This window comes from Candidatus Enterococcus huntleyi, from assembly GCF_009933175.1.
Taxonomy (GTDB): domain Bacteria; phylum Bacillota; class Bacilli; order Lactobacillales; family Enterococcaceae; genus Enterococcus_K; species Enterococcus_K huntleyi.
Map to the genome: position 1 here is coordinate 1 of NZ_MAEJ01000028.1, position 57,671 is coordinate 57,671.

The 57,671-nt window shown below is 39.3% G+C and carries 56 protein-coding genes and 1 other RNA gene (1 of these 57 running past the window's edge); 49 read left to right on the plus strand and 8 right to left on the minus strand.

The features are described 5' to 3' along the window. Positions 1-154 precede the first annotated feature (154 nt). A complete protein-coding gene (lexA, locus tag BAU15_RS11850; protein WP_161842959.1) occupies positions 155-778 on the minus strand; it encodes a transcriptional repressor LexA in 624 nt (207 codons plus the stop codon). A gap of 150 nt (positions 779-928) precedes the next feature. Between lexA and BAU15_RS11855 the strand changes: the two genes are divergently transcribed. The 14 genes from BAU15_RS11855 (at position 929) to nth (ending at position 15,758) form a co-directional block, all read left to right on the plus strand. Then, positions 929-1,177 carry a DUF896 family protein gene (locus BAU15_RS11855; protein WP_161842960.1) on the plus strand — a complete coding sequence of 83 codons (249 nt, stop codon included), beginning with the start codon at positions 929-931 and terminating at the stop codon, positions 1,175-1,177. 92 nt (positions 1,178-1,269) lie between these two features. Next, a complete protein-coding gene (gene tkt / locus BAU15_RS11860; protein WP_161842961.1) occupies positions 1,270-3,264 on the plus strand; it encodes a transketolase in 1,995 nt (664 codons plus the stop codon). 242 nt (positions 3,265-3,506) lie between these two features. Beyond that, positions 3,507-3,917, plus strand: a complete 411-nt coding sequence (locus BAU15_RS11865) for a hypothetical protein (protein ID WP_161842962.1) — start codon at positions 3,507-3,509, stop codon at positions 3,915-3,917. Positions 3,918-4,306: 389 nt separating this feature from the next. Beyond that, positions 4,307-5,062: a MurR/RpiR family transcriptional regulator gene (locus tag BAU15_RS11870; protein WP_161842963.1), complete on the plus strand. Its 756-nt coding sequence runs from the start codon at positions 4,307-4,309 to the stop codon at positions 5,060-5,062. Positions 5,063-6,386: 1,324 nt separating this feature from the next. Further along, the gene (locus BAU15_RS11875) at positions 6,387-7,256 is read left to right on the plus strand and encodes a glucosaminidase domain-containing protein (RefSeq protein WP_161842964.1); all 870 of its coding nucleotides are present in this window, start codon (positions 6,387-6,389) and stop codon (positions 7,254-7,256) included. A 243-nt stretch (positions 7,257-7,499) separates the two neighbouring features. Continuing rightward, on the plus strand, positions 7,500-8,228 hold the full coding sequence (locus BAU15_RS11880; protein WP_161842965.1) for a metal ABC transporter ATP-binding protein: 729 nt from the start codon (positions 7,500-7,502) through the stop codon (positions 8,226-8,228). Beyond that, positions 8,225-9,079 (plus strand): metal ABC transporter permease, encoded by an 855-nt coding sequence (locus tag BAU15_RS11885; RefSeq protein ID WP_161842966.1) that lies wholly within the window; start codon positions 8,225-8,227, stop codon positions 9,077-9,079. The genes BAU15_RS11880 and BAU15_RS11885 overlap by 4 nt, the downstream gene beginning before the upstream one ends. Then, entirely contained in the window at positions 9,066-10,013 is a 948-nt protein-coding gene (locus BAU15_RS11890; RefSeq protein ID WP_161842967.1) for a metal ABC transporter substrate-binding protein, read from the plus strand. Before BAU15_RS11885 ends, BAU15_RS11890 begins: the two co-directional genes overlap by 14 nt. Before the next feature lie 185 nt (positions 10,014-10,198). Beyond that, positions 10,199-11,131: a cysteine synthase A gene (cysK, locus tag BAU15_RS11895; protein ID WP_161842968.1), complete on the plus strand. Its 933-nt coding sequence runs from the start codon at positions 10,199-10,201 to the stop codon at positions 11,129-11,131. A gap of 279 nt (positions 11,132-11,410) precedes the next feature. Beyond that, on the plus strand, positions 11,411-11,854 hold the full coding sequence (locus BAU15_RS11900; protein WP_161842969.1) for a Fur family transcriptional regulator: 444 nt from the start codon (positions 11,411-11,413) through the stop codon (positions 11,852-11,854). Positions 11,855-12,210: 356 nt separating this feature from the next. After that, positions 12,211-13,563 carry an NADH oxidase gene (locus tag BAU15_RS11905; RefSeq protein ID WP_161842970.1) on the plus strand — a complete coding sequence of 451 codons (1,353 nt, stop codon included), beginning with the start codon at positions 12,211-12,213 and terminating at the stop codon, positions 13,561-13,563. An 81-nt stretch (positions 13,564-13,644) separates the two neighbouring features. Then, positions 13,645-14,304: a YczE/YyaS/YitT family protein gene (locus BAU15_RS11910; RefSeq protein ID WP_161842971.1), complete on the plus strand. Its 660-nt coding sequence runs from the start codon at positions 13,645-13,647 to the stop codon at positions 14,302-14,304. A gap of 89 nt (positions 14,305-14,393) precedes the next feature. Continuing rightward, positions 14,394-15,095, plus strand: coding sequence for a DnaD domain protein (locus BAU15_RS11915; protein ID WP_161842972.1), 702 nt, complete (start codon positions 14,394-14,396; stop codon positions 15,093-15,095). A 12-nt stretch (positions 15,096-15,107) separates the two neighbouring features. Next, positions 15,108-15,758, plus strand: a complete 651-nt coding sequence (gene nth / locus BAU15_RS11920; protein WP_161842973.1) for an endonuclease III — start codon at positions 15,108-15,110, stop codon at positions 15,756-15,758. Positions 15,759-15,813: 55 nt separating this feature from the next. On the opposite strand, the gene BAU15_RS11925 is transcribed toward nth, so the two are convergent. Further along, positions 15,814-18,105: a PBP1A family penicillin-binding protein gene (locus tag BAU15_RS11925; RefSeq protein WP_161842974.1), complete on the minus strand. Its 2,292-nt coding sequence runs from the start codon at positions 18,103-18,105 to the stop codon at positions 15,814-15,816. A gap of 2 nt (positions 18,106-18,107) precedes the next feature. After that, complete coding sequence (gene recU / locus BAU15_RS11930) at positions 18,108-18,743, minus strand: Holliday junction resolvase RecU (protein WP_161842975.1); 636 nt, start codon at positions 18,741-18,743, stop codon at positions 18,108-18,110. 62 nt (positions 18,744-18,805) lie between these two features. Here recU and BAU15_RS11935 point away from each other — a divergent pair, with 62 nt between their 5' ends. From BAU15_RS11935 to BAU15_RS11975, 9 genes are all read left to right on the plus strand, one after another. Further along, positions 18,806-19,351: an SLOG family protein gene (locus tag BAU15_RS11935; RefSeq protein ID WP_161842976.1), complete on the plus strand. Its 546-nt coding sequence runs from the start codon at positions 18,806-18,808 to the stop codon at positions 19,349-19,351. 115 nt (positions 19,352-19,466) lie between these two features. Next, the gene (gene gpsB, locus BAU15_RS11940) at positions 19,467-19,886 is read left to right on the plus strand and encodes a cell division regulator GpsB (RefSeq protein WP_161842977.1); all 420 of its coding nucleotides are present in this window, start codon (positions 19,467-19,469) and stop codon (positions 19,884-19,886) included. A 19-nt stretch (positions 19,887-19,905) separates the two neighbouring features. Beyond that, positions 19,906-20,282: RNase P RNA component class B (rnpB, locus tag BAU15_RS11945), an RNA gene on the plus strand. Between the two features lie 69 nt (positions 20,283-20,351). Then, positions 20,352-21,524 carry a THUMP domain-containing class I SAM-dependent RNA methyltransferase gene (locus BAU15_RS11950; RefSeq protein WP_161842978.1) on the plus strand — a complete coding sequence of 391 codons (1,173 nt, stop codon included), beginning with the start codon at positions 20,352-20,354 and terminating at the stop codon, positions 21,522-21,524. Between the two features lie 59 nt (positions 21,525-21,583). Continuing rightward, the gene (locus BAU15_RS11955) at positions 21,584-23,080 is read left to right on the plus strand and encodes a carboxypeptidase M32 (protein ID WP_161842979.1); all 1,497 of its coding nucleotides are present in this window, start codon (positions 21,584-21,586) and stop codon (positions 23,078-23,080) included. A 92-nt stretch (positions 23,081-23,172) separates the two neighbouring features. Further along, complete coding sequence (locus tag BAU15_RS11960; RefSeq protein ID WP_161842980.1) at positions 23,173-23,721, plus strand: GNAT family N-acetyltransferase; 549 nt, start codon at positions 23,173-23,175, stop codon at positions 23,719-23,721. 68 nt (positions 23,722-23,789) lie between these two features. Continuing rightward, a complete protein-coding gene (locus BAU15_RS11965; RefSeq protein WP_161842981.1) occupies positions 23,790-24,437 on the plus strand; it encodes an HD domain-containing protein in 648 nt (215 codons plus the stop codon). Positions 24,438-24,507: 70 nt separating this feature from the next. Then, a complete protein-coding gene (locus BAU15_RS11970; RefSeq protein ID WP_161842982.1) occupies positions 24,508-24,867 on the plus strand; it encodes a hypothetical protein in 360 nt (119 codons plus the stop codon). A 12-nt stretch (positions 24,868-24,879) separates the two neighbouring features. After that, the gene (locus BAU15_RS11975) at positions 24,880-25,104 is read left to right on the plus strand and encodes a hypothetical protein (RefSeq protein ID WP_161842983.1); all 225 of its coding nucleotides are present in this window, start codon (positions 24,880-24,882) and stop codon (positions 25,102-25,104) included. A gap of 75 nt (positions 25,105-25,179) precedes the next feature. Here BAU15_RS11975 and BAU15_RS11980 read toward each other — a convergent pair whose 3' ends face one another. Next, positions 25,180-25,503: a hypothetical protein gene (locus tag BAU15_RS11980; protein WP_161842984.1), complete on the minus strand. Its 324-nt coding sequence runs from the start codon at positions 25,501-25,503 to the stop codon at positions 25,180-25,182. A gap of 192 nt (positions 25,504-25,695) precedes the next feature. Between BAU15_RS11980 and BAU15_RS11985 the strand changes: the two genes are divergently transcribed. Then, positions 25,696-26,130 carry a GNAT family N-acetyltransferase gene (locus tag BAU15_RS11985; protein ID WP_161842985.1) on the plus strand — a complete coding sequence of 145 codons (435 nt, stop codon included), beginning with the start codon at positions 25,696-25,698 and terminating at the stop codon, positions 26,128-26,130. Between the two features lie 178 nt (positions 26,131-26,308). Then, positions 26,309-27,658: a DEAD/DEAH box helicase gene (locus BAU15_RS11990; RefSeq protein WP_161842986.1), complete on the plus strand. Its 1,350-nt coding sequence runs from the start codon at positions 26,309-26,311 to the stop codon at positions 27,656-27,658. A gap of 116 nt (positions 27,659-27,774) precedes the next feature. On the opposite strand, the gene BAU15_RS11995 is transcribed toward BAU15_RS11990, so the two are convergent. Next, positions 27,775-28,209, minus strand: a complete 435-nt coding sequence (locus BAU15_RS11995) for a GNAT family N-acetyltransferase (RefSeq protein WP_161842987.1) — start codon at positions 28,207-28,209, stop codon at positions 27,775-27,777. Between the two features lie 160 nt (positions 28,210-28,369). On the opposite strand from BAU15_RS11995, the gene BAU15_RS12000 reads away from it, so the two are divergent. The 4 genes from BAU15_RS12000 to BAU15_RS12015 all read left to right on the plus strand — a co-directional run bounded on the left by BAU15_RS12000 (position 28,370) and on the right by BAU15_RS12015 (position 34,842). Continuing rightward, the gene (locus BAU15_RS12000) at positions 28,370-29,350 is read left to right on the plus strand and encodes a DUF7278 family profilin-like fold-containing protein (protein WP_161842988.1); all 981 of its coding nucleotides are present in this window, start codon (positions 28,370-28,372) and stop codon (positions 29,348-29,350) included. 306 nt (positions 29,351-29,656) lie between these two features. Beyond that, positions 29,657-32,296, plus strand: coding sequence for an alanine--tRNA ligase (alaS, locus tag BAU15_RS12005; protein WP_161842989.1), 2,640 nt, complete (start codon positions 29,657-29,659; stop codon positions 32,294-32,296). Positions 32,297-32,489: 193 nt separating this feature from the next. Then, on the plus strand, positions 32,490-33,086 hold the full coding sequence (locus tag BAU15_RS12010; RefSeq protein ID WP_161842990.1) for an ECF transporter S component: 597 nt from the start codon (positions 32,490-32,492) through the stop codon (positions 33,084-33,086). Positions 33,087-33,675: 589 nt separating this feature from the next. After that, positions 33,676-34,842: a cation diffusion facilitator family transporter gene (locus tag BAU15_RS12015; RefSeq protein ID WP_161842991.1), complete on the plus strand. Its 1,167-nt coding sequence runs from the start codon at positions 33,676-33,678 to the stop codon at positions 34,840-34,842. A 55-nt stretch (positions 34,843-34,897) separates the two neighbouring features. On the opposite strand, the gene BAU15_RS12020 is transcribed toward BAU15_RS12015, so the two are convergent. Further along, positions 34,898-35,332, minus strand: coding sequence for a ribonuclease HI family protein (locus BAU15_RS12020; RefSeq protein WP_161842992.1), 435 nt, complete (start codon positions 35,330-35,332; stop codon positions 34,898-34,900). An 87-nt stretch (positions 35,333-35,419) separates the two neighbouring features. Between BAU15_RS12020 and BAU15_RS12025 the strand changes: the two genes are divergently transcribed. Continuing rightward, positions 35,420-35,857, plus strand: coding sequence for an EbsA family protein (locus tag BAU15_RS12025; protein WP_161842993.1), 438 nt, complete (start codon positions 35,420-35,422; stop codon positions 35,855-35,857). Positions 35,858-36,120: 263 nt separating this feature from the next. Here the strand turns inward: BAU15_RS12025 and BAU15_RS12030 are convergent, their stop codons facing one another. Continuing rightward, positions 36,121-36,336, minus strand: a complete 216-nt coding sequence (locus BAU15_RS12030; RefSeq protein ID WP_161843042.1) for a cold-shock protein — start codon at positions 36,334-36,336, stop codon at positions 36,121-36,123. Between the two features lie 186 nt (positions 36,337-36,522). Here BAU15_RS12030 and BAU15_RS12035 point away from each other — a divergent pair, with 186 nt between their 5' ends. Further along, positions 36,523-38,193 (plus strand): formate--tetrahydrofolate ligase, encoded by a 1,671-nt coding sequence (locus tag BAU15_RS12035; RefSeq protein WP_161842994.1) that lies wholly within the window; start codon positions 36,523-36,525, stop codon positions 38,191-38,193. Positions 38,194-38,390: 197 nt separating this feature from the next. Here BAU15_RS12035 and BAU15_RS12040 read toward each other — a convergent pair whose 3' ends face one another. Beyond that, positions 38,391-38,750 (minus strand): helix-turn-helix domain-containing protein, encoded by a 360-nt coding sequence (locus tag BAU15_RS12040; protein ID WP_161842995.1) that lies wholly within the window; start codon positions 38,748-38,750, stop codon positions 38,391-38,393. Positions 38,751-38,960: 210 nt separating this feature from the next. Between BAU15_RS12040 and BAU15_RS12045 the strand changes: the two genes are divergently transcribed. From BAU15_RS12045 to BAU15_RS12130, 18 genes are all read left to right on the plus strand, one after another. Further along, entirely contained in the window at positions 38,961-40,232 is a 1,272-nt protein-coding gene (locus tag BAU15_RS12045; protein WP_161842996.1) for a LysM peptidoglycan-binding domain-containing protein, read from the plus strand. Between the two features lie 71 nt (positions 40,233-40,303). Then, positions 40,304-41,461, plus strand: coding sequence for a hypothetical protein (locus tag BAU15_RS12050; RefSeq protein WP_161842997.1), 1,158 nt, complete (start codon positions 40,304-40,306; stop codon positions 41,459-41,461). 578 nt (positions 41,462-42,039) lie between these two features. Then, complete coding sequence (locus BAU15_RS12055) at positions 42,040-42,438, plus strand: hypothetical protein (protein WP_161842998.1); 399 nt, start codon at positions 42,040-42,042, stop codon at positions 42,436-42,438. Then, positions 42,422-43,120 carry a CBS domain-containing protein gene (locus BAU15_RS12060; protein WP_420022128.1) on the plus strand — a complete coding sequence of 233 codons (699 nt, stop codon included), beginning with the start codon at positions 42,422-42,424 and terminating at the stop codon, positions 43,118-43,120. The genes BAU15_RS12055 and BAU15_RS12060 overlap by 17 nt, the downstream gene beginning before the upstream one ends. Positions 43,121-43,125: 5 nt before the next feature. Beyond that, a complete protein-coding gene (gene lspA / locus BAU15_RS12065; RefSeq protein ID WP_161842999.1) occupies positions 43,126-43,584 on the plus strand; it encodes a signal peptidase II in 459 nt (152 codons plus the stop codon). After that, positions 43,584-44,492: an RluA family pseudouridine synthase gene (locus BAU15_RS12070; protein WP_161843000.1), complete on the plus strand. Its 909-nt coding sequence runs from the start codon at positions 43,584-43,586 to the stop codon at positions 44,490-44,492. The genes lspA and BAU15_RS12070 overlap by 1 nt, the downstream gene beginning before the upstream one ends. A gap of 338 nt (positions 44,493-44,830) precedes the next feature. Next, complete coding sequence (gene pyrR / locus BAU15_RS12075; RefSeq protein ID WP_161843001.1) at positions 44,831-45,373, plus strand: bifunctional pyr operon transcriptional regulator/uracil phosphoribosyltransferase PyrR; 543 nt, start codon at positions 44,831-44,833, stop codon at positions 45,371-45,373. Positions 45,374-45,384: 11 nt separating this feature from the next. Next, the gene (locus tag BAU15_RS12080; protein WP_161843002.1) at positions 45,385-46,677 is read left to right on the plus strand and encodes a solute carrier family 23 protein; all 1,293 of its coding nucleotides are present in this window, start codon (positions 45,385-45,387) and stop codon (positions 46,675-46,677) included. A 15-nt stretch (positions 46,678-46,692) separates the two neighbouring features. Further along, entirely contained in the window at positions 46,693-47,619 is a 927-nt protein-coding gene (locus BAU15_RS12085; protein WP_161843003.1) for an aspartate carbamoyltransferase catalytic subunit, read from the plus strand. 11 nt (positions 47,620-47,630) lie between these two features. Next, positions 47,631-48,914 carry a dihydroorotase gene (locus BAU15_RS12090; protein ID WP_161843004.1) on the plus strand — a complete coding sequence of 428 codons (1,284 nt, stop codon included), beginning with the start codon at positions 47,631-47,633 and terminating at the stop codon, positions 48,912-48,914. After that, positions 48,915-49,994 (plus strand): carbamoyl phosphate synthase small subunit, encoded by a 1,080-nt coding sequence (locus BAU15_RS12095; RefSeq protein WP_161843005.1) that lies wholly within the window; start codon positions 48,915-48,917, stop codon positions 49,992-49,994. 1 nt (position 49,995) lies between these two features. Next, positions 49,996-53,181 (plus strand): carbamoyl-phosphate synthase large subunit, encoded by a 3,186-nt coding sequence (carB, locus tag BAU15_RS12100; protein ID WP_161843006.1) that lies wholly within the window; start codon positions 49,996-49,998, stop codon positions 53,179-53,181. Positions 53,182-53,246: 65 nt separating this feature from the next. Further along, entirely contained in the window at positions 53,247-54,029 is a 783-nt protein-coding gene (locus tag BAU15_RS12105) for a dihydroorotate dehydrogenase electron transfer subunit (RefSeq protein WP_161843007.1), read from the plus strand. Continuing rightward, positions 54,026-54,955: a dihydroorotate dehydrogenase gene (locus tag BAU15_RS12110; RefSeq protein WP_161843008.1), complete on the plus strand. Its 930-nt coding sequence runs from the start codon at positions 54,026-54,028 to the stop codon at positions 54,953-54,955. The genes BAU15_RS12105 and BAU15_RS12110 overlap by 4 nt, the downstream gene beginning before the upstream one ends. Further along, a complete protein-coding gene (pyrF, locus tag BAU15_RS12115) occupies positions 54,948-55,670 on the plus strand; it encodes an orotidine-5'-phosphate decarboxylase (protein WP_161843009.1) in 723 nt (240 codons plus the stop codon). Before BAU15_RS12110 ends, pyrF begins: the two co-directional genes overlap by 8 nt. After that, entirely contained in the window at positions 55,663-56,295 is a 633-nt protein-coding gene (gene pyrE / locus BAU15_RS12120) for an orotate phosphoribosyltransferase (RefSeq protein ID WP_161843010.1), read from the plus strand. The genes pyrF and pyrE overlap by 8 nt, the downstream gene beginning before the upstream one ends. A gap of 322 nt (positions 56,296-56,617) precedes the next feature. After that, complete coding sequence (locus BAU15_RS12125; RefSeq protein ID WP_161843011.1) at positions 56,618-57,355, plus strand: carbonic anhydrase family protein; 738 nt, start codon at positions 56,618-56,620, stop codon at positions 57,353-57,355. After that, on the plus strand, positions 57,352-57,671 hold the 5' portion of the coding sequence (locus BAU15_RS12130; RefSeq protein WP_161843012.1) for a LysR family transcriptional regulator. It continues 571 nt past the right edge of the window; the window shows 320 of its 891 coding nt (coding positions 1-320); the start codon lies at positions 57,352-57,354; the stop codon falls past the right edge of the window. The genes BAU15_RS12125 and BAU15_RS12130 overlap by 4 nt, the downstream gene beginning before the upstream one ends.

Sequence of the window (57,671 nt, forward strand, 5' to 3'; positions counted from 1 at the left end):
ACGTGACCGCATCTATTTAGTTCAAGGCTTAATTTTTGAAGACGTTAAAGACAATAAAAAGAAGCTCCAGCTAAGCAAAGCTGCTTAACTGGAGGCACTGTACTCTATTCAATTTGACCCTCACCAACACTATTTGACGAAGAGCCCGTATTTTTTAATGGATGCGGCTACGGTAAAGGCCCACCACTAATCCTAAGATTGAGACATTCTCAAGGATAATAGGCTCTAGTGCATCATTTTCTGGTTGAAGGCGAATATAATTCTTCTCTTTGTAGAATCGTTTGCACGTGGCTTCATCTTCATCGGTCATAGCGATTACGATGTCGCCATTCTTAGCGGATGCTTGTTTTCTAACAATCACATCATCGCCATCTAAAATCCCGGCATTAATCATACTTTCCCCACGAATAGTCAACATAAATAATGTGCCATCTTCTGAAGCCAAGTTTGGTGGAATCGGAAAGAAATCAGACGCATCTTCTACAGCAAGGATTGGTTCACCTGCCGTAACAGTTCCTAAAACTGGAATAGTGGTTGGTTGAATATCAATTTTGGAAAGCCCTGTTGCAGTTAATTCAATGGCTCTTGGTTTAGTTGGGTCGCGTAGAATCAGGCCCTTTTTTTCTAATCGTGCAAGATGCCCATGGACAGTTGAGGTAGAAGACAGATTTACGGCTTCACCAATCTCTCTGACTGTAGGTGGATATCCTTTTGCATTGACCTGTTCATAGATATATTTTAAGATATCGACTTGTCTCGTTTCCGTACGTTTGGTCACGATTCACACCTTCTTTCATTTAATGATTTCAGTTTACCATATTAAATAAACGAAATCAAACAAGCGTTCGCTTTTTCTGCTTATTTTTTGTTGTATTTTCAGAGAAACTTTAATAAGATAGGAAGGGAGAGAAAAGAGGAGGGCTATTGTATGTTATCAAAAGAAAAACTAGCTCGTATTAACGAATTAGCAAAGAAGAAAAAAGAAACAGGTCTTACTGACACGGAACTAAAAGAACAACAACTTTTAAGAGAAGAGTACTTAGGTGCTTTCCGTTCTGGGATGAAGCATCATATCGAAGGAATGAAGGTTGTTGATCCAGATGGCAAAGATGTAACACCAGAAAAATTGAAACAAATTCAAAAAGAAAAAGGCTTACATAATCGCTCGAATGAGTAGAAATAAGCCGAATAAACATTGCATTTCCTTTTATTTTCTTTTACAATGAAGGAGATAAAAGTAAAATAAACCTAAATTCAGGAGGGATTCTTTTGTTCGACAAAACAGATCAACTCGGCGTTAATACAATCCGTACTTTAAGTATTGAAGCTATCCAAAAAGCTAATTCAGGTCATCCAGGTTTACCAATGGGGGCTGCACCAATGGCCTACGCATTATGGACCAAACATTTAAAAGTTAATCCAACTACTTCTACTAACTGGGTCGATCGTGATCGCTTCGTGCTTTCAGCAGGTCATGGCTCAGCAATGCTTTATAGTTTGCTTCATTTATCTGGTTACGATGTGACGATTGATGATTTGAAGAATTTCCGTCAATGGGATAGCCGCACGCCTGGGCATCCAGAAGTCCATCACACGGATGGTGTCGAAGCAACAACAGGTCCTCTAGGCCAAGGTATCGCAATGGCTGTTGGTATGGCGATGTCTGAAGCTCATTTGGCTGCAACATACAATCGTGAACATTTTAATGTAATGGATCACTATACGTACGCATTATGTGGCGATGGCGATTTAATGGAAGGTGTTTCTCAAGAAGCAGCTTCAATGGCTGGTCACATGAAATTAGGTAAATTAGTCGTTTTATACGATTCAAATGATATTTCATTAGATGGACCGACTTCTAAAGCCTTCACTGAAAATGTGGGTGCGCGTTTTGAAGCATACGGTTGGCAACATATCCTTGTGAAAGATGGCAATGATTTAGAAGCTATCTCACAAGCAATCGACGCAGCGAAAGCTGAAACTGACAAACCAACATTGATTGAAGTCAAAACAGTCATCGGTTATGGCGCACCAAAAGAAGGGACCTCTGCAGTGCATGGTGCTCCTTTAGGTGATGAAGGAATTTCTGTTGCTAAAGCTGTTTACGGTTGGGAATATCCTGACTTTACAGTGCCTGATGAAGTGGCTGCTCGTTTTAAAGAAAAAATGCAAACAGAAGGCCAACAAGCAGAACAAGCTTGGACAGAATTATTTGCCAACTACAAACATGCATATCCAGAATTGGCTGCTCAATTTGAAGATGCTTTTGCTGGCAAATTACCTGAAGGCTGGGACAAAGAATTACCTCATTATGAAGTAGGATCTAGCCAAGCAAGCCGTGTCTCTAGTAAAGATATGATTCAAGCAATCTCGAAAGCTGTTCCAAGCTTCTGGGGTGGATCAGCTGACTTATCTGGCTCTAACAATACAATGGTTGCAGCAGAAAAAGATTTCGAACCTGGCCAATACGAAGGTCGCAACATCTGGTTTGGTGTGCGTGAATTTGCTATGGCTTCAGCGATGAACGGAATTCAATTACACGGCGGAACAAAAGTATATGGCGGAACATTCTTCGTCTTTACTGATTATTTACGCCCAGCGATTCGTTTAGCAGCTATCCAAAACATGCCTGTAACTTATGTCTTAACGCATGATTCAGTAGCTGTCGGTGAAGATGGCCCGACACATGAACCAATCGAACAATTAGCTAGCGTGCGTTGCATGCCTGGCGTGCATGTCGTTCGTCCTGCAGATGGCAATGAAACCCGTGCTGCTTGGAAATTAGCGATGGAATCAACAGATACTCCGACTATTTTAGTCTTGAGCCGTCAAAACTTACCAGCACTTGAAGGAACTGATGAATTAGCGGATACTGAATTAGCTAAAGGTGGCTACGTCTTATCTCCACAAAAAGGTGAAACACCAGACGGTATCCTAATTGCGACAGGTTCTGAAGTTGCTCTTGCAGTTGCAGCTCAAAAAGAATTAGCAGCACAAGGCAAAGATGTTTCAGTGGTTTCTTTACCAAGTTTTGATTTGTTTGATGCACAAGATGCAGCTTACAAAGAATCAGTTTTACCAAAAGCTGTCACAAAACGTGTTGGTATTGAAGTAGCTTCACCATTTGGTTGGGAACGTTACACAGGGACAGAAGGTAAAATGATCGGAATTGATCACTTTGGCGCTTCAGCACCTGGCGATAAGATTCTTGCTGAATTTGGCTTCACTGTTGAAAATGTTGTTACGACTTACAATTCATTATAAGAAGTAACTTTTCTAAAATAGCTCAAAAATAGTATAAAACCAAGAAGACTTACAGAATCTGTAAGTCTTCTTTTTTATATCTCTTGTGTCTTACTAGAGTCTTTTATGTTTCCGGCGGTCTTTAGAAAATAAAAACAGACAAATACCGTTTAGGAGTAAAAATGAACCAATTGGGAAAATATTTTAGGCTGATTCTATTTATCAATTATAATTGATGTATCAAAACACTGGAGGGAACAGTTATGTTTAATGAAATTATTGATTTTGTTCAAAAATATTTGTATTTCGGAATGATGGTATTTGGACTTATTGTGATTTTTTATGGTATTTTCCGAATGAATCGTGTGGAGAAGAATGGGACGAAGGAAGAACGAATAGCCAATCAAAAAGCCATGGTATTTACTACAAAAGCCTTTCTTTATTTAACTGCTCTTCAACTTACCTTTGGAGTGCTGACCTATGTTCTCAATGGCTTCGATGGTAATTTAACGTATGAAACCTTTGTGAATAAGTATTTCCAAGTCAGCACGTTAGTTCTAGGAATTGCTTATTTTAGCGCGTTGGATTTTTACTCTAGATCAAAAAAAGACCAGGAAAAAATGACAGAACAAATCCTAGGTAGCGCTCTAACTCAAAAGGGGAAGAAAAGATAGACTAGACGTGCAAAAGTAAAAATAATCGATGAGAAAAATCACTGAACCTGTGAATCAGTCTCCTAATAGACAATAGATTTTATAATTTTCAGTTCGCTCATTTAGCTGGAAATGTGGTAACAATTTTCAACTAAATGATAACAAGGAGCTTCTAAAATAGCTAAAAAGAAGAAGACTTACAGAATTTGTAGGTCTTCTTCTTCATATTTATTGTGCCCAGCTAGAGATTTTTTATGTTTCCAGCATTGGATTGCCTGAGCCAGTGAAGCACCTTTATTCGCTGCAAAGAAATCACGAATGTATGTATTATATTCGAATTATTATAGAAACTACTCACTCGATTGCAAAATAGTTTATAATAGGCTAGGTGGAGGAAAGGGGATAAGCTGATGATTATCGATAAACTAAACGACTTGATTAATGCCAATGAAGAAGGAAGTACCGCTTCGATCATTAGTAAATTCGTCAAAGCTAATATCGCGACGTTGCACGAGCTGACGATTGATGAGATTGCGGCTAGTTGCTATGTCTCAAAGGGGCAAGTCTCAAAATATGTGAAACGTCTAGATTATGAAACTTTTGGCGAATTTCGGCTGGCTTGCTTAGATTATTGTGATTCTTTGACTAGAAAGAATCGTTTATTTACAAAAGAGCAGAGTCTTCAGGAAAATAGTCAGTTAACGACACGTGAACTGAGCAAGGCCTTAGATTATGTCGCAACAGCTATCAATTATCAGCAGCTAGAAAAATTTAGCACGACCCTTTTGACGAGTCAAAAAATTTATGTTTATGCCCAAGGAGAAGCAAGGGCTTTATGTAATTATCTGCAAGCTGAACTGAGTCCTTTTCAAAAAGAAGTGATCATCTGTGACTCAGACTTTCTGAAAATAACGCAGTTAAATCGTCAAGATGCCTTACTAATTATGAGTATCAATGGACAATCTTTTCAGTATAATCAGCGGATAATCAAACGTTTGACGACCTCTCCAGCCAATAAATGGCTACTAACTTGTAAGGAAGACTTGCCATTTTCTAGCAATACATTACTCGTTCCATCTTATAATAAACGTTTCAATACCTTAGCCGTGCGCCATGTATTGGATTTACTAATCGCCCAAATAGCTATTTCACAATCAGCTAGATAAAAAAAGAGGCAAGCGCTAAGATAGTCCATCTCCGCAACAAATTAGTTAGATTATTGAATAAAAATCCAATTTTTAAATCAACAATCTAATCTTATTGGTCAATACATCGGTGTCTAATTTAGAAAGCTTATATCGATAGTAAAAGTAGAATAAATACGAAAAGAGAGAATCAAGACCTGTTTTTTTCCTACTAGTCTTCATTCGCACAACTTTTAAGATAAAAAATAAGGGGAAAAGGCTGATTTTAACGAAAAAAACTACTAGATAATGGATTCTTGCTATTTAGTGATCCGCTAAAACTTCAAAAAACTGTGCGAATAGACACTAGTGGCTAATTTTCCCTACTACAGATAAAAATGTAAAATTGGGCACTTATTTCAGCTAATTTTTTTATAGGAAACAGCTGTAGAATCCTATACATATAGGATTCTCTATTTATTATACATTTCGATTCGAAGATTGAATGGGAGATATAAGTCAAAATTTTCCCTACTAGTCTTCATTCGCACAACTTTTAAGATAAAAAGTAAGGGGAAAAGGCTAGTTTTAACGAAAAAACTACTAGACAATGGATTCTTGCAATTTGAGACTCGACCAAAACACTCGAAAACTGTGCGAATAGACACTAGTGACAAAAAACTAGAAATATTAACTTGAGAAAGAACCAGCTGGTATAGCTAAGACTGTAAAAGGTTCTAATCGTGGAGAAACTTACTTCAAAAAAATATTTTTTAGCTCCCGTAGTTCTTCCCACGAAGCAGTATTAATGCATAAAAATAAAGTAGCAAGCAGTTGAATGGATTCCTTCAACTGTTGCTACTTTATTTTTTACTAGAAGAATTTTAGGTGTTTAGTCTGGAAGTTCTTATTTGCTGTTCTGCCTAATCGATAGCAAATTCCCTACTTGCTACTCGTGTTTATGTATGGTCTTTCTGAGGAAAAGATCGATAAAATCGACAAGGTTATAGGCGAAATCCACTAGAAAATGGATTCTTAGAATTTGATGTCCTAAAAAACGCAAAATATCATACATCAGAAACACTGTTATAAGAAAATTGAATAATTCAAAGTTTCTAGTCTTCACTTAGTAAATTATTTAGATTATCGAATTTTTATATCTTTAATAATATCGTTGTTATTTATTTTGATTACAAATCCTTCATCTCACTTCTGTTGATAGTTTGTTACAAGCCTTTTACAAATTCGTTTTATCGATTCGTAAGATTTGTCCTTGCCAATATTTCCTCCTATAATTGGTAGTGCTTGAAACCCATTTTTTGTTATTATTTCAATTTATTGTTTCTATATAAAAGGAGGAGTTATTTTGCAAAACTATCCAACACGTAGTGCTCGACATCAAAAAAGGAAGGTGAAAACGCCTATCCTGAATCCTAAAACAATTGTTCCATTAATTGGTACCGGCTTAATGGTTGCTTCATTTTCAACGCCATTATTTGTTCAAGAGGCCGCGGCTAACACGTCGACCTATCAAGCACCTTCAGCGAGTGCCATTGATTCATTTATCGAACAAATTGGCTGGACTGCTTCTGAGGTCGCTGCTAGTAATGACTTATATGCCTCAGTGATGATTGCCCAAGCGTTATTAGAAAGCGGTTATGGCACTTCAGGGTTGTCTAATGCCCCTTACTATAATTTATTTGGTGTCAAAGGTAGCTACGACACGGGAGTTTACATGTCTACACAGGAATACCTAAATGGTCAATGGGTAACCATGAGTGAGCCGTTTAGACAGTACAATTCTTTTTACGAATCGCTCCAAGACCATGCCAATGTGTTACGCTCGACTAGTTTTACTACGGGTGCCTATCATTATTCAGGTGCTTGGCTGAGCCAAACCACAAGCTATTTGGATGCAACGGCTTATTTAACGGGTCGATACGCAACCGATCCGGGCTATGCTGGAAAATTAAATTGGTTAATCTCTACTTATAATTTAACTCGTTTTGATAGTCAATATTCCGGCTACCAAACGACTGCTACCAGCTATTCTGACTCTTCCTATGATCAAACAGGTGGCACAGGTATTGCGACTGCAACACAAAGTTATACTGTTCAATCAGGCGATACATTATGGGATATTGCCAACACCTTCGGTACGACCGTCGATGCAATTAGCGCTAACAATGGCTTATCTGGCTATACGATTATGATTGGCCAACAATTGATTGTCTAAAATAGCTGCTCATTCAGCTGACTTATTAAAAATACTAATTAAAAAAGATTATCCGCGAAAATTTTTCGGATAATCTTTTTTTTTGCTTTTCAGCCAATAGCATAGAGTGATGAGCTCTGGCTACAACAAAAAATCAACACACAAAGCTGTCCCACAAAAACCAAATCCATTTATTTCGGTTGACTTTGTAAAAAGTTTAGGTTAACCTAAAAATATCAAAGAGGAAGTGTAAAGGAGGAAGTTATGCTTAAGACAGAAAATTTGAGTGTCTATTATAACGATTTTTTAGCGTTAGAATCGGTTTCGTTTTCTATTGGAAAAGGGACCATGACTGGAATTATCGGACCTAATGGTGCTGGCAAGTCAACTCTATTGAAAGCCATGCTGCACATTGTTTCGCATCAAGGAACAGTGTTGATTGATCATAAAGAAAGTAAGAAACAATTGAAGAAGGTGGCTTATGTGGAACAGAAAGCTGCGATTGATTACACGTTTCCCATAGAAGTGAGGGAATGTGTTTCACTTGGAACCTATGCGGAGAAGAAACTTTTCCAGCGAATCACCGATAAAGAATGGGCGAAAGTCACAGAAGCCTTGAAGATGGTGGATTTAGAAGAATATGCGCATGAACAAATAGGCGCTTTGTCTGGTGGACAGTTTCAACGGGTGCTGATTGCCCGCTGCCTTGTTCAAAATGCTGAGTATATCTTTTTAGATGAACCATTTGTTGGGATTGATTCTGTTAGCGAGAGAATTATTATGCGTACATTAAAGCAATTGAAGGCGGAAGGTAAGACAATTTTGATCGTTCATCATGATTTGAGTAAAGTCAGTGATTACTTTGATGAAGTCTTGATTATAAATAAGAATTTAATCACTCATGGCAGCGTGACAGCTGTTTTTACTGAAGAAAACTTGCAAGAAGCTTATGGCGACACCTTATTTATTGGCAAAGGAGGAGGGGCAACATGATTCAAAATTTCATCAACGGATTACATGATTTTCATTTTTTGCAGAACGCCGTTATCACCGCAGTGGTTATCGGGATTGTCTCTGGCACCATCGGCTGTTTCATCATCTTACGAGGCATGTCTCTGATGGGCGACGCCATTTCACATGCCGTTTTACCAGGCGTTGCTTTATCGTATATTTTAGGAATTAATTTTTTCATCGGCGCGATTTTATTTGGTCTGCTAGCCTCGGTCTTGATTACTTTTATCAAAAATAATAGCGTCATTAAAGGGGACACGGCGATTGGTATTACCTTCAGCTCATTTCTAGCTCTAGGTGTGATTCTGATTGGTGTAGCCAATAGTTCGACTGACTTATTCCATATTTTATTTGGAAATATATTGGCGGTACAGGATGTCGATAAATGGATTACCCTAGCTGTTTCGTTGATCGTATTGCTGGTTGTGGCACTCTTTTTCAAAGAATTATTGATTACTTCCTTTGATCCATTAATGGCTAAAGCAATCGGGATGAACGTCAACTTTTACCATTATCTATTAATGATTTTACTGACCTTAGTTGCCGTGACAGCTATGCAAAGTGTCGGCACAATCTTGATTGTCGCGCTGCTGATTACACCGGCAGCTACAGCCTATTTGTATGCGACAAGTCTCAAGAAAATGATTATCATCTCTTCACTATTAGGTGCTGGCGCCTCACTTATTGGCTTATTCATTGGCTATAGTTTTAATATTGCCGCAGGTTCCAGTATTGTGCTTACTTCTTCGGCGATGTTTGCCATCAGTTTTTTGATCTCACCTAAGCAAAATATTTTGAGAATGAGAGGAAAAAAATCATATGAAAAAAGCTAAAAAAACGATTGGCGTTGTCAGTTTCTGCCTAATTATTTTTCTATTAAGTGCTTGTTCTACTAGCGATAAAACCAACGAGACAAACACATCTAGTGAAAAATTACAGGTGGTTGTGACCAATTCAATTCTGAGTGATATGACACAAACCATTGCCGGGGATAAAATTGACCTGCATAGTATTGTTCCTGTGGGCAAAGATCCACATGAATATGAACCTTTACCTGAGGATATGAAAAAGGCATCGAAAGCTGACTTGATCTTCTATAATGGTCTAAATCTAGAAACAGGTGGGAATGCCTGGTTTACGAAACTCATGGAAAATGCCAATAAAAAAGAAAATCAAGATTATTTTGCTGTGAGCGAAGGGGTTGAGATTCTTTATTTAGAAGAGGCAAATGAGGCTGGAAAAGAAGATCCTCATGCTTGGTTAAACTTGGAAAATGGGCAAATCTATGCGAAAAATATTGGCAGACAGCTAATGGAAAAAGATCCGGCTAACCACGCCTATTATCAAGCTAATTTGGATCACTATTTAAAACAATTGGCTGAGTTAGATCAGGAAGCAAAATCAAAATTTGCGACGATTCCGATTGACAAGAAAATGATTGTCACAAGTGAAGGTTGTTTTAAATATTTTTCTAAAGCCTACGGCATCCCTTCGGCCTATATTTGGGAGATTAACACAGAGGAAGAGGGAACACCGCATCAAATAAAAGAACTGGTTGAGCAATTACGCGCCACTAAAGTGCCTGCTTTATTTGTCGAGAGTAGTGTCGATGATCGACCGATGAAAACAATCTCAACAGATACCAATATCCCAATTTATGCCACCATATTTACTGACTCAGTTGCCGAAAAAGGTCGCGATGGGGATAGTTATTATGCAATGATGAAATGGAATCTTGATAAAATCGCTGAAGGGCTTTCAAAATGAACAAACCGAAAATCCTGCCACTAAGTATTTTTAACCAAGGAAACCCTTTCTGATTAGAAAAAAAGTTGACAATTTTTATTCATAATGAATAAATAGAAAGAAATAATATTCGCCAATTTAGCAGGGCTGTTGTATTATAGAAGGTGAGAGTTGTATATTTTTTTCAAATCAAGGAGGAGAAAAATATGACACAAATTTATAATTCAGTAACGGAACTAATCGGCAAGACACCTGTTGTGAAGTTAAATCGGATGGTACCCGAAGATGCAGCAGAAGTCTTTGTTAAATTGGAATTCTTTAATCCAGGAAGTAGTGTCAAAGATCGAATTGCTTTAAGCATGATCGAAAAGGCTGAAAAAGAAGGAACACTTCAAGCTGGCGCAACAATTATTGAACCAACTTCAGGCAATACGGGGATTGGTTTAGCGATGGTTGGTGCAGCAAAAGGCTACAAAGTCATCATTGTTATGCCTGATACGATGAGTGTTGAACGCCGGAAATTAATGCTTGCCTATGGAGCAGAGTTAATTTTAACTCCAGGTGCTGATGGGATGAAAGGGGCAATTGCTAAAGCGACAGAACTAGCAGAAGCGGAAGGCTACTTTATGCCGTTGCAATTTGATAACCCAGCAAATCCTGATGTGCATGCAAAAACAACCGGTAAAGAAATCCAAGAAGTCTTTGGTACCCAAGGTCTCGACGCATTCGTTTCAGGAATTGGCACAGGTGGGACGATTACAGGTGCCGGAAACGAATTGAAACGCGTTTACCCAGCAATCAAAGTCTATGCTGTGGAACCAACAGAATCACCTGTTTTAGCAGGTGGCCAACCTGGACCCCATAAAATTCAAGGAATTGGTGCTGGCTTTGTTCCTAAAGTTTTAGATACTAACGTTTATGATGAAGTGTTGGGTGTTTCAAGTGAGGATGCCTTAGAAACGGCTCGTAAAGTAGCGACTGAGGAAGGGATTTTAGTTGGAATCTCATCTGGAGCAGCTATTTATGCCGCACTTGAAGTCGCTAAAAAATTAGGCAAAGGAAAGAAAGTCTTAGCGATTGTGCCAGATAATGGTGAACGTTACCTTTCAACCGCTCTATATGCGACAGATAGCGAATAGTTTCCGTCTATTTTCTTCGCTAAATTGATAGAAATTAGAAGAAATTACTTTTTGATAATCTCATGAAATCAGAACTAGCTATCTAGTCTTCAATTTTGATGATTAGTAGCTAGTTTTCTGTTTTTTAGCGATTTATGAAAAATGTAGGATTAAAAAAATTCAAAATATACAATAAAAAGGGGTAATAACTGATTATTTTGCAGATTAATCGCTAAATATAGTAGTAATTTTTATGAAAAAATAGTATTATCAAAGAAGACTAAATTAGGAGGCGCTTTGATGAGTAACACAATGGTTAAGGACGCTATTTCAAAGTTAAAAAAAGCCAATATCCGAATTACCCCTCAACGTTATGCAATCTTGGAATATTTAATTGAAAATCGGACCCATCCGACAGCTGATGAAATCTATAAATCTTTAGAACACCAATTTCCTAATATGAGTGTTGCTACTGTTTATAATAATTTACGTCTTTTTACAAAGATCGGTTTTGTTAAAGAAATGAGTTACGGCGATGCATCCAGTCGTTTTGATTTTAGTTCAAATCGTCACTATCATGCAATCTGCCAAAGCTGCGGCAAAATTGTCGACTTTCATTATCCAGGTTTAGAGGATGTTGAGATGGCGGCTAGCGAACTAACGGGCTTTGAGATTAACGAACATCGTTTAGAATTATATGGGACTTGTCCTGACTGTCAAGCAGCCGAAAAAGAGGAAGCTTAATCCTTTAACTATCTTTCTATAGAAAAAGACTAGCTGACAACAAGATCAAAATTCAGGCAGCACGCGTACGTAATAACAGGGCAGCCGTGCCACAAGTAAATATCTATAATTGAGAAAATCTAACTTCTATTCTCAGAAGTTAGATTTTTTGTTTTGTGAAATTGCTTAATAATTTAGCTAGTTTATCCAAAAACAGGTGTCATCAAGTCTGATAATAAAGCTTTTTACAAAAGAATGATTATTTGAAAATATTATTGTGAATTCACAAGCAAAAATATGTTTCTTCTTCTTTAGATTTGTTATAGTGAATAAGTCAACAAGTTGGCAAACACTATAAAACGAAAGAAGGCGTAACAATGAAAGTAGTCGTAGTAGGATGTACCCATGCTGGAACTTCTGCAATTAAGAGTATTTTATCAAATCACCCGGAGGCCGAAGTAACCGTTTACGAACGTAATGACAACGTATCTTTCCTATCGTGTGGGATTGCATTATATGTAGGAGGCGTGGTGAAAGACCCTGCTGGCCTTTTCTATTCAAGTCCTGAAGAATTAGCTTCCCTTGGTGCTACCGTTAAAATGGAGCACGATGTTGAGTCAATTGATGTGAATGCGAAAACAATCACAGCTAAGAATTTAAAAACAGGTGAAGTCGAATCTGCTTCTTACGATAAATTAGTCATGACTACTGGTTCATGGCCAATCATTCCGCCAATTGAAGGCATCCAGTCAGAAAATATTTTACTTTGTAAAAATTATAATCAAGCAAATGAGATTATTGAGAAAGCCAAATCGGCTAATAAAATTGTCATCGTCGGTGGTGGTTACATCGGGATTGAATTAGTTGAAGCCTTTGCTGAATCAGGCAAAGATGTGACATTAATTGATGGCTTAGATCGTATTTTAAATAAATATTTAGATAAACCATTTACCGATGTCCTAGAAAATGAGTTAGAAAAGCAAGGCGTAAAATTAGCTTTAGGTGAGAATGTTCAACAATTTATCGCCGATGAAGAAGGCAAAGTTAAAACTGTTGTGACACCCAGTCAATCATTTGATGCCGATATGGTCATCTTATGTGTTGGTTTCAAACCAAACACTACTTTAATCGATGGACAAATCGAAACATTGCCAAATGGGGCAATTAAAGTCAATGAATATATGCAAACAAGCAATCCAGATGTCTATGCAGCAGGGGATTCAGCTGTTGTTCATTACAACCCAAGTGGTACGCAAAACTATATTCCATTGGCAACAAATGCCGTTCGTCAAGGCTTATTAGTCGGCTATAACTTGACTGAAAATAAATTAGCTTACCGTGGCACGCAAGGAACATCTGGTCTTTACCTATTTGGTTGGAACATTGGTTCAACTGGTGTGACAAAAGAAAGCGCACAAATGAATAATTTAGAAGTGGACGCAACTTTATTCGAAGACAATTACCGTCCAGAATTTATGCCAACAACTGAAAACGTGAAAATGTCATTAGTCTATGAAAAAGGCACAAACCGCATTGTTGGGGCTCAATTCATGTCTAAATACGACATCACTCAATCAGCGAATACTTTGTCATTAGCCGTTCAAAATAAAATGACTGTGGAAGATTTAGCAATCTCAGATTTCTTCTTCCAACCACATTTTGATCGTCCATGGAACTACTTGAATCTATTGGCGCAAGCTGCCTTAGAAGATATCAAAAAAAGAGGCTAATGTTTAGCTTTATACAAGAGAAATAGCTTATAATAAGAAGCGAAGGAGTGGGACAAAGGTTCTGCTCCTTCGTATTCTTTTATGAATGAGGTGGCAGGTTTGAGTGTTAAAACAATCGGGATTCGTAGTTTTTATGCATTATTAGGTGTTTTTATTTTAGGATTAGGAGCTGCTCTTTTACGGATTAGCAGTGTCGGTTTAGATCCTTTTACAGCCGCAAACATTGGCGTTGGTGGTAAACTGGGCCTTTCTTTAGGGGTCTATCAATTAAGTCTTAATGCCCTTATTTTAGTTTTAGTTTTTCTATTTGGCCGAAAATACATTGGTATTGGAACAGTCATCAATATGGTCTTAACTGGCTTCTTTATTGATTTCTTTACGTGGTTATTTACGAGTGTTTTACACGTTCCTATCACAAGTGTTTCGAGAATTATTTTGTTGATTTTCGGCGTCCTTATTTTTACGTTTGGTGCCTCCTTTTATATGTCAGCTAAATTAGGCAATGCTCCTTATGATGCTATTGCCCCAATCCTTGTGGATCGATTCGGCGTTCATTATCGGATTATTCGCATCATCCAAGATGTTTTGTTCATGCTGATTGCCTTTCTTTTTGGCGGTCCAGTTGGTCTAGCGACAATTATTAATGCCTTCTTTACCGGACCGTTGATTACCTTTTGGGATGAGAAAGTCAGTCAACCGTTGATAGAAAAAAGTGTCAAAAAGCTGTCTGATGAAAACTAAGGATAAATAAGTCACTGGATATAAAGTAATCACTCTTTCGAATGATTACTTTTTTTAGTATACTAGAGTAGAAAGTGGGGGACGTCCATATGACATCTTTACAGGAGTATTTAGAAGCTGGCCAAACAATCATTTCTAATTTGTTGCTGAAGAACTATTATCGCTTAGGAATGAAAAACCAGGAATTTTTGTTATGGCTTCAATTATATAGACTACAAAATCAAGGAGATTTATTTCCAGATTTGACCGTGATCGCTGAGGATATGGGTGTGACAACCGATCAAATTTTTCAATCGTTAGACAAATTAGAGTCCAAAAATTTTTTAAAGATTGAAACTTTTACCGATGCACAGGGCAAGAAAAGAGACCGTTATAATTTATCTTACACTTTCGAAAAGTTGTCGATACTTGAAGAGCAGGACAAGTTTAAAACGGAACAAAAAAATGAAAAAGATTCGATTAAAGAGTTGTATCGTTCAGTGGAACAAGAATTTGGACGGCCTTTATCGGCGATTGAATTTCAACGAATTGGCGAATGGCTTGAGGTCGATCATTATTCCTCAGAATTGATTCAACTGGCGTTGCGCGAAGCCGTTCTTAGTCAAGCCTATAATCTAAATTATATTGATCGGATTTTGCTTTCTTGGGAAAGAAAAAATATTAAAACAAAGCAGCAGGTACTAGAGGAGCAACGTAAAAGAAAGCAATTATTGATGCAAAAAGAAATAGAGCAAGCAGACACAAAGAAACCATTACCAATAATTTCAATTGAAAACTGGCTAGATGATTAAGGGGGAAGAGCAGTGTTAAATAGTGAAAAAACCATGATTGCAATAGAAGAGATGTACCAGTTGTTTCCCACTGCTCACGGAGAGCTTACTCATCAATCGTCGTTTGAATTATTGATTGCAGTAATTTTGAGTGCCCAAGCGACAGATGTTTCTGTCAATAAAGCGACACCCGCTTTATTTGCTGCCTACCCAACACCTCAGCGACTTGCGGATGCACCTATCGAAGATATCATACAAAAGATTAAAACAATCGGTTTGTATCGGAATAAAGCGAAGAATATCAAAGCTTGCGCCCAACAATTGTTAGATAATTTCCATGGGGAGGTTCCTCAAACCAGAGAAGAATTGATGAGCCTTGCAGGAGTCGGCCGGAAAACGGCTAATGTCGTCTTAGGTGATGCATTTGGCATTCCAGCAATTGCTGTCGATACTCATGTTGAGCGAGTCTCGAAGCGTTTAAGAATCTGTAAATTAAACGCCAACGTTTTAGAAGTCGAAGATACGTTAATGAGAAAAATCCCTAAAGAACTTTGGGTCAAAACGCACCATACAATGATTTTCTTTGGACGCTACCACTGTTTAGCACGAGCACCCAAGTGCGATATTTGTCCATTATTATCGATGTGCCAAGAGGGTAAAGACCGTATGAAATTAGCCAAATAAAAAAATTCAAACTAAAAAGGCGTGAGACCTATCAAAGTCTCACGCCTTTTTATTATTATTGGGTATTTTGTTCAGTCGTCTCGGTGTTGCTGACTGGTGGTGGTGTAACTGATGAATCTGGTGTTTGTGAACTTGTTTGTGTTTGTCCGTTATCTGGTTGACTCGGTGTTACAGGTGCACTTGAAGAGGAACTTGAGCTAGAACTTGAACTTGAGCTACTTGTTGAACTTTCAATTGTGCTTGATGTTGTACTTTCAATCGTTTCGCTGCTTACCGGTGGGGTATAGCTTGAACTTGGTGGGGTATATTTCCCATCAAGATAGAGCTCTCTTCCGATACGAGAGAGGCCACTTGGCATTTCCCAATCAACATTTGAGACTGAGGAAGAGACGTAACGCATAAATTCTCGATAGACATCAGAAGCAATCATATTCGTTTCATCTGTGATTGGCGTCATTTTTTTATTGTAGCCAGTCCATACTGAAATCGCATAGTTAGGTGTGTAACCTACAAATAAAATATCGGGATAGACGCCGTTTGTGGTATCTAATTTGGCCAATTCTTCATCCGTATAGTTTGACGTACCCGTCTTACCCGCTTGGTATAGGCCTTCGATTTGAGCATTGGTTCCTGAACCAATCGAAATCGTATCTTTTAAGATATCTGTCAACATATAGGCGGTAGTTTCTTTCATCGCCCGTTGTCCTTCAGCAGGAAATTCATCTTCGGTCCCATTTTGATAGACAACTTTATTGACGTATTGTGGTTTGTAATAAGTCCCACCATTGGCAATTGCCGCATAAGCAGCTGCCATTTTCAGTGAAGAGGCTCCATATTTTGAGCCATCTTGGTCTTCTGTATTACTTGAGATGGCGTTAGATTGATGAATCGTTTTATATTGAATCCCTAATTTTCCTAAGAAGGTCGTGATATTATCTGCACCGACTTCATTAAATAATTTCACCGCTGGAACATTACGCGAATTATATAAAGCAGAACGTAAGGTGATATTTCCAAAATATTGATTGTCCCAGTTCTTGACGGGCGTTTTGGTTCCTTCATAGGTGTAAGGCTGATCGGAAATCATATCGCCAGTCGATTTATCTAAATACTCGAAGGCTGGGCCGTAATCAGTGATGGGTTTCATCGTTGAACCAAAATCTCGGCCTGTTTCGACGGCCGCATTAAAACCAAAAACCGTTCCCTCGGCAACTTTACGGGCACCAATCTGTGCTCGAACTTGGCCTGTTTTAACGTCAACAAGTGTTGAAGCTACTTGAAATTCATCATCTGGATAATCGATATAATCTTCCGTATTAACAATATCATACAGTTTCTTTTGCGCTTCAAGATCAAGATTTGTGTAAATTTTCAGTCCATCTGTATAGACATCTTTACCCGTTTTTTCTTTAACCTCTTTGATTGCTTCAAAGATATAGTTATCAACGATTTCACGATTTGAATCTTCTTTTGTTGGTTGTTGCAAGCCCTCATCAATTGGTGTAGCGATGGCTTCATCGTATTCCGCTTGTGAGATTTTCTTGTTTTCTAACATAGTACCTAATACAATATCGCGACGCGTTTTTGCATAATCGGGATGAACATAGGGATCATAATCACTTGGTGCTTGTGGCATACCGGCAATTAAAGCGGTCTGTGCCAACGTTAATTGATCTAAGGTTTTGTCAAAATAGTTCTCAGACGCTGTTTCCATTCCGTAGTAGCCATTTGCCATATAGACTTTATTAACATAGTAAGTCAAAATTTCTTGTTTGGATTTTTCTTTTTCTAATTCTAAGGCCATCCAGGCTTCTTGCGCTTTTCGTTTCAATGTCTGATCTTCAGCATTGGTTGAAAAGTAGGAAAGTTTAATTAACTGTTGCGTTAATGTACTACCTCCTTGGAGTCCGCCCGTTTTGACATTGGACACTGCTGAACCGATAATCCGAATAGGATCGACACCTTTGTGTTGATAGAAACGGCGGTCTTCGACAGAAACAATCGCATCTATTAGTAATTGTGGCACTTGATTAGGCTCAATCTTGACCCTGTTTTCCGCACCAATATCTAATAAAAGCTGCTCATCTCCTGCATAAAATTTCGAAGAGACTGTGGCATCTAATTTCTCATCAGTAATTTTTTCGGAATCTTTAGCATACGACCAGAAAACACCAGCCCCAACAAGAATTCCGATTACCGCAAGTGTCACAAGGCTCAAGAAAATTTTCAGAATGATTGAACCAACTGACCGTTTTTTTTTCGGTTTTTGTTTGTTCGTGTTCGGCGTATTATTCTTCTGTGGTTTTTCTTGCCGGCGCGAAGCCCTTGACTGTGATTTATCTGACATAACTAGTTAACTCCTTTTTTCCAATTAATATATTGGTCAACTGCTTCTAGGTAGGGGACACGTGGTGCAATGCCCGCCTTGATCTCAATACCTAGTTCTTCAATTTTGGTGAGGGAAACTGATTTTTTTCCGTTCAACTTTTGTTCTTCCCAAAGAGGAATAAGCGCGTCTGCTGCTAAGAAAAAATAGCGATTGACTGCTGAAAAGCTGAGTAAAATAAAGCAGATACCTCCTTGTTTTAAACATGCGTTCATATGTTTAATTTGATGCTCATGAATATTTTTAAAAGGAAAAGAGGCTTTATTTTTGGTTTCTTTTGCCTCAAAGTCGAGATAGTTTCCTTTATAAACACCATTGTAATCCGTAGTGGAAGCTTGCGAAAAGTAAGCCTCTTTAATCACGGCAGCACTTCGTCTCGGATAATCGACCTTAACGATCTGTATAGGGGTTGGCTTTTTATGGATGACTGCTAGCCCACGACTTAAATAATACTCATTGCTTAGATTAATGGCTTCTTCAAAACGCATCCCACGTTTGCCAAACTCGATAGGTTTCTTTTTCTTGTTCGTGGCTTGAGTTTTCTTCTCAGTTGGCTCATTATTAATATAAGAACGTCCATTAGGATAACGAAAAACCATAAAAATCACACTCCTAGTGCACATTATAGCAAAAAAGACGGAAGAAAGAAAAGGGGAGCAGAATGAATAAACTAAAAACGCTCTATTTGACTGGCTATCGTAGTTTTGAAGTCGGCGTCTTTAAAGACAAAGACCCCAAAATTCAAGTTATTAAAAAAGTCTTAAAAGAGGCTTTGCGCTACTATGCTGAGAATGGACTAGAGTGGGTCTTGACCAGTGGAAATTTAGGCGTTGAACTGTGGGGCGCTGAAGTGGTGAGTGAATTAAAAAGTGATTTTCCCGACTTAAACTTAGGTATTATTTTTCCATTCTCTGAGTTTGGTAGTCAATGGAACGAAACCAATCAAGCGAAGCTGCAGATGGTGAAACAGTTAGCTGATTACGTCAATTCGACTAGCCACCAACCCTACAAAGCACCTGACCAACTGAGAAACCACACGAGCTTTTTATTAGAACATTCCAATGGCACCTTGATGGTTTACGATAAAGAGTTTCCTGGAAAGCCGAAGTTTTTCGTGGAAGCTGCGGAAAAATTTTCTGAAAATTCACCTTATCTAATTCATTTAATAACCATGGATGATTTACAAAATTCTATAGAAACTTTCTAAGATGTCTTTAAAAAAAGAAGATAAAGCAGATAGTGTTTGATTTCTAGGGATTTTTTAGATACAATGATAAGGGTAGAAATTTACTATCACGTAAATAAATAATGAGGTGCAAAACATGGCTAACTTAATGTATAATCCAAAAGATATTTTACAACAAGAGTTTAAGACAAAAATGCGCGGATATGATCCAATTGAAGTCGATGAATTTTTAGATAACATCATCAAGGATTATGAAGCGTATAACAAACAAATTTTAGCATTACAAGAAGAAAATGATCGTTTATTAGCGAAGATTGACCAATTATCTAAAAGTCAGAACGTGGCTTCACGTATTCAACAAGAAGCACCTAAGAGTGCAGCTGTGACTAATTTTGACATTTTAAAACGCTTGTCAAATTTAGAACGTGAAGTGTTTGGTAAGAAGCTTGATCAAGAGGGCTTTGATGCACCAGCAGCAACACGGACATCAAATTTCAGTTCGAACTATTCGAATACTGATAACAGTGACGATTTAGATAAGACTAGATTATTTTAACCAAATGAATATTCCTGTAATTTTCGGGTGATCGCGGTTTGGCCTTGTGCTAAGCTGAGGAAAGTCCATGCTCGCACAGACTGAGATGTCTGTAGTGTTCGTGCTTAGCGAAAAAATAAGCTAAGGTACTTCTAATAGAAGTAACGGCAGGAAAACCGGCTAAGGCGTAAGCTATGCCCCAGTATCCTTGAAAGTGCCACAGTGACGAAGCGTTTTGGGAAACGAAAACGGTGGAACGCGGTAAACCCCTCGAGCGAGCAACCCAAACTATGGTAGGGGCGCTTTTTGATCGGAAATGAACGAAGCAAAGAGGCAATCAAATGATTGCAGATAGATGATGACCGCGCCTTCTTAGTCTCCCTGAGAGTGAAGGCGTACAAAACATGGCTTACAGAAAATTACAGGTAATCAGGGAGTCCTTCCAACAGTGTTGTGAAGGCTTTTTTTATAAGTAAGGAGAGAACAATGGACAAAAATAGAAAATTTCAACTAGTAGCAACAGCGGCTAGTGGTTTAGAAGCGTTAGTCGGCAAAGAACTGCGTGACTTAGGGATCGATTGCCAAGTGGAGAACGGACGGGCTCGTTTTGAAGGAACCATGGAGACCATTGCCACAGCAAACTTATGGTTACGCACAGCAGACCGCATAAAAATTATCGTTGGTGAGTTTGATGCTTTCAGCTTCGATGAATTATTCGAGCAAGTCAAAGCGTTGCCGTGGGAAGATTACTTACCACTGGATGCAGAATTCCCAGTCACAGGTAAATCAATTAAGTCCAAGTTGTACAGTGTGCCCGACTGTCAGGCAATCACTAAAAAAGCGATTGTTAATCGTTTGCGTGAAGTCTACCATCGTCCAGCCAGTGTGCCTTTGACTGAAACTGGCGATTTCTTCAAATTAGAAGTTGCTTTATTGAAGGATCACGTAATCGTTTCCTTAGATACGACTGGTCCAAGCTTATTTAAGCGTGGCTATCGGATGGAAAAAGGTGGCGCACCGTTGAAAGAAAATATGGCGGCAGCCTTAGTTATGCTTACCAACTGGCGCAAAGATCGTCCATTTTATGATCCCGTATGTGGTTCAGGGACTTTATGTATTGAAGCCGCATTAATTGGACATAATATTGCTCCAGGCTTTAATCGTGAATTCGTTTGTGAAACTTGGGAATGGTTTGATGCGGAAATTTTTGAACAAGTCCGTAAAGATGCCGAGGAAAAAGCAGACTATGATATCCAATTAGATATTGCTGGTTCTGATATTAATGGTCGCATGATTGAGATTGCTCAATCAAATGCGGAAGAAATCGGTTTAGGTGATTCGATTACCTTTAAACAGCAAGCTGTCAAAGATTTTACCACAGAGAAAGAATACGGCGTGATTGTCGCAAATCCGCCATACGGTGAACGTTTAGGTGAAGAAGAAAGTGTTCGTCGTCTTTATACTGAGATGGGAGAAGTCTTCCGTCCGCTAAAAACGTGGAGCAAATACATCTTAACTAGCGATTTAACGTTTGAAGAATATTATAAAGCTCGCGCAACGAAGAAGCGTAAATTATACAATGGTGCGATTCGGACGGACTTGTTCCAATATTGGGGCACACGACCACCGCGTCAACCACGGGAAGAAACACAAGGATAAGTGGCAGAACCCCAAAGCGATTAAGGATAAATTTTTAGGATGTTATTGGAGGAATACAGATGAAAGAACAAGAATTTTTACAAGAACTAAAGGAAATCAGCCTACTTCAACAAACTTTAGCTATGCTAGGCTGGGATACTCAGACAGGGATGCCTGAAAAAGCCAGTGATGAACGTGGCGAAGTGGAGAGCTATTTATCAGGCCTAGCCTTTGAAAAAGAAGTCGGACCAAAAATCAAAGAAGCCTTGACCTACTTTGCTGACCATCAAGATGAACTATCAGAAGTTGGCCAGGCTGCCTATAAAGTCGTTAAAGAAAACTATGACTTAAATCATGCCATTCCAAAAGAAAAAATGGAAGAGCTGAGCGGTGCGTTATCAAAAGCGCATGGTAGCTGGCAAAAATCGCGTGCAACGAAGAATTTTTCTGACTTCCGTGATGCTTTAGATAAAAACATCCGTTTAACGAAAGAACTGATTCCTTATTGGAAGAAAGACGAAGCAACGGATTATGATGTTTTATTAAATCAATATGAACCAAATATGACCGTTGAAATCTTAGATAAAGTCTTTGCACAATTACGTGAAGGGATTATGGCGATTCGCCAAACCTTACAAGAAAAAGGAACTGAACCGAAGACAGATTTTCTTACTCGTAAGATGACCGTGGCACAACAACGAAAATTCGTGATGGGTGTGGTGACAGAATTAGGCTATGATTTCAGTCGTGGACGTTTAGATGATACCATCCATCCGTTTATGATTGGCATTAACCACAATGATATCCGAATTACGACGCGTTGGGATGAACATGATTTCACGATGGCGACATTTGGCGTGATTCACGAAGCTGGTCATGGTATGTATGAACAAAATATTGATCCAAAATATGCTTATACACCTGTAGCGACAGGCACGTCGATGGGGATTCATGAGTCTCAATCACTCTTTAATGAAATCATTATTGGAAGCAATAAACAGTTCTGGAAAAAACAATTTCCATTCTTAAAAGAGTGTGCAGAAGGAACCTTCGATGACATTTCCTTTGATGAATTTTATGATTCGTTGAAGAAAACACAAGCGAGCTTAATCCGGATTGAAGCAGATAGTCTGACTTATCCATTGCACATCATTATTCGTTACGAAATTGAAAAAATGATTTTCAATGGCGATGCAAAAGTTGATGATTTACCACAAATCTGGAATGACAAATACGAAGAGTATTTAGGCGTTCGTCCAGAGAATGATTTGGAAGGAATTCTACAAGATGTGCATTGGTCTGGCGGTAGCTTCGGTTATTTCCCATCATATGCCTTAGGTTATATGTATGCAGCACAGCTGTTAGACGCGATGCAAAAAGATCTTGATTTTGATGCAGTTCTAGCCTCAGATGATTACCAACCAATCAGAGTTTGGTTGACGGAACATATCCACCAATATGGGGCGTCTAAAAAACCAAATGAGTTGATTTCCGAAACAACTGGTGAGGGATTAAATCCTCAGTATTTGATTGATTATATGAAGAAAATCTATTTTGACGTCTATAAAGTGAACTAAAAATACGCAAAAAAACTGAGTGACTATCGTCTATTTGATACTCACTCAGTTTTTCTGATGATGGCTAAATTACTCATAAGGGGGGAATGTTCATGAATTTGAGGACGGAGAGATTACAGCTTAGACCCTTTGAAGCAGACGACTGTCAAGATAGCTATGAAATCTATCGTAGCGCTGAAACCTGTAGATTCTTGTTACATGAACCTTGGTCGGAAAGTACCAAAGAAGCGGAATTTAAAACATTGTTAGCTGAAAACCACTTGTCTGAAATGACAAATCTCCATCTTGCTTGCCAGTTGGAGGAGAAAGTCATCGGTGACATTTCAATTTGGTACACAGATATGAAAGAGACGGTCGAAATTGGTTTCAGTTTTAATCCAAATTTTGCCGGCCAAGGCTATGCTACAGAAGCTGTAAAAGCAGTTATTACCGAACTTTTTAGCAATAAGAAGGTTCATCGAATTCAAGCAAATCTCGATGCTCGAAATAGTGCATCTGCTCATTTGTGTCAACGTGTAGGTATGCATAAAGAAGCTCATTTTAGACAAGATTATTGGAATAAAGGCGAATGGACGGATAGTTTCGTGTATGGGTTGCTAGAATCAGATATCGTAGCGAATCTGGAATTATTGGATGACTAATCCGCAAAGGATAATAGTAAATTTAGCAAAAAAACGACACGATGTATATTCGTTTTTTGGGAGGAAATATGCAAAAAGAACTTGATCAAATTAAAGAGTATACTTATAACATTTTGCAAAATGATACGACAGGGCACAGCATGGATCACATTGAACGGGTGGTCGCTATCAGTCAAGCAATTCTTGAGACAGAACCAACGGCTGACGCGTTTGTCGTCCTAGCAGCGGCTTATCTACATGATACGATAGATGATAAATTAGTCGAAGATGAAGCGCAAGCAGTAGAAGACCTTCGTGGATTTCTCGATTCATTAGCGATTGAACCCGCAACCTGCCAAGAAATTATGTATATCATTCAGCATCTTTCTTTTTCTAAAGAAATTACTGCAGGTAAAGAGACCCTCAGTCTATCTGGTCAAATCGTCCAAGATGCGGACCGAATTGACGCGTTGGGTGCGGTTGGTATTCTTCGGACTGCTTATTTTGGTGGCGCTAAAGGGCATCCTATCTATGATCCAGCCATCAAACCGATTGATTACACCTCGAAAAAAGATTATCGTCGGGGGAGTACAGTGATTAATCATTTTTACGAAAAATTATTCTTGTTACCTGATCGAATGAATACGACTTATGGGAAACAGGAAGCCTTGAGACGAAAAACATTTATGGAAAATTTTCTTGAAGAATTTTATCAGGAGTGGCCAGATACAGACTAATCAAGTAGCAATCTAATTAGTTTATTTTTCTGCTTATCTTTCCTATAATAGAGCCAAGGAGGTCGTAACAATGTTTTTTCAACAGGCGCTCACGCCAAGAGCTTTATTAAGGACGCTTCCACATATTTCAGAATGTTTCCTATTAATTCAAAGCCATTTTAAGGAAAAAAATTATCAGGTGGCGGTCTATAAGTATGAACAGGAATATTTTCTTTTACGAGATGATGGACTTTTAAAGACGATCAACCGTTTGTCCCTCAGCCCACGTGGCGATGAGGAGGAAATTCTTTCAGCAATTGAAGATGCCTTGGATGCCAACAATTATCTGATTACAGAAGAGAAATGTCTCTTACTCGACTTAAGAACCATTGAAAAAATGGGCGAAGAAGCCCAGACGAAGATTAACTATTTTGAGTTTGTTGATTTATAGGAGGGAAATTCGATGAAAAAAACCGCTTATATCACGTTTGAAGAAACTCATTTACTTTCTTTATTGAAACAGGTCGCCGGTGAGGTTAGCACATTAGAGTTAATTGACGAAGAGAATGACTTAGATGTGATGGTTCTTTCCCGAGCAGACTGGGAATACTTAGTTAACTCATTGGATAGTGACAATCGCGAACGATTTGAAACGGAAGATCCAATTGATGATTGGCCCAAAGAATAAAAAAGCACAACTCACTAGCCAAGGCTAACCCATTCAGTTATGTGGGATACCGACTAGTAGAGCAGTGCTTTTCTTTTACTTCTTATGTTGGATAGCGCGGAGCTTTTTAACGGCACGAATAAAGTTTATGAAAACTAATATGCACCCAACAATAATTGGTACCCAAAGCAAATAGATTGGATAGCCCGTTTTTTGTCCTAGTGTTTGCATTGACTCGTGGGTTAGTTCGCTGGCCGCCTGCTGCCATACCTGAAAACTAAAGACCGTCATGAATCCAGAAATAATTAATAAAATAAAACCCAGAAAATTTACATTTGATTTTTTCCTTAAAATATAGAAGGCGATGTATATAACAAATAAAAATAACGGCACGCCAAAAGCGAAATAAGGATTTAGCATGAGGAACCCTCCCTTTGTATTTATGATACTGCATATTATTTATTTTGGAAACTACGACCCCTTAAAGAATGATTAATTAGACAAAAAGTAGCTAGCTAGTGAGCTAAGTAATTGGTAATAAAGTGTCGTGAAAAAATGGATAAACGGCTTGCTTCACCTATGAGTGCTATACTGATACTGAGGTGAGTTATGATGAACCAAATTAGAGAAGCAACAGTCAATGATTGGCAAGCACTGCAGCGATTAAACACAGAGGATCTCGGTTATCACGTATCAGAAGAACAAATTAAGCGACAATTAGCGAAAATTTTGGCGGATAAAGAGCAAGTTGTTTTAATCGCTGAAGTCTCTTCAGAAATTTGCGGTTACGTGCATATCGCAAGTTACGAAACACTTTATTTTTCTTCCTTAAAAAATGTCATGGGCCTAGCGGTGGCAAGGGAAGAAAGAGGAAAGAAAATTGGTACGCAGTTGATGAACGCCGCTGAACACTGGGCTAAAAATCAAGGAGCTTCTGGTGTTAGAGTGAATTCTGGGGAAAGTCGAACGGGAGCACATCATTTTTATGAAGGATTGGGCTATCAGTCGAAAAAAAGTCAAAAGAACTTTCTCAAATTGTTAGATTAAGGAACGATTCTTGGGTTTTCCATGCAGCCTGATTGTTCGAATTATTCATTTAATAGCTTCACATAAGGTGGCTTTATTTCTTATAGAAACAAGAAGTTTTGCGATTATCCGTGCTTTTAGGCGTTTTTTTATGGTATAATGCGCAAGGACTAAGTATAAAATGAAAAGAGGTGGTCTAGTGAATACATTTAAACAATTTCACTTTAACCCATTTATAGATGAAGCATTAGCAGATAAGGGCTTCGAGACACCAACAGAGGTGCAGGAAAAACTAATTCCTTTAATTCAAAAAGGCAAAAGCGTGGTGGGTCAATCACAAACTGGTTCTGGAAAAACCCATACATTTTTATTACCTTTAATGGATAAAGTTGATGCCAACAAGGATGAAACACAAATTGTCGTAACCGCACCAAGTCGCGAATTAGCGACTCAAATTTTCCAAGCAGCAAGTCAGATTGCTAAATTCTCTAACCCAGAAATTCGTGTCACGAATTTTGTTGGAGGAACGGATAAACAGCGCCAACTAAATCGTCTGAAACATCAACATCCTCATGTGGTGATTGGTACGCCTGGACGTATCTTAGATTTGATGAATGAACAAGCCTTAAAAGTTCATACTGCTTCTTCTTTTATTATTGATGAAGCCGATATGACGTTAGACATGGGCTTTTTAGAAGAGGTCGATCAGATTGCCAGCCGTTTACCTGACAAACTACAAATGTTGGTATTCTCGGCAACAATTCCTGAAAAATTACGTCCTTTCTTGAAGAAATACATGGAAAATCCGATTATTGAAGAGATTCGCCCGAAAGCGATTATTTCTGAGGCTATTGATAATTGGTTGATTTCAACAAAAGGAAAAGATAAGAATCGCTTGATTTATCAGCTACTAACAGTTGGGCATCCGTATCTAGCGATTGTCTTTGCTAATACCAAACAACGGGTAGACGAGATTACTGAGTATTTGAAGAATCAAGGCTTGAAAGTCGCTAAAATTCATGGAGATATTACCCCTCGTGAACGTAAACGAGTGATGCGTCAGGTTCAAAATCTGGATTACCAATATGTTGTTGCCACAGATTTAGCTGCCCGTGGGATTGATATCGAAGGTGTTTCTCATGTAATTAATGCTGAAGTCCCTGAAGAATTAGATTTCTTCATTCACCGTGTGGGACGGACTGGACGTAACAAATTGTCTGGAACAGCAATTACTTTGTATGAACCTAGTGATGATGATGCAATCATGGCCATCGAAAAATTAGGCGTAACCTTTAAACCAAAAGAAATTAAAGATGGCGCAATTGTTGATACCTACGATCGTAATCGTCGTAAAAAACGAGAACGCTCAAAAGATGTTTTAGATCCAACATTGATTGGTTTAGTTAAGAAAAAGAAGAAAAAAATTAAACCAGGTTACAAAAAGCGGATCGGATGGGCTATTTCTGACAGCAATAAGCAAAAGAGAAAAGTTGAACGTCGTCAACAAACACGTTCTGTTCGTAAGAATAAGAAAAATTCAAATAAATAAGCAGTAGCTAAAAACCACAAAAGTGATAGGGGCGACCCTAGGACCTTTGTGGTTTTTTTGAGTTAGAGAGGCATGTTGTAGACAGCTGTCCACGTTTTATAGTGATATCTTAGTTTTTAGCACCATTTTTTCTCCATCTTGACACAAAGGATGCCATCCTCTTCGTAAGGGCTTGAACTGACTGTATAGCCTAACTTTTCGTAGAAGGTGGTTGCGGTAAGTTCAGCGGAAAGAACGGCGCGCGTACAGCCTTCTTCCTGCGCTTTTTCTTCTGCTATTAGCAATAGTTTTTTACCGATGCCATTCTTTCTATAGGCTTTACTGACACAAAAGCGGTCTGGATTGAGGGTTTGCGTGTCTAACTTTTGATAGCGCAAAGTTGCAATTGGTAGTGAACCGTCAAAATAGACGAGATACAAAATTTCTTCCGACTCATCTAAAGTATCAAACTCATCTTCAGCTGCGATTCCTTGTTCTAGTACAAATACTTGGTAGCGCAAATAAAACGCTGCTGCTTGGAGCCACTGCTGGTTACCACTGACTAATTTCATAATTTCCACCCGTTTTCCTTAGATTCCATGCTATACTTTTAGCATACCAAAAAACAGTAAAGAAGGGAAAAACCAAGTGAATTTCTTTAAACAATTGCAATGGAGTCATTGGAAACAGCTTAGTATAGAAGATAGACAGCTCTTATTTCGACAAATACTCATGTATTATGTTAGTCCACTGGTAAAAGTTTCCGATGTAACACTAGTAGAATATGAATTAGCAGGGATTAAATGCTCTACGTTCGAATTTCTTTTGGATGGAGAAGCGTTTGTCTTTGTACCTGGAAACGATGAAGCTATTCTAGGCTGGGATTCAGGTGTTCAAGGCTTACCGGTCCAGGAAGTTATGTATGAACCAGATACAACAGAAGAATCTGCTATGTTTCGTGAATTTAAACAGATTTACGAATTTGAAACGATTGAAGATTTTAGCGATTATGTCAATGATTTTACGACACCTCTTCGTAAAGCGGTTATTCCGCCAATGCTCGTCCAAAAAAGAGCCATGCCCGTAAGTGCGCGCTATTTAGGTGAATATCAAACGGTAACTGCCCAATTTTCTGGAGATCAACAAGCCGTTGCTTCCTTTTTACCTGAGGTTAAGCAGCAGCTTAGTCCACAACTAACTTTGGAAGAAAGCCTGACCTGGACGTTTCCGCGGTCTTTGTATCAAGAAGAGCGCTATTATTTAGAAATGTCGATGACAGAGGATACCTATGCAGTCTATCAGCATATCCCTCAGACACATCAACAGCTGATAAAAGAGGTCCAGGCAAAAGGCTTTGATTTATTGAATGAAGATCAATGGGAATATATCGTAGGTGCCGGAACAAGACGAATTTTCCGTTGGGGGAATGACCTACTTTCTGAGACATCCCCGTGGGCACACGCGGTCAAAGAGCGACGAGAAGGACCAAATATGTTTGGTCTACTAGTGGATACGACAAAATCACGCCACGAGCTGACGCAAGACCCAGCAATTTTAAAATTGGACAGCATTGAAGAAACCGGATGTCCGCTAATCGATTGTTTACCTTTGTCTAGTTACTATCAATCAGGCCGAACACTTGAGATAGAGGAAATATTACGACCACAAGAGCTACTTTATCGCAAAGTCATTCTAATTGAGCAGGTTGAGTAAAAAATTGACTTTTAGCCAAGAATTCTTTATACTCTTAAAGTAATGAAAAAGTCATAGTTTTGGGTCGTGTGCATTTACAGAAAGTTTCTTCTAGCTGAGAGAGAAACAGTGCAGCCACAAAATTGCTCCTTTTTCAAATTTGATAGAAATATCAACGCCACTCAGCGTTAACGAGTTTAAGAGGTAATGACAAACATCATTGCAATCAAGGTGGTACCGCGAGTTGATCGTCCTTGAGTGCAAGGGTGTTTTTTTGCGTTTTTTACGAAATTCGCAGTGAATCGTCAAAAGAAAGTAGGAGAAAAAATGAAAGAATTAACCAGTAGTCAAGTGCGTCAAATGTATCTTGATTTTTTCAAATCGAAAGGCCATAGCATTGAACCAAGTGCTTCTTTAGTCCCTGTTAATGACCCGACATTATTGTGGATCAATTCCGGAGTGGCAACACTGAAGAAATATTTTGATGGTTCTGTTGTGCCTGAAAATCCGCGGATCACAAATGCCCAAAAATCAATTCGGACAAACGATATCGAAAACGTTGGAAAAACAGCTCGTCATCATACAATGTTTGAAATGTTAGGGAATTTCTCAATCGGTGATTATTTCAAAAATGAAGCGATTCATTGGGCCTGGGAATTTTTAACTTCTCCAGAGTGGATGGCTTTTGATCCAGAAAAATTATATGTGACTGTTTATCCAAAAGATACTGAAGCCAAACGAATTTGGCATGAAGAAGTGGGTCTAACCATGGATCATATCGTCGAGATTGAAGACAACTTTTGGGATATTGGTGCTGGACCTTGTGGACCGGACTCTGAAATTTTCTACGATCGTGGCGAAGCGTTCAATGATGTAGCAGAGGATGATCCAGAAAACTATCCTGGTGGCGAAAATGAACGTTATCTTGAAATCTGGAACTTAGTCTTCTCAGAATTTAATCATCAAGCAGATGGCTCTTATGAACCATTACCGCATAAAAACATTGATACCGGCATGGGCTTAGAACGGATGGTTTCAATCGTCCAAAATGCACCAACTAACTTCGAAACTGATTTATTTATGCCGATTATTCATGAAGTTGAACGTTTGAGTGGCAAAGTGACTTATGGTCAATCTGCGCAAACAAATATCTCCTTCAAAGTAATTGCTGACCATATCCGTGCTCTTTCATTTGCAATTGGCGATGGTGCGCTACCTTCAAACGAAGGCCGTGGCTACGTGTTGCGTCGTTTATTACGTCGTGCAGTGATGCATGGGAAGAAATTAGGCATTGACGAAGCGTTCCTTTACAAATTAGTACCAGTCGTGGGCAAAATCATGGATAGCTATTATCCAGAAGTCTTAGCACAACTATCATTTATTGAAAAAGTCGTGCGGACAGAAGAAGAGCGTTTCCACGAAACAATCAATGAAGGCTTAGCTATTTTGACTGACTTAATTACAAAAGTGAAAGCAGCCAACGAGTCAACTTTAAATGGGAAAGATATCTTCAAATTATATGACACATATGGTTTCCCTGTAGAATTAACTGAAGAAGTTGCGGAAGATGAAGGCTTAACAGTTGATCATGCTGGCTTTGAAAAAGAAATGCAAGCCCAAAGAGAACGTGCACGTGCAGCTCGTAACACTGAGTTATCAATGGGCGTTCAATCAGCTTTATTGACTGATATCAAAGTTGAAAGTACCTTTGTCGGCTATACAGAGACTGAACACGAAAGTTCACTGCTTGTCATCGTACAAGATGAAGCGATTCTTGATACAGTTGAAGAAGGCACAGCACAATTAATCTTCTCTGAAACACCTTTTTATGCAGAAATGGGTGGACAGGTTGCCGACCAAGGAATTATCTTAAATCAAGCAGAAGAAGTTGTCGCAAAAGTCATCGACGTTAAAAAAGCACCGAACGGTCAATTTATGCATAAAGTTGACGTGCTATTGCCATTAAAAGAAGGCTCCATCTACAAATTAATGGTCGATCAATCGAAACGTAATCGCATTATTAAAAATCATACAGCAACGCATTTGTTGCATAAAGCCTTAAAAGAAGTCTTAGGTAATCATGCGAATCAAGCAGGTTCACTGGTAGCTCCTGGACATTTACGTTTTGACTTCACTCATTTTGGTCAAGTAACAGCTGAAGAATTGAGTCAGATGGAACGTATCGTCAATGAAAAAATCTGGGAAGCTATTCCTGTGGTAACCGTTGAAACAGATATTGACACAGCTAAAAACATGGGCGCAATGGCTCTATTTGGTGAAAAATACGGTCATGATGTGCGTGTCGTAAATGTTGGCGATTGGTCGATTGAACTCTGTGGGGGAATTCATGTCCGTAACACAGAAGACATCGGTATCTTCAAAATTGTTGCTGAATCAGGAATTGGTGCGGGCGTCCGTCGGATCGAGGCTGTCACAAGTAAAGAAGCTTACGAGTTACTATACAATGAAGAACAACAGCTGAAAGAAGTTGCAGCAATTGTTAAATCTCCTCAATTAAAAGAGGTCGTAAGTAAGACGGAACAATTGCAACAACAACTGAAAGAAGCGCAAAAAGAAAACGAAAAACTGGCTGGAAAACTAGCTAATCAACAAGCTGGCGACGTCTTCAAAGCAGTCGAAGAAATCAATGGTGTACGTGTGATTGCCGCAGAAGTTCAAGTTAAAGATATGAATCAATTGCGCCAATTAGCCGACCAATGGAAACAAAAAGATTTATCTGACGTGCTAGTACTTGCCAATAGCCAAGACGGCAAAGTTAGCTTGCTGACTGCAATGAATAAAGTTGCTAATGAAAAAGGCTTAAAAGCTGGCGATTTAATCAAAGCAATCGCGCCGAAAGTTGGCGGCGGTGGTGGCGGCCGTCCAGATATGGCTCAAGCCGGCGGGAAAAATCCTGCAGGCATACCAGATGCTTTAGCTGAAGCGAAAGCTTGGTTAGCAAACTAAAAACTCTTTTTATCTAGGGAAATTCAGGTGAATGAAGGAGCCGTACTTCTTTAATTTACCTGATGACTCCTTAGATTTTTTCAATATGAAGCAACTTTTTTACGTAATCGCTTATGAAAAGTGAAATAAGTTGACGAAACGACAATTTATTTTTATCATAAAGCTCATACTTACTAAAAGTAGGAGGAGAAAAATGAAAAGTACAAATAAAACCTTTCGACTTGTTTTGCGGTCAATTTTATTAGCAATCATCATTGTTCAAGCGATGGTTCCTTGGCTAGGGTTTATCCCGCTAGGATTCGTTAGCTTGACCATTATTCACGTAACTGTCATTATCGCTGCGGTTGTTTTAGGACCAAAAGATGGGATGATTATTGGGCTGTTTTGGGGAATTGCGACGGTCATTCGCGCGTTTGCTATGCCAACGACGCCTTTTGATACACTCGTCTTTACCAACCCAATCATCTCCGTCGTGCCACGCGTTTTAGTCGGATTGGTTGCCGGCTATGCATTCCACTGGGTTTATAAAAAAAGTCACTCAATCACTGGTGGGGCAATCACGGCGGGGATTTTAGGTTCACTCACTAATACGATTTTAGTTTTAGGGTTCATGGGATTATTTTATACCAATGCGACAGCGGGTGCTTATGGTGTCGATTCTTCGCTTTTATTTAAAACACTCTTCGGGGTGGCGATTGCCAATGGGATTCCCGAAGCGATTGGTGCGGCGATTATTACACCACTCTTAGCTAAAGCCTTGTTCCATGCAACACCGTTAGAACCTAAATAAAAATAAGAACCCTCACTTGAGCGTGCAGTTTCATCACTCAAGCGGGGGTCTTTCTTTTTTGTAGCAAGATATTTTTTCGTTTTCCTATCAACCTTTGATTTTCAGAACACTCATTCATTAATTTTCACCGACAACTACGCATCCGTATTTCGTTAATGATTTTATATTTACTCTAGCTTTTACCTCATCAATAATTTAAAATATTAGTAAGTAACAATTGAATAGCGAAAGGGGAGTTTTATGACAGAAGATAAAATCGATATGTTAAGTCGATTTATTTCGGCTTTAGTCTTACTCACAGTAACAATAATAGTCAACGAAATTGCTATCGGGCTTGCACTATCAATAATCTGTTATGCCATAAGTAAATACATAGCCAAACAATTCTATCAAAAGAGAACAAAATAAAAACAATCTGACTTTCAAAATCGGATTGTTTTTTTTGCTTATTCACTTACAGCACTTAGACCCATTTTATTTAAATTTCACCTATAGCATTGCATGGAAATTTCGGATACCCTTAAAGCTTGTTTATTTGTTTTGTAGCAATTATAATAGACTAATTGACTTTTGAAAGGTGTTCTTAACTATGATTCGTTACTTACTAGGAAAAATTAATCAGCAAACAACTGAAAATTCTTCTGCGAGAAGAACCAAATCTGGCATTTTAGCTGGGATTCTTGGCTTACTTTCAAACGGACTCTTATTTGCAAGTAAAATAGCGATAGGATTACTCTCAGGCAGTGTCTCTATCATGGCTGATGCCATCAATAGCTTATCAGATACCGCCTCGTCTATTTTGACTCTTGTTGGTTTTCGGATTGCCGCAAAGCCAGCTGATCGAGAACATCCTTATGGTCACGAACGTTTTGAATATATCAGCGGTTTATTTGTCTCAATGATTGTTATTTATGTCGGTTTGCAATTTTTAGATACTTCCTTTCAGAAAATTTTGCAGCCTGAAAATATCGCACTGTCACCGATTGTCTTTGTCATATTAGTCCTCTCTATAGGCATCAAAATTTGGCAGGGAGCGATGTATAAAACAATTGGTCATTCAATTCAATCTAAAACATTGGGTGCAACTGCCCAAGACAGCCTCAATGATGTCTACACGACAGTCGCTGTTTTAGCTTCTGCGCTAGTAGAATGGGGAACTGGCTGGCGCATCGATGGCTACGTTGGATTCGCTCTGGCACTCTATATCCTTTATAGTGGAATCCAGATGATTAAAGGTTTTGTCGATGATCTCTTAGGTAGTCGACCCACGGCAGAAGAAATAGAGGCGATGAAGCAACAGTTATCTGGTAATCATTCGATACTTGGCTATCACGATTTACTGATTCATAGTTACGGTCCCAGCAAGCGCTTTGCTTCGGTTCATATTGAAGTCGATGAATCCTGGGATCTCAATGATGCCCATGAGATTATTGATGAGATTGAAAAGGAGTTCAAGAAAACGTTAGGTGTTGATCTGGTCTGCCATCTCGATCCAGTCGCATTACATGACCGAAACTATACACGTCTTTCGTTAATTCTAAAGGAAATATTGGCAAAATTAGATGAAAATATTCGGATGCATGATTTTCGAATCGAAACAGAAGATAACCAGAAGATTTTGCAATTTGATTTGGCTATTCCAGCAAAACCCAATTACAGTGACAAAGAATTAACACAACTGATTCAATCAAACCTCAAACAACAAATCGGGGAGTATCAACTAGACATTACCTTCGACCATAATTATTTACTATAAAAAATGTGCAAAAAATACGAGTAACCCCAGAGGGCAGCTCGTATTTTTGCTTATATTATTTTGGTTTCTGATTTTTCTGTCTTTTTTTGTTTCCTTTTAAGGCTTTTTGTAATCCTTGTCGAGCTAGATTATCCGCGCCTTTATTCTTACCTTCAGGAATCCACTGGATGAGTAACAGAGAAAATTGCTCTGCCAATGCCTGGAATTGTTCTAGATAGGGAACAAAGAGGGGATTCCCTGTGTAATTTTTGTCGATTGTCTGAACAACAACTTTACTATCAGAATAGATCGTGATTGTTTCATCTTGCCACTCTTCCTCTAACAATACATGCAAGGCTGTCAGTAAAATTTCAAATTCCGCTTGGTGATTGGTCAGTTCAGAAAATGCGTAAGTATATTGTTTGTAAATTTCTTCACTTGTTATCATCAGTCCACCACCACTTGGACCAGGATTTCCCTTTGTTGAGGCATCTATAAATACTTTAATCATACATTCACCTTTTCCTAATAAAAAAAAATGTGGTAAGATAAGTATAACATTAAACAAGTAGTTTTTTTAACTAGAGAGGATATATCTATGAAACGTATGTATTATCATTGGCAACCAGAGCTGTCCACGACTATGATTTATTGGTCTGGCACGATGATGATTGGCTTTTTTAGTTTAATTCTTTCTTTGGAATACACTCGTCCCTATTGGCTTAGCAACACAGTTTTAGTTATTTTTTTCTTTTTCGTGTATCTCGGTTGGCGTCGGTCGCTCTGTCTAACGGATACTCATTTAGAGATTAGATACGCTTCTTTTTGGAAAGTCAAAAAAGTGCTCTATGAGGAAATTGAGTGGATCAAAGAAGGGCCTAAAGGCATCGAACTGAAGACAAAAATAACACCTGAACCGGTGCTTTTTAACATGAGACGGAAAACAAAAGAAAAATTTATAAAAAACTTAACAGCTAAACAAACAACCATACACATCTTTTATGATGACACATTAAAGATGTCAAAAGAGGAATAGGATTAAAAAGTAGTTCAACTAATGAGCTGCTTTTTTTTATTTAACGATTGCTCACTACCGAAAAATAGGGGATGTCGCACAATGAAAGGAAGAAAAGCTACAAGTAGTCAATTCGCTGACTTTTTTAATGAACTGAACGAGCGGCGACTTTTTTTAGCAGTAGCGATTTCTCTAATAAAGAAAATAAAAAACCAATCAAAGCCTCAGCCTTGATTGGTGTCGATCTCTAAATAATCCTTAACTAAATAAAAAATACTGAACAGTTACTCTCGTTCGTTTGTAATTTTTCGGACATGAGCAGCTTGGGTCCCTCTGTTTCCTTCAACAACATCGAATTCTACAGCCTGATTATCTTCCAAGTTCTTGAAACCTTCTTCTTCAATAGCAGTAAAGTGAACAAATATTTCCTCCACTTCATTATACAGGATAAAGCCATATCCTTTTCGACTATCAAACCATTTCACGATTCCTTTGGCCAAATCACTCACGACCTTTCTACTTACTTATGGAACTAGCCTAATTATAATCATGAATTAGAAACACGTCAAATTTATTTGGATTTCCAGATTTTTTTAGTGATTTCCATGGATAAAACAAGTATAATGTAAATATTCTTAACGAATATGGTTGTTATCATTAAAAAAGTTCGTAATTTGGAGGGTGTCATGAAAACAGATATAGAAATTTCTCAATCTATCGACCTTAAACCAATTAAGGAAATCGCAGAGAAGCTAGGTTTAAAAGAAAATGATTTAGAATTATACGGGAATTATAAAGCAAAAATCAATTTTTCTAAAATTCAAGAAGTGGAAACGAATCAAAACGGGCATTTAATTTTAGTGACTTCTATTAATCCAACACCTGCTGGCGAAGGAAAATCGACCGTCACGATTGGCTTAGGCGATGCCTTAAATGCACTAGGCAAGAAGACTGTGATTGCTTTACGTGAACCTTCATTAGGCCCTGTTATGGGAATCAAAGGTGGCGCAACGGGTGGCGGTTATGCCCAAGTCTTACCTATGGAAGATATTAATTTACATTTTACCGGAGATATGCACGCGATTACGACTGCCAACAATGCGCTTGCTGCTCTTTTAGATAATCATATTCAACAAGGCAATGAACTCGGAATTGATACCCGTCGTATTATTTGGAAACGCGTGGTTGACTTAAATGATCGCGCATTGCGTCATGTGGTAGTTGGTTTAGGTGGGCCAATGCAAGGTGTGCCTAGAGAAGATGGCTTTGATATTACGGTAGCCAGTGAGATTATGGCAATTTTATGTTTAGCTACCGATATCGAAAACTTGAAAGCGCGTCTATCAAACATTGTTATTGCTTATACTTATGAAAAAACACCTGTCACAGTAGGTGATTTAAAGGTTGAAGGAGCTTTAGCCTTAATTTTGAAAGAAGCCATCAAACCGAATCTTGTGCAAACTATTTATGGCACGCCAGCTTTTGTCCATGGTGGACCGTTTGCTAATATTGCGCATGGTTGTAACAGTGTTTTGGCAACAAAAACAGCTTTAAAACTTGGTGATTATGTGGTGACAGAAGCGGGCTTTGGTGCCGATTTAGGTGCGGAGAAGTTCTTAGACATTAAAGTGCCTAATTTGAAAAAAGCACCTGATGCGATTGTGATTGTAGCGACGATTCGTGCCTTAAAAATGCATGGTGGCGTTCAAAAAGCACAGTTAAATGAAGAAAATATTCCAGCCTTAAAAGCAGGCTACAGTAATTTGAAAAAACATATTGAAAATATGCAAAGCTATGGCATTCCAGTGGTTGTCGCGATTAATGAATTCGTGACGGATACCAAAGCTGAAATTGCGGAACTCTCAGCTCTTTGTGAAGCTCAAGGGGTGATTGTTGAGACAGCTAGTGTCTGGGAACATGGGGCAGAAGGCGGCAAGGCGCTTGCTGAAACAGTGGCGAAGGTCATTGAAGAAGAAGACGCTAATTATCATTCAATCTATCCGATTGGCGCATCGCTAGAAGAAAAAATTCGAACGATTGTCACTAAAATTTATGGTGGATCAGACGTGAGCTTTAGCCAAAAAGCCATCAATCAAATGAAAACTTTTGAAGATTACGGTTGGGATCGTCTCCCTGTCTGCATGGCTAAAACACAATATTCATTATCCGACAATCCTAAAGCTTTAGGTGCACCAACTGATTTCACCGTCACTATTCGTGAACTAGTACCAAAAGTCGGAGCAGGCTTTATCGTTGCCTTAACAAGCGATGTAATGACGATGCCAGGCTTACCGAAGCAACCAGCAGCACTAAATATGGATGTCCTAGCAGACGGCACCGCAGTCGGACTGTTCTAAATTTATTTAGCAAGATGTATAGAAAGAAGAAATCAGCTTAGCCTTAAATGGTTTAGCTGATTTCTTTTTACTGAAATATATCTCACAGGATTCAACTAAATCTTTAGTATATTACTATTTTCAAAGGTTTATAAATGATTATAAGATGAATTGTTGAAAAAAATAAAGAGCTCTTTACCATAAAGGTGAAGGGCTCTTTATTTTTCTGAAAGAATGAGTATTTCCTTAAATAGCTTAATATACTTTTCTCTATCTGTTGATTTTTGCAATAATTTTAAGAATTGCTCAAATTCAATATCTTGTTTTTCTTCGAGGTAATTTTCTTCACGGATTCTTCCATCAGAATAAGGCAAGAAAAATTCACTTAATGAAACGTCTAAAGCAGCTAGTAATTTTAAAAGAGTCTCTAATGACACATTTCTCTTACTATTTTCGATTAAACTTATGAAAGGTAGGCTCAGGTTTGACTGCTCTGCCAATTCTTGCTGAGTAATTCCTTTTTTCTCCCTTAATTCATGAATATTCTTACCTAACTGTTTTAAAACATCGTCTGTCATTAAATTCCCTCCTTATTCTCTATTCTAAATAGAATTACAATCAACATATATAAACAGTTGTATATTTTATTTCAAAACTTTACACACAGTAAAGTAAATGGTAAGATAAGTTTTGTATAACAACTATTTAGGAGGGTTTTAATGGAAAAAAGAGCAGATTACAAAAAGAAACTAGCTTTGCGAGCAAAAAAACAACGCTACGCTAAAGCTATGATTCTATCTACGTTTGGAATTGTCGGTACATCGTTAATTGGAGCAACTCAGGTTAGCGCCGAAACATGGGTAGCAAACACGCCCGAATCGATTCAAATTAAGGAAAATGATACTTCGTACATAATGAAGAAAGGTGATACGCTTTGGGCGATAGCGACTAGAATCAACATTAATGTTGAAACTTTAGCAGCTGCAAACGGAATTGATTTAGCAAGTGGGCAACAATACTACTTACAGGTCGGAACTAAAATTAGTTGGGCAGATGGGGTAGTTAAAGCTACAGACGTTAATGGTAAAGCAGTAAACAAAGGTGTTAAATTAACAGACGATAATAAAGTGGTTAAAGACAAGCCAGTTGGAGAAAACGTACAGAAAGATGTGAAAACTGGTAAAGCTAAGGATAGTGACGTTCAAGGAACACCAGTTAAACCAGTAGATAAGAATGATGGGAGCACTCAAACTCCTAGCAAACCTACTACACCAACAGCTCCTGTAGAGCCAACTAAACCGGCTAAACCTACAACACCAGCTGAGCCTACTGAACCAACGACTCCTACAGAACCGACTAAACCAGTTACACCTACTGAACCTAAAGATCCTGATGAATCAAAAGAGTTAACAGTTCTAACTGTTCGTTATGTAGACGTAACAAGTGGAACGCCAGTGGACATTATTAATCCTGTAGAAGTACAAGGAACAGTTGGGGAAAGCGTACGAGTTCAAGCGAAAGAATTTAACGGATACATATTACAAGGAACTTCTTATAAAGATGTAGTATTGGAACCAGGGAAACACCTTACTACTTTCGAATATATTAAATCAGAAAAACCTAATGAAGAAACACCAGACCCAATGACTCCAATCGGCTCTCTAGGGTTGTTCAAAACTGAAGCAGAACTAGATGCATATGCTGAAAAGATTATGGATGATGCATTATGGTCTACAGGTGAAAGTTTCCAATACCAAAAGTGGGATGTTAAATCTACTACAGGTAAGTTAATCGGATGGACTGGTGAACTAATTAGTCTAGGTACTGGAACTGATGGACAACCAGAAACTCCAAATGAGTCGGAGTTTACTGTCGATCAAGTACTGTACAGCAAAGGTGGATTTAAAACTGAAGCAGCCGCAGATGCACATGCAGATGAAATGCTAGACAAATGGTTCGATTACAGCTTGGAAAACAATATCGCTATCGTAGCTAGTTGGGGTGGTTCATCATCAACCGGATACACGGTAACGATTAGAGTATCACAAGTATTTAATTAAATTAATCGTAAAATCACTCATGAGCCTAACAGTTCATGGGTGATTTTTATAACACAATAGGAGCTAGAAAAATGAAAAAAACTATATTAATTTGCTTAGGATTATCTATATTTTTAGGTGTAACAGGATGTTCTTCACAAAGTAACAAGGACATGAAAGAAAATAATTCGAGTGTTACAGAAGAAACGACAGAAAATAGCAATGAATCTATGGATATCGATACATCCGTCAGTACTTACTTGGAAGGAAAATGGAGATTTGTAAAAGGATACCCTACTGACGAAGCTACAGTAGATGACATCACTTTTTTAGAACCATTTGGCGAGGAGGACTCGTTATATATCATAGAAGATGCACAAAGGCTTATGAGAGAACAGGTCTGGTCCTCTGATATATATGACGATGATGCCAATTTAAGAAGGGGATTCTCTAGAAGCTATTACCAATTTGTAGATTACGAAGTAATGAAAAAAAGTTACGATGAAGAAAAGAAAAAACTACAAGATGAAGAAGAACAGCGTATCAAAGAATCTATTAAGGAAAATACCGAAAACATAAAGCAACGTACCGACAGTACTTACGATGGACACTATGAAAAAGATAGAATTGAAGAACTCGAAAAGCAATTAGGCGAAGACCATACTACATCTATGTATGCTTTTAAAACGCTAGAAGACTATAATCGGGCATTGGCAAAAATAGATTTCAAAGTAACAAATTTCGAGAAGTTTTACTTTATAAGTCCAGATGAGCCTACTGCATATATTCTTTTAGACAACGGGAATAAATTAGCATTAACCTCTGCATTGATAGGGAATCAACAAGATAGTTCCTATTCATTTGATGGGATTTATTTATTCGAAAGAGTCGTTTTATCTAGTGATATTCCAGAAGGTAACTCTTCATCCGATACCTTAGTAGCAAGTACTCCAGTTTCTACAACAGACAGCTCTGAATCATATAACTATCTTTCTGCTGATGAAGCTATAGAACTGGTCGAGGATTACTACAGCACACAAGAATACTCTGAATTTACAGAGGTAACTTTCGAAATCCCCAACCCAACCTCTGTGTTCGTTGACGAAGAGAAGAGGTTTTTTCACGTACTCGGTTTAGATGAGTCAAACATGCCTTATACGGCATATGGAGTAAATATTGAAACAGGGGAAATTTCAGAGTCACCTATCAGTTTTAACGGAATTGATGTAGTAATTGAACCACTTCCATAAATGTTAAACACTTTGAATTAATTTATTCTCATTAATCATTAAATAAGTATAATCGACATGGTTAGTTAGTATCTCTGAATCGGGGATGCTAACTAACTATTTTTTATTAGTCGAGGAACTTTAAAGGGTACGGTCTTAAAATGAGAAATCGAATATATGTATTATCAATAGACGAGAGCTAGTTAAAAAATCTGTAAGCCGCAACATAAGTAACAACATATCTAGCAGTAGGTATTGCTGGAACCAAAAAGTTCTGCAGTCCCAAGAGGGAAATCATGAATTACTAGCTGTGACCTTCCTCATTTACAGCTAGTTTGAACGGATTTAGCAATGAGATCAACGCTCTTTGTTGAGCTGCTTGCGACCAGACTGCAAACTTTTTTGATGGAAGGAATACTGGATGCGGCACATAGCTAAAATTTATATGACACGATGTATAGAACAAAAAGAATTCTCTAGGTTAGTTTATGGCTTATCTGAATTCTTTTTTTGTTCAGATTTATTGAGATATACAAGCAATCAGCTTTTATCGGCTTGTTTTTTGCGCTATACTAAAGCATAATAAGGAGTGCTTTTAGATGAAACTTTTTATCACACGACAAACTGGCTTTTATGGAATGGGCAGTCCGATAGAAGTTGTCATCAATGGACAAAAAAGGGTGGCTTTATTTCACCAACAAACTCTGGAACTGGATCTTCCAGATAAACCGATGACGCTTCAAATCAAGTTTTCTTTCTTGTTACGGAGTCCCGTGTATACGATTCAGCCGAGTCCTATGAAAAGCTATACAGTGGTCATGAATCCCAAGTTGATTCAGATTTATTTACTTTTGTTCGCAAGCTTACTTCTGTTGCCACTACTGCTAAAGAATATGTGGCTGATACTTATTCTGCTGATTTTCTATATCATTTTCTTAAAAAATATGACAGGGAAAGCTTATCTGTTAAAGGAGAATACACATGGTGAAACCGTCTGAAGAATTTTTAATAAGTTTTAATCGGATTGAAAAATGGTTACGTGATGAGTTAAATAATCCCAGTAGCATGGGCTTTAGTGAGATGGTTCGCCGACTGGCGCGGAGAAAAGACTTACAAGTTGCTGCCAATCAGGATGATCTTTTGCAGATTGCTCAGCTAAGAAATGCGATTATTCATGACAAGATCTCAGAAGACTTTGTCATCGCCGAACCTAATGAATGGATTCTGCAACGGATTAAACAAATCGAAACAGAACTGACAAAACCAGAATTGGTTTGTCCACGGTTCGAAAAAAAAGTGACTGGTTTTGATTGGGAGTTGCCTTTACTGGAAATCCTGAAGATTGTCGCTGAAAAGCGTTATTCGCAATTTCCGCTGTATCGCAAAGGTCGATTTGAAGGTTTGATTACCTTACGAGCCTTAGGTTTTTGGTTTGCCAAACGAAGCCAACAGGGCGCTTTACATTTGGAACAGCTAAAGGCCAAAGATTTGATCGTCTCTGATGGCAAAGAGACCAATTATCAATTTATTTCAGCAACTACGCATGTCTTTGAGGTGGAAGCCTTGTTTCGCGATAAGGCGACTTTAGAAGCTGTCTTAATCACCAAGGACGGAAATCCTAATGGAAATTTAGTAGGAATTATCCGACCAAGAGATTTATATACTAATGAAAAGGATTGACGCCTGTGATTTTTGTTTATTTATTACTAAGTGCAGCCATTGTTGGCATTGACCAATGGGTAAAGTTTTGGACCGTCTCAAATTTTGAATTAGGAGAGAGTCAATCGGTGATTCCTTCAATTCTATCTTTGACTCATATCCGTAATACGGGAGCTGCTTGGAGCTTACTAGAAGGAAAGATGTGGTTTTTTGCGATCGTGACGACCATTGCAGTAATCGTAGTTCTTTACTTGTTAATTAAGAACCTAAAAGGCAGTAAATGGTTTACGATTGGGCTAAGCTTGGTCTTGGCTGGTGCACTAGGAAACTTTATTGACCGTATGCGCTTAGGCTACGTAGTTGATATGTTCCAAACTGACTTTATGAATTTTCCGATATTTAATGTCGCCGATATGTCTCTAGTAATTGGTGTGGCGTGCATATTTATTTATATTATTTTGGACGAGAGAGAAAAGGGGAACTAATGAAACAACAAATTGAAGTACTTATTCAGCAACAAACGGGACGGATTGACAAAGTCTTATCCGAGACCTTAAAGAACTATACCCGTTCACAGGTTCAATTATGGTTGAAAGAACAAGGCGTGACCGTTAATGGAGAGGTCGCTAAAGCTAATTACAAAGTCAAAGCACAGGATCGAATCGTCATCACGATTCCTGAACCGGAGACCTTGGATCTAATTGCCGAAGATATTCCACTCGAGATTGTCTATCAGGATGAAGATTTAGCGGTTATCAATAAACCTCAAGGGATGGTGGTGCATCCCTCAGCAGGACACAAAAATGGCACACTAGTTAATGCCTTGTTGTTTCATATGAAAGATCTTTCTTCTATTAATGATGTCGTACGTCCAGGGATTGTACACCGAATTGACAAGGATACTTCTGGTTTATTGATGGTGGCGAAAAATGATTTTGCTCATGAGTTCTTAGCCAAGCAATTAAAGGATAAAACGTCGTTACGCAAATACGTTGCGCTCGTTCATGGGGAGATTTCTCATGAAAAAGGCACAATCGATGCACCGATTGGACGCTCGAAAGTCAACCGTAAGAAACAAGCGGTGATTGAAGGGGGGAAATCGGCAGTCACCCATTTCCAAGTGTTGGAACGTTTTACTGACTATACGTTGGTTGAATTACAATTGGAAACAGGCCGTACGCACCAAATTCGTGTGCATATGCAGTATATTGGCTTCCCAGTTGCTGGTGACCCTTTGTATGGACCGAAAAAGACATTAGAAGGTAATGGGCAATTTTTACATGCCAAGCTATTAGGCTTTAAACATCCAACTACCGGCGAGAATTTAGTCTTTGAAGCACCGCTTCCCGAACTATTCAAAAAAACTTTAGCCGATTTAAGAGAAAGTCATTGATTTTTCTATGTAAGAACGGTATAGTAATTCTAGAGAAAAATTAAATAAGTAATCCTTTAAGAGTAGTCCCGTGAGGCTAAGAAGGAAGTGAGTAAGTACAACCCTTGGTGCGCTGAGAGTTTAGGCTTATTCTATAGACGTATACACTGACAGTCTGAAACTATCCTCCTACCTTCACAGGTAGGAGTTTTTTTTTGCCAGTTTTGCTGAGTAAAGAAAGCATCTAAGAGGATAGAGGTAAAGGAATAGAATAGGGTAAAGAAATAAAATGAGCTATTGAATCATCAGTCAATCAGTAAACTAGTCTGACTTACAAAAAATATTGGAGGGAATTTATTATGCAAGGAAAAGAAGTTGTCGATAACATCACGATGAAACGCGCGTTAACTCGGATTACTTATGAAATTATTGAAAGAAATCGTGGAGTACAAGATATTGTCTTAATCGGTATTAAAACAAGAGGGATTTACATCGCTCAACGGATTGCAGAGCGCTTGAAACAACTGGAACAAATTGAAGTACCCGTGGGAGAATTAGACATTACTTTGTACCGCGATGATCAAAAAGAAGCAGCACAATTAGAACCAGAATTGCATTCATCAGATATTCCATTTTCTCTAGAAGGCAAAGAAGTGGTCTTAGTCGATGATGTACTCTTCACCGGCCGAACAATCAGAGCGGCGATGGACGCGATCATGGATTTTGGTCGACCAACAAAAATTTCATTAGCCGTCTTAGTCGATCGTGGACATCGCGAATTACCCATTCGGGCAGATTATGTTGGAAAAAATGTTCCGACTTCAATGACCGAAGAAATCATTGTTGAGATGGAAGAGTTAGATGGACAAGATCGCATTTTAATTACTAAAGGAAAAGAATAGGAGCCTGCCACATGTCAGAGAACAAAGAATTTAAAAACACAGATGCTGTATTAGATATTCACGATGTCCCGAAGCCCGCTCAGTGGCTGGGACTTAGCTTACAACACTTATTCACGATGTTTGGTGCGACCGTACTGGTGCCCATCATGGTGGGAATTGACCCAGGTATCGCCCTAGTCAGCTCAGGACTAGGAACACTGGTGTACTTAACTGTCACAAAAGGCAAGATTCCGGCTTATCTAGGGAGTAGCTTCGCCTTTATCGCAGCCATGAAGATGCTGATGCAGACAGATGGCTATCCTGCGATAGCCCAAGGAGCCATGACCACAGGACTTGTTTACCTAATTGTTGCCCTTATTATTAAAAAAATTGGTTCTGCTTGGTTGGATCGTCTGTTACCACCGATTGTCGTTGGACCCGTTATTATGGTCATCGGTTTAGGATTAGCTGCCAATGCTGCAAACAACGCGATGTACAGTGACGTAGCCAATCAAGTCTACGATTTCAAATATGTTGCAGTTGCCTTAATCACATTAGGCTTAACGATTTTCTACAATATGTACCTAAAAGGGTTCCTCGGTCTACTGCCAATTTTACTAGGAATTGTTAGTGGCTATCTAGTAGCTTTATTGTTCGGAATTGTCGATGTTGATTTAATTAAAAACGCCCCATGGTTTGCTTTGCCAAACTTTGAAATGCCATTCGTTCACTACGAACCAAAACTTTATCTAGGGGCAATCACGACGATGGCACCAATCGCTTTTGTGACTATGACCGAACATTTTGGTCACTTGATGGTCTTAAATAAATTAACGAAACGTAACTTCTTTGAAAATCCAGGCTTACACAAAACCTTAATGGGTGACGGACTGGCACAGATTGTTGCTGGGTTCGTTGGTGGACCTCCTGTCACAAGTTACGGTGAAAATATTGGCGTCTTAGCCATCACGCGTGTCCACAGTGTTTTCGTTATTGGTGGTGCAGGTGTCCTAGCTATCTGCCTAGGTTTCGTCGGCAAGCTAAGTGCTTTAATTCTAAGCATTCCAAGCCCAGTTATCTCGGGAATTAGCTTTGTATTGTTCGGTGTAATTGCGACAAGCGGCTTGAAAATTTTGATTGAAAACCAAGTCAACTTTGATAAAAAGAAAAATCTTTTAATTGTTTCAGTCATTTTAGTTGTCGGAATTGGCGGATTAATCTTCCAAGTTGGCACGTTCACTTTATCAGCAATGGCTTTAGCAACTGTGCTAGGGATTGCCTTAAACTTAATCTTACCAGAAACTTCACGTAGCGAAGAAAACTAAGAGGAGGAACGAATCATGATCATCCAATCAGAAAGAATCAGCTTAAAACATTTGTTAACGATTGAAGCCTTAACCGATCAAGAAGTCATGGGCTTAATCAAACGGGCTCAGGAATTCAAAAATGGTGCCCAGTGGACGCCTCAAAATAGGCAATACTTTGCCACAAATTTATTTTTTGAAAACAGTACACGCACGCACAAAAGTTTTGAAGTAGCTGAGAAGAAATTAGGCTTGGATGTGATTGAATTTGAGGCCAGCACAAGCTCAGTCCAAAAAGGCGAGACCTTATATGACACGGTCTTAACCATGTCAGCGCTGGGCGTTGATATTGCGGTCATCCGTCACGGTGCTGAAAATTATTATGATGAACTGATTCAAAGTAAGACAATTCAGTGCTCGATTATTAACGGTGGGGATGGTAGTGGTCAGCATCCTAGCCAATGCTTACTGGATCTAATGACCATCTATGAAGAATTTGGTTATTTTGAAAATCTCAAGGTGGCGATTGTCGGCGATATTACTCATTCTCGTGTCGCAAAATCAAATATGCAAATGCTCAAACGTTTGGGCGCAAAAGTTTTCTTCTCAGGGCCAAAGGAATGGTATGACGATGCCTATGAAGTTTATGGACATTATTTACCCTTAGATGAACTACTGGACAAAGTCGATGTCATGATGATGCTGCGGGTTCAACATGAACGCCATGATGGCAAGGAAAGCTTTTCTAAAGAAGGCTACCATCAGGAATATGGCTTAACGATCGAACGCGCACAAAAAATGCAAGACCATACAATTATCATGCATCCCGCTCCGGTGAATCGCGATGTTGAGCTAGCAGATTCATTAGTTGAAGGGCTCCAATCACGGATTGTTCAACAGATGGGAAATGGCGTATTTACACGAATGGCGATTTTAGAAGCCATCTTAAATGGAAAAGCATAGGAGGAAGAAAAATGAAAACAGTTATTAAAAACGGTCAAATGGTCGTGAAAAACAATCAATTAGCACCTGCGGAAATTTGGATAGAAGAGGGCCGAATCAAAGCGATTGGCACTGATTTTTCTTCAATCGAATTTGATCAAGTAATCGATGCTAAAGGACAATTAATTACCCCAGGACTTGTCGATGTCCATGTGCATTTACGCGAGCCGGGTTTCACCTATAAAGAAACCATCAAAGCCGGTAGTTTAGCAGCTGCTCACGGTGGATTTACAACAGTCTGCGCGATGCCAAACCTCAATCCAGTCCCAGATACAGCGGAAAAATTGTCAGCCATCTATGACATCATCAAAAAAGATGCCGTCGTAAAAGTCCTTCAATATGCCCCAATTACAGAAGAATTACGCAGTGAAATATTAACTGACCAAGCAGCTTTAAAAGAAGCAGGTGCTTTCGCCTTCACCAATGATGGCGTCGGTGTTCAAACAGCAGGCACGATGTATTTAGCCATGAAAGAAGCCCAAAAAAATGGCATGGCACTGGTTGCTCACACGGAAGATGAGTCATTATTATTCGGTGGCGTCATGCACGAAGGTCAAATCTCGAAAAAACTCGGTTTGCCAGGAATCCTTAGCTCGACAGAAGCCTCACAAATTGCCCGTGATGTAATCTTAGCTGGTGAAACAGGCGCGCATTACCATGTCTGCCATGTCTCAACGAAAGAAAGCGTCCGCGTGATTCGCGATGCGAAAAAAGCCGGTGTTCATGTAACGGCTGAGGTTTCACCGCATCATTTAATCTTAGTTGATGAAGATATTCCAGAAGATAACGGTTTTTGGAAAATGAACCCACCGCTACGTGCCCAAGCAGATCGTGCAGCTTTAATCGAAGGCTTGCTGGATGGCACAATTGATTGTATCGCTACTGATCATGCCCCACATGGCTTAGAAGAAAAAAATCAAACATTTTTAAAAGCACCATTTGGAATCGTTGGTAGTGAGACAGCTTTCCAACTCGTCTACACACAGCTAGTAAAAACGGGTATCTTCACGCTGGAACAAGTCATCGACTGGATGGCAACTAAACCTGCTGAAATCTTCGGCTTATCGGCTGGTACGTTACGCATCGGCCAAGCCGCTGACATCGCTATCTTTGACATCAGTCATGAAACAGTCATTGATGATCAAGAATTTGAATCATTAGGTGTTAATACACCATTCGTCGGCTGGAAAATTTCTGGCGAAACATTATGTACACTCGTTGACGGCAAGATCGTCTGGAAGAAGGAGGACAAGTAAATGAAACGACTATTGATATTAGAAGACGGCACCGTCTTTACAGGCAAGGCTTTTGGCGCGGAAGCGAATGTCTTTGGCGAGATCGTCTTTACAACAAGTATGACTGGTTATCAAGAAACCATCACAGACCAAAGCTTCAATGGTCAAATTATCACATTTACTTATCCTATGGTAGGAAATTATGGTGTCAATCGGGATGATTACGAATCAATCGCGCCAACTTGTAAAGGAGTCGTTGTCAAAGAGCATGCTCGCTTAGCTAGTAACTGGCGCAAGCAAATGACCTTAGATGAATTCTTAAAGCACAAAGGAATTCCGGGAATTTCAGGAATTGACACGCGTGCTTTAACCCGCAAAATTCGTGAAGTTGGAACAATGAAAGCGAGCATGGTGGATGCCGGAGATGAATTTAATCATATCTTCGATCAACTGAAAGCAACCGTGCTACCGACGAACCAAGTCGCGCAAGTTTCAACAACTAAACCTTACCCAAGCCCTGGCGTTGGACGCAATGTTGTGGTGATTGACTTTGGTTTAAAACACAGTATTTTACGAGAATTATCTAAACGCGAATGTAACTTAACCGTTATGCCGTATAACACGCCTGCTCAGACGATTCTTGACCTATGTCCAGATGGTGTCATGTTAACCAATGGACCCGGAGATCCAAAAGATGTCCCAGAAGCGATTCAAATGATCCGAGAGATTCAAGGAAAAGTGCCGATTTTTGGGATTTGTCTAGGCCATCAATTATTCGCCTTAGCTAATGATGCGGATACGTACAAAATGAAATTTGGTCATCGGGGCTTAAATCATCCAGTCAAAGAAATTGCGACTGGCAGAATTGATTTTACTTCGCAAAATCATGGCTTCGCTGTAGATGAAAATACCATCGATCCAGAGAAACTTATGATTACACACCTTGAAGTCAATGATGGGACAGTGGAAGGAATTCGTCATCGCCGTTATCCAGCCTTTAGTGTCCAATTTCACCCGGATGCAGCGCCTGGACCGCACGATGCAATTCACTTATTTGATGAATTTATGGAAATGATGGACGCCTGGAAGGAGCAAGTATAACATGCCAAAACGTACAGATATCAAGAAAATTATGGTGATTGGCTCAGGGCCAATTATTATCGGTCAAGCAGCGGAATTTGATTACGCCGGCACCCAAGCGTGTCTTGCTTTAAGAGAAGAAGGCTATGAAGTCGTCTTAGTGAATTCCAACCCAGCTACGATTATGACGGATAAAGAAATTGCTGACAAAGTTTATATTGAACCGATTACCTTAGAATTTGTCTCACGCATTTTACGCAAAGAAAAGCCTGATGCTCTACTGCCAACCTTAGGTGGACAAACCGGCTTAAATATGGCGATGGAACTTGCGGCTTCAGGTATTTTAGACGAGCTAAATGTCGAATTATTAGGCACGAAGCTGTCAGCGATTGACCAAGCGGAAGACCGTGATTTATTTAAACAATTAATGGAAGACTTAGATCAACCGATTCCTGAATCAGAGATTGTTACGACGGTTGACGAAGCCTTGGCTTTTGCTGAAAAAATTGGCTTTCCAGTCATCGTCCGTCCAGCCTTTACCTTAGGTGGAACGGGTGGCGGCATGTGTGATAATGAAGAAGAGCTACGCGTCATTGCAGAAAATGGCTTAAAACTTTCACCTGTAACGCAATGTTTAATCGAACGTAGTATTGCCGGCTACAAAGAAATCGAGTATGAAGTGATGCGCGATTCGGCCGATAACGCGATTGTTGTATGTAACATGGAAAACTTTGACCCAGTTGGGATTCATACGGGTGACTCAATCGTGTTCGCGCCAAGTCAAACCTTGGCTGACCATGAATACCAATTGTTACGTGACGCTTCTCTGTCAATTATCCGTGCGCTTAAAATCGAAGGTGGCTGTAACGTCCAATTGGCCTTGGATCCTCACAGCTTTAACTATTATGTGATTGAAGTTAATCCGCGCGTTTCTCGTTCGTCTGCTCTTGCAAGTAAAGCAACCGGTTATCCGATTGCTAAGTTAGCAGCGAAAATCGCTGTTGGTTTAACTTTAGATGAAATGAAAAATCCAGTAACGGGAACAACCTATGCTGAATTTGAACCAGCGTTAGACTATGTCGTTGCCAAAATTCCTCGCTGGCCTTTTGACAAATTTGAAAAAGGTGAACGTCGTTTAGGTACGCAAATGAAAGCGACCGGCGAAGTCATGGCGATTGGTCGTAATATCGAAGAATCACTTTTAAAAGCTGTTCGTTCACTAGAAATCGGCACCTACCATGTGGAAATCGATGAATTCCAACAAGTGGAAGATGATGTCCTGATGGAAAAAATTGTCAAAGCGCAAGATGACCGTCTTTTCTATCTAGCAGAGGCGATTCGCCGAGGCTACCCAATCCAAGAATTGAGTGATTTAACCAAGATAGACTTGTTCTTCTTAGATAAATTATTGCATATTGTTGAATTAGAAACAGCTTTAGAAGAAGCACCGAATGACCTGGAAGTCTTAAAAGAAGCCAAACAAAATGGTTTCACTGACCGTAAAGTCGCTGACTTGTGGCAGACGACAGAAGCTGCCGTGACTGCCTTTAGAAAAGAGCAAAACTTACTGCCAGTCTACAAAATGGTCGATACTTGTGCAGCTGAATTCGAATCACAAACACCGTATTTCTACAGCACCTATGAGTTTGAAAACGAAAGTCATCGTTCTGAGAAACATTCGGTACTCGTCCTAGGCTCCGGTCCAATTCGGATTGGTCAAGGGGTGGAATTCGATTATGCAACCGTGCATTCTGTAAAAGCCATTCAAGCAGCTGGCTATGAAGCGATTATTATGAATAGTAACCCAGAAACGGTTTCTACGGATTTCTCAATCTCAGACAAACTGTATTTTGAACCATTAACCCTAGAAGACGTCATGAATGTCATTGATTTGGAACAACCAGTGGGCGTAATCGTGCAGTTTGGTGGCCAAACAGCGATCAATCTAGCGGAACCTTTAGTTAAACAAGGCGTTAAGATTTTGGGAACTAGCATTGAAGATTTAGACCGCGCAGAAAATCGTGATCTCTTCGAGCAGGCTCTTAAAACATTAGACATTCCGCAACCGCCAGGAGACACAGCTACTAGTAAAGAAGAAGCGGTCGTAATTGCTAATCGAATCGGTTACCCAGTGCTCGTTCGTCCTAGCTATGTTTTAGGTGGCCGGGCGATGGAAATCGTTGAGAATCAGCAGGATTTAGAAGATTATATGGTGACTGCCGTTAAAGCTTCGCCTGAGCATCCCGTCTTAGTCGATAGTTACTTACTAGGGCGTGAATGTGAAGTCGATGCGATTTGTGATGGAAAAACAGTCTTAATTCCTGGAATTATGGAGCATATCGAACGCGCTGGAGTCCATTCAGGCGACTCGATGGCTGTCTATCCGCCACAAACCTTGTCTCAGGAAATTCAAGATACGATTGCCACATATACTGAAAAATTAGCTTTAGGCTTAAACTGTGTCGGCATGATGAATATTCAGTTTGTCATTCATGAAGAGAAAGTTTATGTAATTGAAGTCAATCCTAGAGCTAGCCGAACCGTGCCATTCTTGAGTAAAATTACTGGGATCCCAATGGCGCAAGTCGCAACACGCGCGATTCTTGGTGAATCCTTAACAGATATGGGCTATCAAAATGGACTCTATCCAGAAAGTAAACAAGTCCACATTAAAGCCCCAGTCTTCTCATTTACTAAGTTACAAAAAGTTGATACTTACTTAGGCCCTGAAATGAAATCAACAGGGGAAGTCATGGGCTCAGATGTCAATTTAGAAAAAGCTCTATATAAAGCCTTTGAAGCTTCTGGCTTACACTTGCCAAGCTATGGCGCGGTCTTGTTCACAATTGCCGATGAAACCAAAGAAGAGTCCTTAGACCTAGCTAAACGTTTCTACGAGGTCGGCTACAGCTTACTAGCAACCAAAGGTACGGCTACTTATTTCCGCGCAGAAGGCTTAGATGTCAAAACGGTCGCTAAAATCTCTGAACACACAGATAAAAAGGATGTTGTCGACTTAATCCGCAAAGGCGAAGCACAAGTCGTCGTCAATACGATGGATAAAGATCGCACGCACGCCTCAAAAGATGGCTACACGATCCGCCGCGAAGCAGTTGAACACGGCGTACCATTATTTACTTCATTAGATACCGCTGATGCGATTTTACGCGTATTAGAATCTCGCGCATTCTCAACTCAAGCAATTTAAGTTACGGGCTACTAGTAAATAGGCTCAATCGCCATCCAATAAAACCATAGAAAAGGAGCAAGAAGATGAAACAAGAAATGATGAAAATTGTCAGTCAACGAGCCCTCGCCCCAAGAATTTTTGAACTAACATTAACTGGGGAGTTGGTCAAAGAAATGGGCGTTCCCGGCCAATTTATTCATATTCGTGTTCCGCGGGCTGACTTACTCTTACGTCGCCCCATCAGTATCAATCAAATTGATGCTGAAAACAAAACCTGTACGATTATTTACCGCGTCGAAGGTGAGGGAACAAAAGAATTTTCTGTGCTTCAAGCAGGTGATTTATTGGATGTCATGGGTCCTCTCGGCAATGGCTTCGATCTAAGTCAGCTAAAAGCTGGCGACACGGCCTTTATCGTCGGTGGTGGGATTGGGATTCCGCCACTCTATGAGCTATCAAAACAGCTCATTGCTAAAGGCGTTAAACCGATTCATTTCTTAGGCTATGCCTCAAAAGAAGTGATGTATTACACTGACGAATTTGAAGCTTTAGCGGAAACACGCTTTGCGACAGATGACGGTAGTTTTGCTCAAAAAGGCCATGTCGGCCATTTATTGACTGAAGCCGTCAAGACAATCACGCCTGATGCGGTCTTTGCTTGTGGTGCAAATGGTCTCTTAAAAGCAGTTGAAGCACAGTTTTTCGGTCAACAAAATGTTCAATTGTCCCTAGAAGCTCGAATGGCTTGTGGGATGGGCGCTTGTTATGCTTGCGTCTGTCATGTAAAAAACGATAGCACGGGCAAGAAGAGTCTCAAAGTGTGTGATGAAGGACCAATATTCAAAGCAGGGGAGGTTATCCTATGAACAATCGATTAGCCGTTAAAATACCCGGATTAGACTTAAAAAATCCGATTATGCCAGCCAGTGGTTGCTTTGGTTTTGGTAAAGAATATAGTCAATACTATGATTTGAATCAATTAGGCTCAATCATGATTAAAGCCACTACGCCAGAAGAACGTTTTGGCAATCCAACGCCGCGTGTCGCTGAAACACCCAGTGGTATGCTAAATGCGATTGGCCTGCAAAATCCTGGCTTAGACGTAGTTTTAAACGAGATTCTACCTAGTTTAGAAATTTTTCAAGAGTTACCAATTATTGCTAACGTAGCCGGTGCCTGTGAAGAAGATTATGTGGTTGTCTGCGAAAAAATCAGTCAAGCCACTAATGTCAAAGCCATCGAGCTAAATATTTCTTGTCCTAACGTGAAGCATGGTGGGATCGCCTTTGGAACAGACCCAGAGGTAGCTTATGCTTTAACCAAAGCGGTCAAGGAAGTTTCTTCTGTTCCAATCTATGTCAAACTTTCACCGAATGTCACTGATATTGTCCCAATTGCTAAAGCAATTGAAGCGGGTGGCGCAGATGGATTTACCATGATCAACACTTTACTAGGTATGCGAATTGATTTGAAAACACGCAAACCAATTTTAGCTAACCAAACGGGTGGTTTATCTGGACCAGCAATCAAACCGGTAGCGATTCGACTGATCAACCAAGTCGCTCGAGCAACCAACCTACCGATTATTGGCATGGGTGGCGTGCAAACCGTCGATGATGTCCTAGAAATGTTCATGGCAGGCGCCAGCGCTGTAGGTGTTGGCACGGCCAATTTCACAGATCCTTATATTTGTCCTAAACTAATCGACGGCTTACCTGAACGCATGGATGAACTAGGAATTGATTCTTTAGAACAATTAATTAGAGAAGTGAGGAACGAATTACATGACTAATCGACCAATCATCGCACTGGATTTTCCAAGTAAAGCAGAAGTCGCGACTTTCTTAACGCAATTTCCAGCAGACGAATCATTATTTGTCAAAATCGGCATGGAGCTTTTTTACGAAGAAGGACCTGACGTGGTTCGCTGGTTAAAAAGCTTAGGCCACGATGTCTTTCTTGATTTAAAATTACATGATATTCCAAATACGGTGGAAATGGCGATGCGTCGCTTAGCTGGATTAGGCGTTGATTTAACGTGTGTCCACGCAGCAGGTGGCGTCCAAATGATGGAAGCTGCAATTAATGGCTTAAAAGCGGGCACACCAGAAGGCAAAAAACGGCCTTTACTCTTAGCCATTACACAGCTGACTTCCACCAGTGAGGAGCAAATGCACGCAGATCAATTAATCTCAGTCTCTTTAGAAGAAAGTGTGATTCATTATGCCCAATGTGCCGCTAAAGCAGGGCTAGATGGCGTCGTTTCTTCAGCTTGGGAAGTCGCACAAATTAAAGCAGCTACGCATCCAGAATTTGTTTCTTTAACGCCAGGAATTCGGCCTGCGGGTAGCCAAGTTGGCGATCAAAAACGTGTGGTTACACCAGGAAAAGCTCGTGAAATCGGCTCAAACTTTATCGTTGTCGGACGTCCGATTACGCAATCTGCGACACCTTATGAGGCCTATCAACAAATAAAAAATGAATGGAACGGTGAACCAAATGACTGATTTAGTAAAAACAATTGCCAAAGATTTATTAGAAATTAAAGCCGTCTTCTTAAGTCCAAGCGAACCTTTTACTTGGGCCAGTGGCATTAAAAGTCCAATTTATTGCGACAATCGGATTACCATGAGCTATCCTAGCGTTCGAAAAGAAATCGCCAAAGGATTAGCTGAAAAAATCAAAGAAAACTTTCCTGATGTGGAAGTCATTGCCGGCACTGCGACTGCTGGAATTCCTCATGCTGCTTGGGTTGCTGAAATCTTAGATTTACCGATGGTTTATATCCGTAGTAAAGCCAAAGATCACGGCAAAGGCAATCAAATTGAAGGCCGCATTACTGAAGGACAAAAGATGGTTGTGATTGAAGATTTAATTTCAACAGGGGGCAGTGTTTTAGAAGCCTCTGAAGCAGCCAAACGTGAAGGTGCCGACGTATTAGGCGTTGCTGCCATCTTTACTTATGAATTACCAAAAGGTGTGGCAAACTTTGAAGCCTACAACACACCACTTGTAACCCTAACAAATTATTCGACTCTGATAGAAGTTGCTCTAGAATCAAACTACATTAACGAAAACGAATTAGGTCTTTTAAAAGACTGGAAGAAAGATCCGGAAAACTGGTTAAAATAAAAGATTCAACCTTTGTTATTAGAATCTTTTAAAAGACTCCGGCGATAATACAAGTCCACATTTCATGACGAGATGTGGACTTGTGTGCTATCAGATGAAAAATCACTGGTCATTGTGGTATCCTTAGCTAGTCAGTTTAAAGGGCAGACACGCACGTAGAATCTACTAATCTTATGAGCAATCTAAATGACAATTTACTAGTAATCCGTCAGAATATAACTATTCGCGCACTAATTACGGCTAGTTGTCGTTTCTTCCCTCAGTACATTTCGAGAACGATTGAATACAGGGATAACTACATGAATTATGGAGGGAACTATAGATGAAAAAGATTAAGAATATGGATGTTGAATGGGGCTATACAGGCGACCGAGGTCCCGAACATTGGCATGAATTATGCGATTGGTACAGAGAAGGGGCGACTTATCCTTATCAATCTCCCATCGCCTTGCATCATCAATCAAACGAAAACCAATCAACTCTAAAAAATCAAGATTCTACAACGAATGAACTTTCTTTTTACTATGTACAAGAGCATTTTACCGAAAAAGAATTTAAAAATACCTTACATTTCGTTCCTTATGATACACAAAGCTACGTCTTATTTCGTAGTGATAAGTATGTCTTAACTGATATCCATGTTCATATGCCCAGTGAGCATCAGATTAATGGTCAACAAGAAGGCCTGGAATTCCATCTCGTTCACATGAATGAACAGGGCGATAACTTGGTCTTAGGCGTTTTATTCAATCTCTCTGAGACAGGTGGTCTAGATATCGAAAAAGAGACTGATGTCATTTGGGATCTCGCGAATCACTCTGAATGGTTCAATCCCATCGTCTTTTTGCCTCAAGAAAAAAGTCATTTTTACTATGTCGGTTCCTTAACTACGCCACCAACTGTCGGACCGATTAACTGGTTTGTTTTTGATACAGTTCAGCCGATGAGCCGTCAGTTTATCGCTCAATTTAAAAATGAAATTACTGAAAATAATAATCGTCCGCTACAACCAATCAAAGATCGAAAAATTAGTTATTTCACTGGAGTGAGGAAAGAATGAATCTGCAACAGCTAAAATATGTCGTGGCAGTCGCCAATAACGGCAGTTTCAGAGAAGCCGCAAAAAAAATGTTCATCACGCAACCCAGTCTGTCTAATGGTATCAAAGAGTTGGAGCAGGAGATTGGTCTGACGTTGTTTACGCGAACCAATAAAGGGGCCTATCTGACTGAAGAGGGGAAAGACTTTTTAGAACACGCTGAAAAAATTCTGTCTCAAATGGAGCATTTAGAAACACGCTACCAAAAATCTGAACAAAAAGAACGTTTTTCTGTTGCCGCGCAACATTATGATTTCTTAGGTCCGATTGTTGCCAA

What these genes read in the sequence shown, in the direction of transcription:
- BAU15_RS11905 (WP_161842970.1), top strand. Translation starts at nt 12,211, where the DNA reads ATGAAAGTAGTCGTAGTAGGATGTACCCATGCTGGAACTTCTGCAATT.
- BAU15_RS12125 (WP_161843011.1), top strand. Translation starts at nt 56,618, where the DNA reads ATGAAAAAGATTAAGAATATGGATGTTGAATGGGGCTATACAGGCGAC.
- BAU15_RS11910 (WP_161842971.1), top strand. Translation starts at nt 13,645, where the DNA reads ATGAATGAGGTGGCAGGTTTGAGTGTTAAAACAATCGGGATTCGTAGT.
- BAU15_RS11925 (WP_161842974.1), bottom strand. Translation starts at nt 18,105, where the DNA reads ATGTCAGATAAATCACAGTCAAGGGCTTCGCGCCGGCAAGAAAAACCA.
- BAU15_RS11885 (WP_161842966.1), top strand. Translation starts at nt 8,225, where the DNA reads ATGATTCAAAATTTCATCAACGGATTACATGATTTTCATTTTTTGCAG.
- cysK (WP_161842968.1), top strand. Translation starts at nt 10,199, where the DNA reads ATGACACAAATTTATAATTCAGTAACGGAACTAATCGGCAAGACACCT.
- BAU15_RS12010 (WP_161842990.1), top strand. Translation starts at nt 32,490, where the DNA reads ATGAAAAGTACAAATAAAACCTTTCGACTTGTTTTGCGGTCAATTTTA.
- BAU15_RS12055 (WP_161842998.1), top strand. Translation starts at nt 42,040, where the DNA reads ATGAAACTTTTTATCACACGACAAACTGGCTTTTATGGAATGGGCAGT.
- BAU15_RS11900 (WP_161842969.1), top strand. Translation starts at nt 11,411, where the DNA reads ATGAGTAACACAATGGTTAAGGACGCTATTTCAAAGTTAAAAAAAGCC.
- BAU15_RS12095 (WP_161843005.1), top strand. Translation starts at nt 48,915, where the DNA reads ATGAAACGACTATTGATATTAGAAGACGGCACCGTCTTTACAGGCAAG.
- BAU15_RS12000 (WP_161842988.1), top strand. Translation starts at nt 28,370, where the DNA reads ATGTATTATGTTAGTCCACTGGTAAAAGTTTCCGATGTAACACTAGTA.
- BAU15_RS11870 (WP_161842963.1), top strand. Translation starts at nt 4,307, where the DNA reads ATGATTATCGATAAACTAAACGACTTGATTAATGCCAATGAAGAAGGA.
- BAU15_RS11980 (WP_161842984.1), bottom strand. Translation starts at nt 25,503, where the DNA reads ATGCTAAATCCTTATTTCGCTTTTGGCGTGCCGTTATTTTTATTTGTT.
- BAU15_RS11855 (WP_161842960.1), top strand. Translation starts at nt 929, where the DNA reads ATGTTATCAAAAGAAAAACTAGCTCGTATTAACGAATTAGCAAAGAAG.
- alaS (WP_161842989.1), top strand. Translation starts at nt 29,657, where the DNA reads ATGAAAGAATTAACCAGTAGTCAAGTGCGTCAAATGTATCTTGATTTT.
- BAU15_RS11865 (WP_161842962.1), top strand. Translation starts at nt 3,507, where the DNA reads ATGTTTAATGAAATTATTGATTTTGTTCAAAAATATTTGTATTTCGGA.
- gpsB (WP_161842977.1), top strand. Translation starts at nt 19,467, where the DNA reads ATGGCTAACTTAATGTATAATCCAAAAGATATTTTACAACAAGAGTTT.
- BAU15_RS12015 (WP_161842991.1), top strand. Translation starts at nt 33,676, where the DNA reads ATGATTCGTTACTTACTAGGAAAAATTAATCAGCAAACAACTGAAAAT.
- BAU15_RS11960 (WP_161842980.1), top strand. Translation starts at nt 23,173, where the DNA reads ATGAATTTGAGGACGGAGAGATTACAGCTTAGACCCTTTGAAGCAGAC.
- BAU15_RS11880 (WP_161842965.1), top strand. Translation starts at nt 7,500, where the DNA reads ATGCTTAAGACAGAAAATTTGAGTGTCTATTATAACGATTTTTTAGCG.
- BAU15_RS11935 (WP_161842976.1), top strand. Translation starts at nt 18,806, where the DNA reads ATGAATAAACTAAAAACGCTCTATTTGACTGGCTATCGTAGTTTTGAA.
- BAU15_RS11950 (WP_161842978.1), top strand. Translation starts at nt 20,352, where the DNA reads ATGGACAAAAATAGAAAATTTCAACTAGTAGCAACAGCGGCTAGTGGT.
- BAU15_RS12045 (WP_161842996.1), top strand. Translation starts at nt 38,961, where the DNA reads ATGATTCTATCTACGTTTGGAATTGTCGGTACATCGTTAATTGGAGCA.
- BAU15_RS12050 (WP_161842997.1), top strand. Translation starts at nt 40,304, where the DNA reads ATGAAAAAAACTATATTAATTTGCTTAGGATTATCTATATTTTTAGGT.
- BAU15_RS12080 (WP_161843002.1), top strand. Translation starts at nt 45,385, where the DNA reads ATGTCAGAGAACAAAGAATTTAAAAACACAGATGCTGTATTAGATATT.
- pyrR (WP_161843001.1), top strand. Translation starts at nt 44,831, where the DNA reads ATGCAAGGAAAAGAAGTTGTCGATAACATCACGATGAAACGCGCGTTA.
- BAU15_RS11915 (WP_161842972.1), top strand. Translation starts at nt 14,394, where the DNA reads ATGACATCTTTACAGGAGTATTTAGAAGCTGGCCAAACAATCATTTCT.
- carB (WP_161843006.1), top strand. Translation starts at nt 49,996, where the DNA reads ATGCCAAAACGTACAGATATCAAGAAAATTATGGTGATTGGCTCAGGG.
- BAU15_RS12085 (WP_161843003.1), top strand. Translation starts at nt 46,693, where the DNA reads ATGATCATCCAATCAGAAAGAATCAGCTTAAAACATTTGTTAACGATT.
- BAU15_RS11955 (WP_161842979.1), top strand. Translation starts at nt 21,584, where the DNA reads ATGAAAGAACAAGAATTTTTACAAGAACTAAAGGAAATCAGCCTACTT.
- BAU15_RS12060 (WP_420022128.1), top strand. Translation starts at nt 42,422, where the DNA reads ATGGTGAAACCGTCTGAAGAATTTTTAATAAGTTTTAATCGGATTGAA.
- BAU15_RS12110 (WP_161843008.1), top strand. Translation starts at nt 54,026, where the DNA reads ATGAACAATCGATTAGCCGTTAAAATACCCGGATTAGACTTAAAAAAT.
- BAU15_RS11965 (WP_161842981.1), top strand. Translation starts at nt 23,790, where the DNA reads ATGCAAAAAGAACTTGATCAAATTAAAGAGTATACTTATAACATTTTG.
- pyrF (WP_161843009.1), top strand. Translation starts at nt 54,948, where the DNA reads ATGACTAATCGACCAATCATCGCACTGGATTTTCCAAGTAAAGCAGAA.
- recU (WP_161842975.1), bottom strand. Translation starts at nt 18,743, where the DNA reads ATGGTTTTTCGTTATCCTAATGGACGTTCTTATATTAATAATGAGCCA.
- BAU15_RS12020 (WP_161842992.1), bottom strand. Translation starts at nt 35,332, where the DNA reads ATGATTAAAGTATTTATAGATGCCTCAACAAAGGGAAATCCTGGTCCA.
- BAU15_RS11985 (WP_161842985.1), top strand. Translation starts at nt 25,696, where the DNA reads ATGAACCAAATTAGAGAAGCAACAGTCAATGATTGGCAAGCACTGCAG.
- BAU15_RS12025 (WP_161842993.1), top strand. Translation starts at nt 35,420, where the DNA reads ATGAAACGTATGTATTATCATTGGCAACCAGAGCTGTCCACGACTATG.
- BAU15_RS12090 (WP_161843004.1), top strand. Translation starts at nt 47,631, where the DNA reads ATGAAAACAGTTATTAAAAACGGTCAAATGGTCGTGAAAAACAATCAA.
- BAU15_RS11995 (WP_161842987.1), bottom strand. Translation starts at nt 28,209, where the DNA reads ATGAAATTAGTCAGTGGTAACCAGCAGTGGCTCCAAGCAGCAGCGTTT.
- BAU15_RS11890 (WP_161842967.1), top strand. Translation starts at nt 9,066, where the DNA reads ATGAAAAAAGCTAAAAAAACGATTGGCGTTGTCAGTTTCTGCCTAATT.
- BAU15_RS12070 (WP_161843000.1), top strand. Translation starts at nt 43,584, where the DNA reads ATGAAACAACAAATTGAAGTACTTATTCAGCAACAAACGGGACGGATT.
- pyrE (WP_161843010.1), top strand. Translation starts at nt 55,663, where the DNA reads ATGACTGATTTAGTAAAAACAATTGCCAAAGATTTATTAGAAATTAAA.
- BAU15_RS11975 (WP_161842983.1), top strand. Translation starts at nt 24,880, where the DNA reads ATGAAAAAAACCGCTTATATCACGTTTGAAGAAACTCATTTACTTTCT.
- BAU15_RS11970 (WP_161842982.1), top strand. Translation starts at nt 24,508, where the DNA reads ATGTTTTTTCAACAGGCGCTCACGCCAAGAGCTTTATTAAGGACGCTT.
- BAU15_RS12040 (WP_161842995.1), bottom strand. Translation starts at nt 38,750, where the DNA reads ATGACAGACGATGTTTTAAAACAGTTAGGTAAGAATATTCATGAATTA.
- BAU15_RS12035 (WP_161842994.1), top strand. Translation starts at nt 36,523, where the DNA reads ATGAAAACAGATATAGAAATTTCTCAATCTATCGACCTTAAACCAATT.
- BAU15_RS12105 (WP_161843007.1), top strand. Translation starts at nt 53,247, where the DNA reads ATGAAACAAGAAATGATGAAAATTGTCAGTCAACGAGCCCTCGCCCCA.